A 55047-nucleotide genomic window follows, 5' to 3' on the forward strand; every position below is an offset into this window, starting at 1 on the left:
CGGCGTTGTCGTCGGTTGCCGATTCCCCCACTCTCGACTTCGCTCGAGCGGGGGGACCCCCATCGCATCGACGCCCTGCTCCGCCTTGCAGCTCGGCGCACCATGCCCCGCTCACCCGCGTCGATCAAGCACCGCCGATTCCCTGCGACCTGATCCGCCGGACCGGCCCTAGGGCCTAGGGAGCCTCCCGCCCCCGGAACGCCTCCGCGTCCCACGTCCCGTCCAGCCGCGGCGCCAGCCAACCCGGCGCCGCGGTGCGGAAGTCGGCGGGATCGAGGGCCCCGGCACCGGCGGACAGGGCGCCCAGCAGCGGGGCCCCGGACACGTCCGGCAGGTCCGCCAGATTGCAGCGCGAGGCGAGATCGGGTGCCTCGGGCCAGCTGCCGATCAGGATCCCGGCCAAGTCCAGCCTGCGCCTTCGCAGTTCACGGGCCGTCAGTTCCGTGGTGTTCAGCGTGCCCAGGCCCGCCGACGCCACCACCAGCACCGGCGCCGCCAGCAGCGCGGCCGCGTCGGCCAGCGTCCCGCCCGCCGCGTCGAACCGCACGAGCAGTCCGCCCGCCCCCTCGACCAGCACCAGGTCGTGCTCGGTGGCCAGCTTGGCGGCGGCCTCGGCGACCTCCTGGGGACGCACCGGCGACCGCCCCGCCCGTCGCGCGGCCGTGGCCGGTGCCAACGGTTCGGGAAAGCGGGCAAGTTCGGCGGCCGTTACGGCACCCGCGAGCCGCGCCACCTCGGCGGCGTCCCCGGGCTCGTCCGGCCGTACGCCCGTCTGCGCGGCCTTGAGCACGGCCACCGACCGTCCGGCGGCGAGCGCGGCGGCGGCCACGGCGGCGGTCGCGATCGTCTTGCCGACCTCCGTGCCCGTGCCCGTGATCACCAGTACTGGCATGTCATCCCTCCCGCTCACCCTTCGCGCGCCGCCGCGCACACCGCGCGCGCGATCCGTGCCACGTCCGCGTCGCCCGTGACATACGGCGGCATCGTGTAGACGAGGTCGCGGAACGGCCGCAGCCACACACCCTCGCGCACGGCGGCTTCCGTGGCCGCCTTCATGTCCACGGCGTGGTCGAGTTGCACTACTCCGATGGCGCCGAGGACCCGGACGTCCTTCACGCCCGGGATACCAAGAGCGGGCGCCAGCCCGTCCCGCAGCCCCGCCTCGATCCGCTTGACCTCCGCGAGCCAGTCCTGGCCCAGCAGGAGCTCGATCGAGGCGCAGGCGATCGAGGCGGCGAGGGGGTTGCCCATGAAGGTCGGGCCGTGGGCGAGCACCGGGACCTCGCCGCGCGAGATGCCGTCGGCCACGCGCGCGGTGCACAGCGTGGCCGCCATGGTCATATAGCCGCCGGTCAGCGCCTTGCCCACGCACATCACGTCCGGGGTCACCGCCGCGTGCTCCGCCGCGAACAGCGCGCCGGTGCGGCCGAACCCGGTCGCGATCTCGTCGAACACCAGCAGCACGCCGTGCGCGTCGCACGCCTCGCGCAGCACCCGCAGATACGCGGGGGAGTGGAACCGCATCCCGCCCGCGCCCTGCACCACCGGCTCGACGATCACCGCGGCCAGCTCGTCGGCGTGCCGCTCGATCAGCGCGCGCAGCCGGTCGGCGTACGACTCCTCGTACTCCGCCGGCGGCGGGTCCGCGAACACCTGGCGCTGGAGCACCCCGGACCACAGCTCGTGCATCCCGCCCTCGGGGTCGCACACCGACATGGGCTGCCAGGTGTCGCCGTGGTAGCCGCCGCGCCAGGTCAACAGGCGCTGCTTGGCAGGCCGTCCCAGCGAGCGCCAGTACTGCAGGCACATCTTGACCGCGACCTCGACCGACACCGACCCGGAGTCGGCGAGGAAGACATGCTCCAGGCCGTCCGGCGACATGTCGGCAAGGAGCTTCGCGAGCCGTACGGCGGGCTCGTGGGTGAGCCCGCCGAACATCACATGGCTCATCCGCCCGAGCTGCTCGCGCGCGGCCTCGTTGAGTACCGGGTGGTTGTAGCCGTGGATGGCCGACCACCAGGACGACATGCCGTCCACCAGCTCGTCCGAGCCGTCGGCCAGGCGCAGCCGTACCCCGCTCGCCGACTCCACGACGAGCGGTTCCTGCCGGCCGGGCATGGGACCGTACGGATGCCAGACGTGCCGCCGGTCCAGCTCCAGCAACTCGGCGACAGGCAGGCCGGTCAGGTCAGGCATTGGGCGCGAGGTCCGTTCCGGCGCCTCGACGGCGTACGGCCACCAGGTCCGTACGAGGCTCGCCCGCAGGCGCGGCGGCCGGAGCGGACCCGCACGCGCCGCCGCCCTCGTGCGACCCGCACCCGCCCCCGGCAGTCACCCGGTGCTCCGGGAGCGTCACCTGGTCGGTGCCCTCCACCTCGAACCCGGCGTCCGCGATCATGTCCAGGTCGGCCTTGCCGGCCTGGCCCTCCGTCGTGAGGTAGTCGCCCAGGAAGATCGAGTTGGCCAGGTGCAGGGCGAGCGGCTGCATGGTGCGCAGATGGACCTCGCGGCCGCCCGCGATGCGCACCTCGACGTCCGGGCAGACGAACCGGACCATCGCCAGGATCCGCAGGCAGCGCTGCGGGGTGAGGTTCCACTCCTTGGCGAGCGGGGTGCCCTCGACCGGGATCAGGAAGTTGACCGGCACCGAGTCCGCGTCCAGCTCGCGCAGCGAGAAGACCACGTCGATCAGGTCCTCGTCGCGCTCGCCCATGCCCGCGATCAGCCCGGAGCAGGCGGACAGCCCGGCCGCGTGCGCCTTCCGCACGGTCTCCACCCGGTCGGCGTACGTGTGCGTGGTCGTGATGTCCCCGTACGTCTCCTCGGACGTGTTGAGGTTGTGGTTGTAGGCGTCCGCGCCCGCCGCGCGCAGCCGCTCCGCCTGGCCGTCGGAGAGCAGACCGAGGCAGGCGCACACCTCGACGCCCTCGTTCTGGTCCTTGATCGCCTTGATGGTGTCGGAGACCCGGTCCACGTCCCGGTCGGTGGGCCCGCGCCCGCTGGCCACCAGACACACCCGTTTGGCGCCTCCCGCCAACCCGGCCGCGGCGGCCTTCGAGGCGTCGTCGGGCTTGAGCCAGGTGTACTTGAGGATGCCGGCCTTGGAGCCGAGCCGCTGGGAGCAGTAGGAACAGTCCTCCGGGCACAGGCCCGACTTGAGGTTGACCAGGTAGTTGAGTTTCACCCGTCGCCCGAACCAGTGCCGGCGCACCTTGCCGGCCGCGGCCACCACATCGAGCAGGTCGTCGTCGGAAGTGGCGAGGACGGCCAGCGCCTCCTCGCGGGTCGGCAGCTCGCGCCGAAGCCCCTTGTCCACCAGCGTGTTCAGCAGGTCCATGAGAGCCGATCCTGTCCTACGGAGCCGCCTTCGGCCAAGGAGAGTTCGCACAACAGAGACGCTTCGACGTGTGGGTATTGCCACATCATGGGTGCCCGGCAGTCCCGCTAGTGTCTGTGGACTGCCTACAAATCACCGGCACTGTCTACCCATTCCCTGGAGGGCCGATGGCGTTCGCCTGGATCGACGAGCAGGCCGAGCTGCGCCGCCGCGCCGGACTCGTACGGACGCTGCGCCCCCGCCCTTCCGACTCCCCGCTCCTGGACCTGGCGAGCAACGACTACCTGGGCCTGGCCCGGCACCGGGAGGTCACCGAGGGCGCGGCGCGGGCCGCGCGGACCTGGGGCGGCGGCTCGACCGGCTCCCGGCTCGTCACCGGCACCACGGAGCTCCATCAGGAACTGGAACGCGAGCTGGCCGACTTCTGCGGCTTCGAGGCGGCGCTCGTCTTCTCCTCGGGCTACGCGGCCAACCTCGCCGCGGTCACCGCGCTGGCGCCGCACGGCTCGCTGATCGTCTCCGACGCGGGCAACCACGCCTCGCTCATCGACGGCTGCCGACTGGCCCGCGGGAGCACGCAGGTCGTCGCGCACGCCGACCCGGACGCCGTACGCAAGGCGCTCCTGACCCACGAAGGACCCGCCGTCGTCGTCTCCGACACGGTCTTCTCCGTCGACGGCGACGCGGCCCCGCTGGCCGGGCTCGCCGAAGCGTGCCGGGAACGCGGCGCGGGGCTGGTGGTCGACGACGCCCACGGCCTCGGCGTCCTCGGCGACGGCGGCCGCGGCGCCCCGCAGGCGGCGGGCCTCGCGGGCGCCGACGACGTCGTCGTGACGGTCACGCTGTCCAAGTCGCTCGGCAGTCAGGGCGGTGCCGTCCTCGGCCCCGCCCGGGTGATCGACCACCTGGTCAACGCGGCCCGGACGTTCATCTTCGACACCGGCCTCGCCCCCGCGGCGGCGGGTGCGGCCCTGGCGGCCGTGCGCCTGCTGCGCCGCGAGCCGGAGCGGGCGGCGCGGGCCCGCGCGGTCGCCGCCGAGCTGCACGCACGCCTGAGCGCCGCGGGTCTGGAGGCGGTACGTCCGGACGCCGCGGTCGTCTCCGTGCGCGCACCGTCCCCGGAGGGGGCCGTGCGCTGGGCGGCCGACTGTCGTGCGCAGGGGCTGGCCGTGGGCTGCTTCCGTCCTCCTTCCGTGCCCGACGGCATCTCCCGGCTGAGGCTCACCGCCCGCGCGGACCTCTTGGACGGGCAGATCGAACGCGCTGTACGGGTGATCGGCGAGACGCGACCATGAGTCGGCGTGCCACGGCCGTGCGTCGCCAGATGACTGAACGGGTCAGATGTGGTGCACCGCGGCCGTGAAACCCGCCCAGCTCTCGGGGGAGAAGAGCAGCGCGGGTCCGGCCGGGTTCTTCGAGTCGCGCACGGCGAGCAGTCCCGCCGAGTGCCCGGCCACGAGCCGGGCAGTCTCGACGCAGTTGTTCGCTCCCGTGCTGTAACTGCTGCGCAGCCACCGCAGGCCGGGCAGATCAGTACCGGAAAGTACGTGCCGAGGCAGGGCAGACATGGTGCCTCCTTACGCGCCGTCACCTATAGCGGCGATGTAGTCCAACGAGTCCTCGGGCGAAAGGGCGTGGAACTGAAGGGCGTTGAAGGCCTCGGTGTAGGCCTGGAGGTCTTCTTTCCGCTCGAGATAGAGGCTACTCGTCAAGTGGTCGAGAACAACCACATCCAGATCAGATGTGCGCGAAAATGAGAAAATAACGAAAGGGCCGGTGACGCCGATGTGCGCGCCGGCCGCGAACGGCAGTACCTGCAACCGCACTTGGGGCAGCCGCGCCGCTTCCACCAGCCGTGCCAGCTGCCGCGCCATGATGTCGGGGCCGCCCACTTCCCGCCGCAGCACGGCCTCGTCCAGGACGGCACTCAGCGCCAGCGGCGGATGCGAACGCAGCACGTCCTGCCGGGCCAGGCGCACCTCGACCAGGGCGTCCAGCTTTTCCTCGTCCAGCCCGTCCACCGCCGCCTTCGTCACCGCCCGGGCGTACTCGGGGGTCTGCAGGAGCCCGGGCACCACCGAGATCTCCAGGGTGCGCATCGCGCTCGCCTGCGACTCCAGGCTGATGAAGTCCCGGTAGGTCGGCGGCAGCACCCCGCGGTACGCGTGCCACCAGTGGTGGCGGCCGCCGCCCTCGTCGGATCCCGCCAACATCAGGAGTAACTCCCGTAGTTGGGAGTCGTGCACCCCGTAGGCGTCGAGGAGTAACCGAACATCGGCCGGTTTCACACCGCTCGCGCCGGTCTCGATCCGGCTCACCTTGGACTGGTGCCACCCCACGAGCCGGGCCGCCTCACCACTCGTGAGCTCCGCACCGGTGCGCAGCGCACGCAGTTCGGCGCCCAGCTTCCGGCGGCGCACCGCGGGACCGTGCTGCATGGGGCTACTCCTTACTCCAACCGAGGCACCCAAATACGCTCTGCCGTGGCAGAGTTCACCGCTACGAGCGACAGATATATGCATATCTTGGTGGATCGCCACCCCTGACCGCCTCGGTGATGGCACTCTGGCGACGAAGCACCAGTCCGGGACCGTACTCGAACCTCCGCCTTCGCGTCGGACTGCGGTCCCGCGGGAAAGGGACGACGTCGTCATGGCAGACCACCTGGAATCATCCGTCACTCTGCCGAGCGATCCCGCTTCGGTCTCCGCGGCCCGCTCCTACGTGCTCACCACCCTGGCTGAGTGGGGTCTGCCCGCAGAGACGGAAGTGGCCGACACCATCCGCCTCATCGTCTCCGAACTCGCCACCAACGCCGTACAGCACACCTTCGGGCAGTCACCCACCTTCACGGTGGACATCGTGCTCGACCGTGACGAACACCTGCGCATCGGTGTCACGGACAGCCACCCGCGCTTCCCGAAACGGCTGCCGGCCGCCGTCCAGCAGGACAACGGCCGCGGCATGGTGATCATCCGCTGGCTGACCGCCGAGTGCGGCGGCAAGCTGAGAGTCCGGCCCACCCGCGAGGGCGGCAAGACCGTCTCGATCGAAGTGCCGTGGACCGTACCGGCCGAACCGGTACCGGCGGCCGGCCAGCAGGAGCCGTAACCCTCACACCGGCGGGCGGTACCCGGGATGCGGGCGCTGCCGGCGCCAGGGGGTCATCGGCGTCGCGCCGGCAGTTCTCGGTGCGGCACTCCTCCTCGCACCGGTGTGGGCGGCCTGACGGCCGTCCGGTGCGTGTCCGCCCGTACGGCCCGGCTCACCAGACGCGGCAGCAGCCACCACAGGCACAGACACACGAACAGGGTCGCCCCGCCCGCGGCCAGCCCGCCGGCCCGGCCGGTCGTCACGTCCACCACGAGCAGCACCGACCCGGTGAACGCGAGCACCAGCACCCCCATGCCGAGGGTGGCGAGCCGCGAGGAGACCTGGACTATGCGGGGCTTGGCGCCCTTCTGGAAGAGCGAGCGGTGCAGGGCGGCGGGCGCGGTGAACAGTGCCGCCGCGAGGACCGCCAGCAGGAGCGTGATGACGTACGTGGTGCGCTGGACCGTGTCGAGCGACGGGAAGCGCGGCGTGAAGGCCAGCGTCAGGAGGAAGGCGAAGAGGATCTGCACCCCGGTCTGCGTGACGCGCAGTTCCTGGAGCAGTTCGCCGAAGTTGCGGTCGGCGCGCTCCAGCGGGGTCTCGTTGCGTGCCGTGCAGGGACTGTGGTCGGCCATGGACGGACGAGTAACCATCTCAGCCCGTGTCACGCGTCCTGAGAGTCCCGGAGCGCCCTTGGCGCCCCTGAGGAGCCCTTGAGAGCCCCGGAGGGGGCGACGGCGGGTCAGGTCGCCGCCGCCCCCCGAGGGTGGGTCACTTGACCCGGCCGTACCAGACGCTCTTCGTCCAGATCTTCTGCAGTCGCACGACGTCCCCGGTCTTCGGGGCGTGCCAGATCTTCCCCTTCCCGGCATAGATGCCGACGTGGTACACGTTCGACCCCGAGTGGAAGAACACCAGGTCTCCGGCCTTGCGGCTCCCGGAGGAGATGTGGCGCGTCTTGTTGTACTGCTGGGCCGCCGTGCGGGGGAGCTTCTTGCCCGCCTTCTTGAACGAGTACAGCGTGAGCCCGGAGCAGTCGAAGCGACGTGGTCCGGTGGCACCGTACTTGTACGGGGAACCCTTCTTGGACGCGGCGATCTGAAGTGCCTTCGTCGCCGGCGTGGCGGCCGCGGCATCGGACGCGACACCCGGGACCACGACGGAGCCGCCCATCGCGGCGATGGTGAGGGCCGAGGCCGTACCGGCTCGGACCATGAGCGACGGGACACGATTGAGCGCAGTCATGCGCAACCCTTCGTCAGCCGCCTGTGAAGGATGACCTGTCGGATTCGGGCTGGCGAAGTTGCCCGGCCGCTGCTGCGGCTTCACCCCAAGGGCAGCTCGGCGCGGTCATGGCGTGACCGTTCCGGCGACCCGTCGTGCTTGGGTCCTCCACTCCTGCCGATCCACTTCTGTCGACCTGTCATCCGGGCAGCGGCAGGACTCGGCGTCCGCCCGGATCGCCCCGCCGCTGCGGCGGGGTCTTGTCGTCAGACAGGGATCTTGGCTCACGGATGTCCGAAAATCCCAACGGAACCGATGGTTTGTGTTGTTACTCACCACTCACCCGTTCGGGTGGACACCCCAGTGTTCGAAGGGGTGTCCAGGGATCCGCGGACGCCCGGACCAGCACCGGAACGACTCATTCCGCCCTGAGGTCATGCGTGTTGCGCAACCGTGACGGGCCCGTAAATGGACGTGCGACTACTCCAAAAGGCGGTACGCCATTTGGTCCGTTTCGGCGCCGGTCCGGACGCTCCGTCAGGAGGACGGAAGGCCCGGACCGGCTGTGGGTGCGTCAACTGTCGGAGAGCGGCGGCAGTGTGACGCGAGCTGCGCGGCGCTCCCCGTCCAGCACCCGCAGCGCACGCGCAAGCGTGTCGGCGTGCACCTCGGTCTCGCCCCGACGGTGCATCAGCGCCAGCGCGTCCCGCAGCTCGGCCGCCTTGGTGACCAGTGCCTGCGCGGCCCGCAGCCCGCGGTACGTGTCGCCGTGGCGGGCGGGGTTGATCCGGCCGAGCAGGTCGACCACGTCGAGGTAACGGTCGATCAGTTCGCCCTCGGCGCGTGTCAGGGCGGGCAGGGGCGGCAGTTCGGGTGGGAGCACCGGCCGCTCACCTCCCGGTGGGCGGGGCGATCGTCGCCTTACGGCTCGGGATGATCCGGTCCGCGAGGCCGTACTCCAGCGCTCCCGGCGCGTCCAGGATCTTCTCGCGCTCGATGTCGGCGTTCACCTGCTCCGGGCTGCGGCGGGTGTGCTTGACGAGCAGTTCCTCCAGGCGGGAGCGCACGCGGAGCAACTCGTCGGCCTGGATGGCCAGATCGCTCGCCTGCCCCTGCACCGGCTCGTACACGGCGGGCTGGTGGATCACCACGCGCGCACCCGGCAGCAGGTTCCGCTTGCCCGGCGTGCCCGCCGCCAGCAGCACCGCGGCGGACGAACCGGCCTGCCCCAGACACGTCGTCTCCACGTCACAACGGACGTACTGCATCGTGTCGTAGATCGCGGACATCGCGCTGAACGAGCCCCGGGCGAGTTGATGTACAGCGAGATGTCCCGGTCCGGGTCCTGGTACTCCAGGTACATGAACTGAGCCATCACGTCGTTCGCCGAGGTGTCGTCGATCTGCGTCCCGAGGAAGACGATCCGCTCCTCCAGGAGCTTCGAGTACGGATCCATCGACTTGTGCCCGTAGCTGGTGCGCTCGGTGAATTCGGGCAGCACGTAGCGGGCGGATGGTCGGGTCATGGGTACCCCTCCTTCGGCGTCTGTAAAAAATGTACAGGACGTACGTGACGTTATGATGGGGGTATGGCCTACGAGATTCCGGTGACGCAAGCCAGAGCTGAACTCGCCGACCTGATCAACCGGGTGGTGTACGGCGGTGAGCGGGTGGTCGTGACACGGCACGGCAAACCCCTCGTCGCCCTGGTTTCCGCCGCCGACCTCGAACGGCTGGAGGAGCTCCAGGAGCCCGCGGAGGAGCAGGTGATCAGCGCGGTCTCCAGCGTCCGCGAGGTCGCGTCCGCTCCCCGCGAACAACAGCGCTTCGGCATCGCGGCACACCATCGGGGGCACGGCCCGTCCTAGAGACGACAGGACCGTGCACCCCCGTCCGCTACAGCGGGGGTGCACGGTCGGACCGGTGCGGCCGGCCGGTCAGCCGACGGCCACGGGCTTCCGCTCGGGCGCGGGCTCGGCGCGCTTCGTACGCGCCGCGAGCGCGTTTCCCAGCAGTACGGCGCCCAGACCCAGCGCGGCCCACCAGGAGAGGGTCAGGGCGGGCCCGGTCGCTGCCGCGCCGTCGAAAAAGGACACCGAGCGCAGCAGGCTCGTGCCCGCGCCCGGCGGCAGCCGCTGGCCGATCGTCCCGAACGGCTCGGGCAGCATCTGCGGCGCGGTGGCCGCCCCGGAGAACGGGTTGCCGAACAGCATCACGACGCCCGCGGCCACCCCGACGCCGGCCTGCCCCAGAAGGGCGGCCAGCCCGGCCACCGCCGCCCCGACGGCCAGCGTCGACAGGGCGAACGATCCCGCCTCCGCCCACCAGTCGCCTGCGAGGACGCCCAGCCAGCTGTGTGCGAGGGCGGCGGCCACCACGCCGACCAGGGCCGCGGCGCCGACGAGTGCGCCGACGGCACGCAAGCCGCGCAGTCCGAGCAGGGTCACCGCCGCGCCCGCCGCGATGCCGGCCAGGGCGAGCGGCAGCACGCTCGCGTTCAGTGCCGAGCCCCGCGGGTCCGCCTCGGGGGCGGCCACCACGTCGACCGTCCTGACCTGCGCACCCGAGGCGGCGGCCTGCTCGGCCACCGTCTGCTGGAGCAACTGGGCGACGAACGGGCTCGCCGCGGAGGCGGTCAGCAGCTCGGTGCCCTGGGGGGTGACCACGACCGCGCCGTATACGGTCCGGTCCTCGACGGCGTCCCGGGCGGCGGCCTCGTCGGCGTAGCGGTGGATCTCGAACGCGCCTTCGTGCTGTGCGAGTTGTTTCTCCATCTGGGCCGTCGCGGCGGCGGGCCCGGCGACGCCGAGCGGCAGGTCCCGAGGTGCGGTGCGGGCCGCGGGCCAGGCGAAGGCCCACAGGGCGAGCGCCGCGAGCAGCGGGACCAGGACCGCCACGGCGACCATGCGGCGGCCGTGCGGCAGGGGCCGAGGCTCGGCCTGGGTGGCGGAGAGGGTGGACATGGGGCTGTGCTCCTCGGGTCGGGGCGCTTCTCTCGTCGGCGGCGGAGGCCGAAGAGAGGGCTGCGCCAACAGCCTGCGGTAAAAAGAAGGATCGTTCGTTTTGAGCTGCTTCCACCGTCCCGTCGTGACGCCTTCTTGTCAAGAAGGAACGTTCGTTTTAAGTTGGGGCCATGGCCCGTGTATCCCAGCAGCACCTCGACGCCCGCCGCCGCCAGATCCTCGACGGCGCCGCGCTCTGCTTCGCCCGCAACGGCTTCCACGCCACGTCCATGCAGGACGTGCTGAAGGAGGTCGATCTCTCGGCCGGAGCGGTGTACCGCTATTTCGGTGGCAAGGAGGAGCTGATCGCCGCGATCGTCGGCGAGGTGCTCGGGTCGGTCCGTGACGCCTTCGAGGGGGCGGCGAAGCAGAGTCCGCCTCCGCCGCCCGACGTCCTCGTCGGCGCTGTGCTGGGCCGGACGCTCGCCACGAGGGCGTCGCTGACCGTCGACGGCGAACCGGCCTTTCCGCGGCTGATCGTCCAGGTGTGGGCCGAGACGCTGCGCAACCCGGAGCTGGCCGCCACCCTGCGGAACGGCTATTCCGCTGTCGGTGAGGCCTGGACGCGGGTCGTCGAGGCGTACCAGGACGCCGGGATGATGCGGGCGGACCTGTCCGCGGAGCATGTCGCACGCACCATGATCGCGACCGTCCAGGGGTTCGTCGCGCAGCAGCCGCTGCTGGGGCCGGCCCCGGTCGAGGTTCTCCAGAACGGACTACGCGCGTTGATGAGCATGTCGGCCCCCACAGAGAGGCCTGAACGGATCAAGAAAGTGGGCTGAACGGATCACAGCTCGGTTAACTTGCTTGAAACCCGGTCCAACTAGCCTGCCGATCCACGCCACCAGGGACGTTGCCCGGGGGCTGCGGCAGCCGGACCCCGCACGGTCCGGAGCGAGGACTGTGAGGTGGGACGTGCAACTGACCCCGCACGAGCAAGAGAGGCTGCTGATCCATGTGGCGGCCGACGTGGCCGAGAAGCGCCGGGCCCGCGGGCTGAAGCTCAACCACCCCGAGGCGGTCGCGCTCATCACGTCGCACATCCTCGAGGGCGCGCGTGACGGCCGTACGGTCGCCGAGCTCATGGCCTCCGGACGCAAGTTGCTCACCAGGGACGACGTCATGGAGGGCATCCCCGAGATGATCCACGACGTCCAGGTCGAGGCGACCTTCCCGGACGGCACCAAGCTCGTCACCGTCCACGACCCGATCGTCTGACGGGCAGGAGCCGCCATGATTCCCGGAGAGTTCCTGTTCGCTTCAGGCCCGATCGTCTACAACGAGGGGCGCGAGGTCACCGCGCTGACCGTCCTCAACGCCGCCGACCGGCCCGTCCAGGTCGGCTCCCACTACCACTTCGCCGAGGCCAACCCCGGTCTGGAATTCGACCGCGGCGCCGCACGCGGCAAGCGGCTCAACATCGCCGCCGGCACCGCCGTGCGCTTCGAGCCCGGGATCCCCGTCGACGTCGAACTCGTCCCGCTCGCCGGCGCCCGTGTGGTGCCCGGGCTGCGCGGGGAGACCGGAGGTGCCCTCGATGCCTGAGATCTCGCGTGCCGCGTACGCCGACCTGTTCGGCCCCACCACCGGCGACCGCATCCGGCTCGCCGACACCGACCTGCTCGTCGAGATCGAGGAGGATCGTTCCGGCGGTCCGGGACTCGCCGGTGACGAGGCCGTCTTCGGCGGCGGCAAGGTCATCCGCGAGTCCATGGGCCAGTCGCGTGCTACGCGCGCAGAGGGCACCCCGGACACGGTCATCACCGGCGCTGTGATCATCGACCACTGGGGGATCGTCAAGGCCGACGTCGGCATCCGCGACGGCCGGATCACCGGCATCGGCAAGGCCGGCAACCCCGACACCATGGACGGCGTCCACCCCGACCTGGTGATCGGCGCCGAGACCGAGATCATCGCCGGCAACGGGCGGATCCTGACCGCCGGCGCCGTCGACGCGCACGTCCACTTCATCTGCCCGCAGATCGCCGACGAGGCGCTGTCGGCCGGCGTCACGACGCTGGTCGGCGGCGGCACCGGACCGGCCGAGGGCTCGAAGGCCACGACGGTGACGCCGGGGCCCTGGCACCTGGCCCGGATGATGGAGGCGATGGAGCAGTATCCGCTGAACATCGGCTTCCTCGGCAAGGGCAACACCGTCTCCCACGAGGCGATGCTGTCCCAGATTCGCGGCGGCGCCCTCGGCCTCAAGCTGCACGAGGACTGGGGCTCGACCCCGGCCGTCATCGACGCCTCGCTGACCGTCGCCGACCGCACCGGCATCCAGGTCGCCATCCACACCGACACGCTCAACGAGGCCGGATTCGTGGGCGACACCCTCGCCGCGATCGCCGGACGCGGCATCCACGCCTACCACACCGAGGGTGCGGGCGGCGGGCACGCGCCGGACATCATGACCGTGGTCTCCGAGCCGCACGTGCTGCCGAGTTCGACGAACCCGACGCGGCCGTACACCGTGAACACCGCCGAGGAACACCTCGACATGCTGATGGTCTGCCACCATCTCAACCCGGCCGTCCCGGAGGACCTCGCCTTCGCCGAGTCCCGGATCCGGCCCTCCACCATCGGCGCGGAGGACATCCTCCACGACCTGGGCGCCATCTCGATCATCTCCTCCGACGCCCAGGCCATGGGCCGGGTCGGCGAGGTCATCATGCGGACCTGGCAGACGGCCCATGTGATGAAGCGGCGGCGGGGCGCGCTGCCGGGCGACGGACGCGCCGACAACCGTCGGGTACGTCGCTATGTCGCCAAGTACACGATCAACCCGGCCGTCGCGCAGGGCCTCGCCCACCAGGTCGGCTCGGTCGAGACCGGCAAGCTCGCCGACCTGGTGCTGTGGGAGCCCGCGTTCTTCGGGGTCAAGCCGCACCTCGTCGTCAAGGGCGGCCAGATCGCGTACGCGCAGATGGGCGACGCCAACGCGTCCATTCCGACGCCGCAGCCGATCCTGCCGCGCCCGATGTTCGGTGCGATCGGGCGGGCGCCGGCCTCGAACTCCTTCAACTTCGTGGCGCCGCTCGCCATCGAGGACGGGCTGCCGGAGCGGCTGCAGTTGGGCAAGCGCTTCGTCGCCATCGAGTCGACGCGTGGCGTCACCAAGGCCGACATGCGGGAGAACGACGCGCGGCCCCGCGTCCAGGTCGATCCCGACAGCTTCGCCGTGCACATCGACGGCGAGCTCGTCGAGGCGACTCCGGCCGCCGAACTGCCCATGGCCCAGCGCTACTTCCTCTTCTGACGGCGCGGATCCGATGTCACGAGCAGCACTTCTCGTTCTGGCCGACGGCCGCTTCCCCGCCGGAGGGCACGCGCACTCCGGCGGCGCCGAGGCGGCCGTCAAGGCCGGGCGCGTCACCGGGGGCGCGAGCCTTGAGTCCTTCTGCCGGGGGCGGCTGCACACGGCCGGGCGGGTCTCCGCGGCGCTGGCCGCGGCGGCCGTACTCGGGGTTGATCCCGCGGAGTTGGATGCGGCGGCCGATGCGCGGACGCCGTCGCCCGCACTGCGGGTCGCCGCGCGGAAGCTGGGCCGCCAGCTGATGCGGGCCGCGCGGGCGACCTGGCCGTCCGAGGAACTCGACGCCCTGGCGCGGGAGTTTCCCAAGGGGGCGCATCAGCCGGTGGTGCTGGGCCTGGCGGCTCGGGCGGCGGGCCTGGGGGCGCTTGACGCCGCCTACTGTGCGGCGTACGAGAGTGTCAGTGGGCCGGCGTCGGCCACGGTGCGGTTGTTGAGTCTGGATCCCTTCGATGCGACCGGGGCGCTGGCTCGGCTGGCGCCGGAGCTGGATCGCGTCGCGGATCAGGCGGTGGAGGCGGCGCGGATGGTTGTCGACGAGGGGGTCGATGCCTTGCCCGCGGCTTCCGCTCCGCTGCTGGAGATCTCTGCCGAGGTGCATGCTGCCTGGCCCGTACGGCTCTTCGCGTCGTAGGAGGTTGTTCGCCCCCACCGCCCCTACCCGTCCCATCACCAGGGGCTCCGCCCCTTCGACCCCGTCACCCCCCAGAGGGGGTACCCCCAGACGGGCTGAATACAGCCGACCTCGTGCAAAAGGAGCCGCCCCTATGCATCTCGACCACTCCCTCGACGGCCCCGCCGCCGTCAGCGCCGACGCTCATCGTCCCGACGGCTCGCACCGGGCCCTGAGGATCGGGCTCGGTGGGCCTGTCGGGTCCGGGAAGACCGCTACCGTCGCCGCGCTGTGCCGGTCCTTGCGTGACGAGTTGTCCCTCGCTGTCGTCACCAATGACATCTACACGCGCGAGGACGCCGAGTTCCTGCTGCGGGAGGCCGTGCTGCCGCCCGAGCGGATCACCGCCGTGGAGACGGGCGCCTGTCCGCACACGGCGATCCGGGACGACATCTCCGCCAATCTCGAAGCGGTGGAGGACCTGGAGGACGAGGTCGGTCCGCTGGACCTCATCCTCGTCGAGTCCGGCGGCGACAACCTGACCGCCACCTTCTCCAGGGGGCTCGTCGACGCGCAGATCTTCGTGATCGACGTGGCCGGTGGTGACGACATTCCGCGCAAGGGCGGCCCGGGCGTCACCACCGCCGACCTGCTCGTCGTCAACAAGACCGACCTCGCCCCGTACGTCGGCTCCGACCTGGCGCGGATGGCGGCCGACGCCAAGGCGCAGCGGGCCGAACTGCCGGTCGTCTTCCAGTCGCTCAGGACCGAGGCCGGCGTGCGGGACGTCGCCGTCTGGGTGCGGGCGCAGCTCGCCGCGTGGACGGCATGACCGCGACCGGGACCGGGGTGCGGGCCACCGCGCGGATGCTCGCGCGGGACGACGGCCGCGGCGGTACGTCCCTGCCCGTCCTCGAGGGCGACGGGCCGCTGGCCCTGCGGCGGACCCGGGGAAGCGGCAGCGAGGCACACGTCATGCTCGTCGGCGCGATGAGCGGGCCGCTCGGCGGCGACCACTTCACCGTGGAGGCCGGAGTGGAGACCGGCGCCCGGCTGCGCGTCGGGTCGGCCGCCGCCACCATCGCACTGCCGGGCCAGGCCAAGGGCGAGGCCCGCTACGACGTCCGGCTCACCGTCGCCGACGGCGGCGAACTGCGCTGGCTGCCCGAGCAGTTGATCTGCGCGCACGGCAGCGATCTGTACGTCACGACCCGTGCCGACCTCGGTGCCACGGCCCGGCTCGTCCTGCGCGAGGAGCAGGTGCTCGGGCGTGCCGGTGAGGAACCGGGTCGGCTCGGCAGCCGGCTGGTCGTACGGATCGCGGGGCGTACCGTGCTCGACCAGGAGCTGTCCTGCGGTCCCGGGGCACCGGGCGGCTGGGACGGGCCCGCCGTGCTCGCGGGGCATCGGGCTGTGGGCCAAGTCGTCGTCGTACGGCCGGAGTTCGCGGACCAACCGGTGACGGCCCGGGTGCTGGGGGAGGGGGCCGCGATCATGCCGCTCGCGAGGCCGGCCGCGCTGGTGACCGCCGTGGCGCCGGACGCGCTGAAGCTTCGGCGGATACTCGACGAGGCGCTGACGACCCTCGGTTGAAAACGGCGGCGCGGACCGCCAGGCGAACGTCTCAGTCCGGTTATCGGATTGGCAAAGAAGGTCAACAACCCCTGTCCTCAGGGAGCTCACAGCCGAGAGGATCCCCGTACCGATCACAACGACATACGGGGAGGCCCCACTTGAGGGACAAGAGAGCGACGAGGCGGACGGCCGCGTTCGGTTCCGCCGGAGTGCTCGTCACGGTGACCCTGATAGCCGGGGCCGTCGCGGCGCCCACCGCGAGCGCGGACACCCGCCACGGCCAGGACCGCGAGGCCCGCGGCGCCGCGATCGCCGCCGTCAAGGCCGAGAAGACCGGGATCGACTGGCAGGACTGTCCGGCCGACTGGGGCCTGGAGAAGCCGATCCAGTGCGGCTATGTCACCGTGCCGCTCGACTACGCCAAGCCGTTCGGCAAGCAGATCAAGCTCGCCGTCGACCGCATCGGCAACACCGGCACCAAGGAGGAGCGCCAGGGCGCCCTCATCTACAACCCGGGCGGACCGGGCGGCTCCGGCCTGCGCTTCCCGCGCCGGGTCACCACCAAGGCGCCCGTCTGGGCCAACACGGCCAAGGCGTACGACTTCGTGGGCTTCGACCCGCGCGGCGTAGGCAAGTCGGCGCCCATCTCCTGCGCCGACCCGCAGGAGTTCGTGAAGGCACCCAAGATGGACCCGGTGCCGGACTCCGAGGCCGACAAGCTGGCCCAGCGCAAGCTGGCCCGCGAGTACGCCGAGGGCTGCTACGAGCGCAGCGGCGAGATGCTGCCGCACATGACCACGCCGAACACCGCGCGTGACCTGGATGTCATCCGTGCCGCCCTCGGCGAGAAGAAGCTCAACTTCCTCGGCGTCTCCTACGGCACCTACCTCGGCGCGGTCTACGGCACCCTGTTCCCGGGCCATGTCCGGCGCATGGTCGTCGACAGCGTCGTCAACCCCTCACGGGAGAAGATCTGGTACGAGGCCAACCTCGACCAGGACGTCGCCTTCGAGGGCCGCTGGAAGGACTGGCAGGACTGGGTCGCCGCCAACGACGCCGTCTTCCACCTCGGCGACACCCGCGCCGAAGTCCAGGCGAAGTGGCTGGAGTTGCGGGCGGCGGCCAAGAAGAGCCCCATCGGCGGGGTCGTCGGACCGGCCGAACTGCTCGGCTTCTTCACGGGCGCCCCGTACTACGACTCCTCGTGGATTCCGGTCGCCACCGTGTTCAGCAAGTACTTCGCCGGCGACACCCAGGCGCTCGTCGACGCGGCCGCCCCCGACCTGACCGACACCGCGGGCAACATCGCCTCGGAGAACGGCAACGCCGTCTACACGGCCGTGGAGTGCACCGACGCCAAGTGGCCCACCAGCTGGAAGAAGTGGGACCGGGACAACACGCGACTGCACCAGAACTACCCGTTCCTGACCTGGTCCAACGCGTGGATGAACCTGCCGTGCGCGACCTGGCCGGTCAAGCAGCAGACGCCGGTCGACGTCAGGACCGGCAAGGGGCTGCCGGGCGTGCTGATCGTGCAGGCCGAGCATGACGCCGCCACCCCGTACGGCGGCGCCGTCGAACTGCACAAGCGCTTCAAGGGCTCCCGCCTGATCACCGAGAAGGACGCGGGCTCCCACGGCGTGACCAGCCTGGTCAACCCGTGCATCAACGAGCGGGTGGACGCCTACCTGCTCTCCGGCAAGCTGGACGGCGCCGACGTGACGTGCGGACCGCACGCGACGCCGAAGCCGTAACCAGTACGTCGTGAAGGGGGGGCGGCCGTCACCGACGCCGCCCCCCTTTCACGCGTCGAGCGCGTCGACCGTGTCGAGCGTGTCGAGAAACGCGTCCTCCGCCGCGTAGTCGAAGAGGTCGCCGTACGACTCGAGCATCTTCGGGTACGCCTCCCGCCAGTCCCGCCCCGCGAGCCGCCCCTCGATCCACGCGACCGTGTCCGGCAGCGTCTCGGCGTACCGCACGACCGGGCGGTAGCCCAACTCCCGTTCCGCCGCGGACATGTCGCACACCACGGGCAGCGGCACCGACCACGGCGTGTCACCCACCGTGGGCGCCGGGGGCGGCCCCTCCACCAGGACGTGCTCGCTCTCGACACCCATGACGGCGTCGATCGCCCGCGCGATCTCCGCGACCGTCGGAGCGTCCGGGTCCACGGCGTTGAGGACCCGGGCGCCCGGCCGTGCGGCGGCCAGCCGGATCAGCTCGGCGATGTTGTGGACGCTCGCCGGATGGAACCGGCTTGTGCCTCCGTAGCCCAGGACGCGCCGGGGCCGGCCGTCCAGGTTGCGCTTGACGAAGTAGAGCTCGCGCGGGGTCCGGCAGTGCGGCCCGTGGATCGCACCGGCACGCAGCAGCGTGGTCGGCAAACGGCCGCCCGCCGCGAGGAGTTCGCGCTCCAGCCCCGCCTTGCGGGTGCTGTACGAGGTGTCGGCCGGCCGGACGGTCCGCTGGTCCTCCGTGATCGGCACCGGGAACTCGGGGAAGCCACCCGGCTCCTGCTGGGTGTCGAAGCCCCGCCCCTTGTCGTCCTCGTACACCGACGCGCTGGAGATCACCACGGCCGAGCCCACGCGATCGCCCAGCGAGGTCAACTGCCGTGCGTGCTCCGTCCCGTAGGCCACCATGTCGACCAGGACGTCACAGCCGTCACCGACCGCCGCGGCCAGCGCCGCGTCGTCCTCCCGGTCCGCGCGCACCGCTCGCACGTCGTCGGGCCAGCCCTCGTCCCGTGTGCCCCCGCGCGAGACGGCCGTCACCTCCCAGCCGTCCCGGGCCAGCACGCCCACGGCGGCCCGTCCGATCTGTCCCGTCGCTCCGACCACCACAGCACGTCTCATGCGGCGACCGTACGACCGGGACCGCCGCGCCCGCCAGGTGCTCTGCCGACAGCAGAGGTCAACTCAGCGGCAGCCGCGGGAACCTGCGCTCCTTCTCCGAGCGCGCCGCGGCCTCCTCCGCCTTGGCGACCGCCGCGTACTGGTCGACGTACTCCTGCTCGGACAGCGTCAGGATCGCGTACATGATCTCGTCGGTGATCGCGCGCAGGATCGCCTTCTCGTTCTCCATGCCGGCGTACCGGGAGAAGTCGAGGGGCTTGCCGAAGCGGATCACCACGGGGTGGATGTTGGGGACGAGCTTGCCGGGCGGCTGGGCCTCGAAGGTGCCGATCATCGCGCAGGGGATGACGGGCACTTGGGCTTTGAGCGCCATCACCGCGACGCCGACCTTGCCCTTGTAGAGCCGGCCGTCGTGGGAGCGGGTGCCCTCCGGGTAGATGCCGAGCAGCTCGTCCTTGCTCAGGACGCCGAGCCCCTCGCGGATCGCGGCCTGGCCCGCCTCCTTCCCGGAGCGGTCCACGGGGATCTGTCCGGCGCTGCGGAAGAAGGTCGCGACCAGCCGGCCCCTGATGCCGGGGCCCGTGAAGTACTCGGCCTTCGCGAGGAAGGTGATGCGCCGCTTCAGGACCGCGGGCATCAGGAAGTGGTCCGAGAAAGAGAGGTGATTGCCCGCGACGATGGCCGCGCCCGATGCCGGAACGTGCTCCAGGCCTTCTATTCGAGGGCGGAAGACCAGTCTCAGCAACGGCCCCAAGAACACGTATTTGAGCAGGTAGTAGAACAAGGGGGGTCGCTCCTCACTCCGGCGGTCGGCTCAACCGCCGCGTTAAAGCAGGTCAACCGGCACGTCGTGGGGGTGCCAGTGTAGGCGCAGGCCGCGGTTGCCGGAACCGGACGGGGGCACCCGCGGCCACACCCACCGCCCTCCTCACAGTCGCACGATGATCAGGGCCGTGTCGTCCGTGGCGCCGCCGGGTGGCAGCAGCTCCAGCAGGACGGCGTCGGCGAGGGTCTCGGGGTCGGCGGCTCGGTGGCGGCGCAGGGAGTCGGCCAGGCGGGCCAGACCGGTGTCGATGTCCTCGTGGCGCCGCTCGACCAGGCCGTCGGTGTACAGGGCGAGGGTGGCGCCGCCGGTGAAGGTGGTGCCGGCCTGGGGTCTCGGGATCGGGTCGGGCCGGGCGTCCAGCGGGGGATCGGTGGCCCGGTCGAGGAACTCCACCCGGCCGTCGGGGTGGACGAGGACAGGCGGCGGGTGGCCGGCGCTGCTGTAGGTGATCGTGTGCCGGTCGAAGTCGATGAACGTGGTGACCGCGGTGGCCGATTCGGCGCCGTCGACCACATGGGCATACCGGCCGAGGACGTCCAGCGCCTGGGCCGGGCCGTCCGCGACCCGCGAGGTGGCGCTGAGCGCGCTGCGCAGCTGGCCCATGACACCGGCCGCGGCCAGCCCGTGGCCGACCACGTCGCCCACGGACACACCGAGGCGGTGGCCGCCCACCAGGTCGACCAGGTCGTACCAGTCGCCGCACACGTTCAGCGCGCCGACCGCGGGCCGGTAGCGGACGGCCGCCCGGTGGTTGCCGACCTGCCGACGGGCGGGCAGCATCGCCTCCTGCAGGGCCAGGGCCACCTCGCGCTCGCGGGCGTGGGCCCGGCGCAGCCGTTCGTTGAGCTCCTGCAGCTCGCGGCCGCGGGTGTACAGCTCGGCCTCCAGCACCTGTGCCCGGCCGGTGCTCCGGCCGCCGCGGGCCCGGATCAGCTCGGTGACCTCCTCGACCCGGTGCACCAGCAGCACCACCTCCCCGTCCGGGCCGAGCACCGGCGCGTTACAGGGGCTCCAGTACCGCTCCTGCCAGTGCCCGGGCCGCTCGGGGTCCTCGACGTCGTACCGCTGCAGGGCCATCGCGTCACGCTCGCCCGTGGCCAGCACGCGCTGGAGCGAGGCCTCCAGATTGCGCATGCCCGTCGCCGTGGGGTCGTTGGGGTTGTCCGGGAAGACGTCGAACATGTGCCGCCCGATCACCTGATCGCGCTTACGGCCGGCCGTGCGCAGGAACTCCTCGTTGATGTCCGCGAAGACCAGGCCGGGCGTGATCAGGGCGACCATTCCGGGCAGGGCCTGGAACACCGCCGCGTAGTCGATCGCCGAATCGTTCATGGCTCCCGCTCTCACCACCGGGATCACCCCATTTTCCCACGATATGCGCGGTCCTACGCCATCTGCGGTCCTAAGCCATCTGCGGTCCTACGTCACAGCGGCGCATCCGTCAGCGACTGCTCGGCCCAGATGACCTTGCCCTCCGGCAGGAAACGGGTGCCCCAGCGCTGGGTGAACTGGGAGACCAGCAGCAGTCCGCGCCCGCCCTCGTCCGTGGTGCGGGGATGGCGCAGGTGGGGCGCGGTGGCGCCGCTGTCGAACACCTCGCAGATCAGCGTCCGGTCCTTGATCAGCCGGAGCCGGATGGGGCCGGAGGCGTGCCGGATGGCGTTGGTGACGAGTTCGCTCACCACGAGCTCCGTGATGAAGGCCAGCTCGTCCAGGCCCCAGTCCGACAGCCGGCGGCCGGCCGTCTTGCGGGCGTCGGCGACCACGGCCGGGTCGGCGGGCAGTTCCCAGGACGCGACCCGGTCGGCGTCGAGGCGCCTGGTACGCGCCATCAGCAGGGCCACGTCGTCGCGGGGACGGGCCGGGGCCAGGGTGTCCACGACGGCACGGCAGCGCAGGTCGAGCGAGGGAGCCGACCGCGCCAGGGCCTTCCGGAGCCGATCCCGGTTCGCGTCCTCGGACCACTCCTCGCCGCAGGCCAGCAGACCGTCGGTGTACAGCGAGAGCGTGCTGCCCGCCGGCAGGATCATCTCGACCGACTCGAACGGCGGTCCGCCCGCCCCCAGCGGCGGCCCCTGGGGCAGCTCCACGAAGGTGATGGTCCCGTCGGGCCGGACGACCGCGGGTGCGGGATGCCCGGCGGCGGCCATCGAACACCGTCCGTCGACCGGGTCGTGGACGACGTACAGACATCCCGAGCCCACGGCCTGGGTGCTGTCGTCCTCCTCCTCCGCCCGGCCCTGCGGTGCCGCGCTCTCCTCCTGCGCCGTGCGCCCGACCAGGTCGTCGAGGTGGGCCAGGACCTCGTGCGGCGGCAGATCCAGCGCCGCGAGCGTGCGTACGGCGGTCCGTAGCCGCCCCATGGCCGCCGCGGCGTCGATGCCGTGCCCGGGCACCTCGCCCACGACGAGGGCCACCCGTGCGCCGGAGAGCGGGATCAGGTCGTACCAGTCGCCGCCCAGACCCGTCAGCTCGTTCGCCGGGCGGTAACAGGCGGCCACCTCCACGGCGTCCTGGTCGGGCAGCCGGTGCGGGAGCAGATTTCGCTGCAGCGCCAGCGCCGCGTCCCGCTCGCGGGTGTAGCGCCGGGCGTTGTCCACACACACCGCCGCCCGCGAGACCAGATCCTCGGCCAGGCTCAGGTCGTCCTCGTCGAAGGGTTCCTGACGGTGCCGCCGGAAGAACGTGGTCACGCCGAGGGTGACCCCCCGGGCCCGGACCGGCACGACCATCGCGCTGTGCGGCGCGAGGTCCCAGGACATGGCGCCCTGGCTGCCGGGGGTGCCGGCGCCCCACGCCCGGGCGAGCGGGTCGAGCCGCTCCTCGCGCCAGGACCGGCCGGTGGCGAGGCAGCGGATCGGCGGTGAGCCGGGCGGGTAGACGACGGGGGCGCCGATGCCGAGGGCGTCGGCGTCGGCGTGGGCGTCGGCGTGGGCGGCACCGTCGTCGCCCTCTTGGAGCGAGGTCCGCCCCGCCCGCCGCAGCCGTACCGGATCCGTCCCGTCCAGCGGCCCGGACTCTGGTTCCGCTCCCCGCAGCACCGACTCCAGCAGGTCCACGACGACCAGGTCGGCGAGCGCCGGTACGGCCACGTCGGCCAGCTCCTGCGCCGTCCGGACGATGTCCAGGCTGCGGCCGATGTACTCGCCGGCCCGGTCGAGGAGGGCCAGCCGCTGCCGGGCGCGGTGGTGCGCGGTGATGTCGACGACGGTGTAGTACACGCCCATCGGGTGACCCCGCTCGTCGTCGAGCCGGGTGAACGACATCACGTGCGCGGTCTCCCGGTGCGGCGCGGAGCGCACGCTGCCGACGTGCTCGTACCCGAAGACCGGCTCCCCGGTCGCCAGCACGTGCCGCATCTGCGCCTCGATGGCAGCGGAGTCCAGGCCCGGCTGTATGTCCGCGAGCCGCAGCCCGAGCCGACGCACGGGCGGTCCGCCGCCGAACTGTGCCAGGGCGGCGTTCGACCAGACGTACCGCAGGTCGGTGTCGACGATGGCGATACCGATGGGGGACCGGTCGACCATCTGCTCCAGCACGGTGCGCTGCATGTCCCAGCCGGGGGCCCCGGCCAGCTCCGACAGCAGCGCCAGCCACCGCGAGGGCCCCCGCGCCTCCTCGGCGGCGGCGATCCGCACCATCACCCTGACCGGCCGCCCGTCCGCGCGGCGCACCGACAGCAGCCCGGCCCAGCCGCCGTCCCGGCCCCACTGCTCGACCAGACCGGGCACCCGCCCGGCGTCCTCCTCGGTCACCAGGTCGGCCAAGGTCCTGCCCACCGCCTCGGCGGCCGGGTACGCCAGCAGCCGCTGCGCGCCGGCGCTCCAGCTCGTCACCACCCCCGCCGCGTCGAGCAGCAGGGGCGCCGCATCCGCCACGTCGAACCGACGGCGGGCAACCTCGTGCTCCTCAAATGTGCCCACGGCCGACCTCTCTGTCGCTGAGAGTGGTCTACCACCTCTTGCCCCAATCTTGCCCCCCGACGACGGGACCGCACCGCGCCGCAGGATCAGAACCGAGGCCGTCGAGCTGCGGGCTCAGCCCCGTCCGAGCACCCTCTGCAGCGACCCGAGCGCCGAGACGAGCTCCGCCTCCGTGATCGTCAGCGGCGGTGCCAGACGGATGGTCGAGCCGTGGGTGTCCTTGGCCAGGACGCCCTCTCCGAGGAGGCCCTGGCTGATCTCGCGGCCGGTGCCGAGGGCGGGGTCGATGTCGACGCCCGCCCAGAGACCGCGGGAACGGAACCCGACGACGCCCTGGCCGACCAGGTCGGCCAGGCCGTCGCGGAGCACTGTGCCGAGCTCGGCCGCCCGGCGCTGGAATTCACCCGTTTCCAGCAGTTCGACGACCGCCGTGCCGACCGCCGCGGCGAGCGGGTTGCCGCCGAACGTCGAACCGTGTTCGCCCGGCCGGAGTACTCCGAGGACGTCCCGGCGGCCGACCACCGCGGACACCGGCACGATGCCGCCGCCGAGCGCCTTGCCGAGCAGGAGTACGTCCGGGACGACCCCCTCGTGCTCGACGGCGAGCGTCCGGCCCGTGCGGCCGAGACCCGACTGGATCTCGTCGGCGATGAAGAGGCAGCCCTTGCGGTGGGTGAGTTCGCGGACGCCGGTCAGATAACCCTCGTCGGGGATGACAACCCCCGCCTCACCCTGGATCGGCTCGATCAGCACCGCCGCCGTCGTCTCGTCGACCGCCGCCTCCAGCGCGGCCAGGTCGTTGTACGGCACGACACGGAAACCGGGTGTGAAGGGGCCGAAGCCCGCCCGGGCCGTCTCGTCCGTGGAGAACGACACGATGGTCGTCGTACGGCCGTGGAAGTTGTCCGCGGCGACCACGATCGTCGCCCGGTCGGCCGGGACGCCCTTCACGTCGTACGCCCACTTGCGCGCCACCTTGATGCCGCTCTCGACCGCCTCCGCGCCGGTGTTCATCGGCAGCACCATGTCCTGCCCCGTCAACTGCGCGAGCCGCTCGGCGAATTCGGCGAGCCGGTCGTTGTGGAAGGCGCGTGAGGTCAGGGTGAGGCGGTCGAGCTGCGCGTGGGCCGCCTCGACCAGCGCCGGGTGGCGGTGGCCGAAGTTGAGGGCCGAGTAGCCGGCCAGCATGTCGAGGTAGCGGCGGCCCTCGACGTCCTCCACCCAGGTGCCCTCGGCACGGGCGACGACCACCGGCAGCGGGTGGTAGTTGTGCGCGAGGACCGGCTCCTCGGCGCGGATCAGGTCGGCGGAGGTGCGCGTGCGGACAGGGACACGGGTGGGAGCTGTCATGAGCGGATCTCCTGGGTGCAGCACTTGATGCCGCCGCCGGCCTTCTGGAACTCGGAGAGGTCGACGGCGACGGGGACATAGCCGTGGTCGCAGAGGCGGGAGGCGAGCGCCTCGGCCCGCGGTGCGATGAAGACGTGCCGGCCGTCGGACACGGAGTTGAGGCCGAAGGCCATCGCGTCGTCCCGGGTGGCGAGCACGGCGTCCGGGTACAGGCGGGCCAGCACCTCGCGGCTGCCCGGCGAGAACGCCTCCGGGTAGTACACGATGTTCTCTTCGTGCCCGCCGTCCAGGACGAACAACGCCGTGTCGAGGTGGTAGAAGTACGGGTCCACCAGCGTCAGGCTGATCACCGGATGGCCGAAGAACTCCTGCACCTCGCGGTGCGCCTCACGGGTCGTACGGAATCCGGTGCCGGCCAGGACGTACCGGCCGGTCCACACCAGATCGCCCTCGCCCTCGCAGACGGACTCCGGGCGGTGGACGTCGTAGCCCGCCGCCTTGAACCACGTGTCGTAGTGCGTGGATTCGGGACGGCGCTCGGGGGCGTGGAAGAGGGAGCCGAACACGCGGCCGTCGACGACGACCGCCGAGTTCGCGGCGAAGACCATGTCCGGGAGCCCGGGGACCGGGTCCACGGTGGCGACGTCGTGGCCGTGGGTGCGGTAGGCGTCGATCAGCGACTGCCACTGCTCCTGGGCCAGATCGACGTCGACCCGGGTGTCGGGATGCATCCAGGGGTTGATCGCGTACTGCACGGCGAAGTGTCTGGGTTCGCAGACGAGGAAGCGCCGCCGGCGCGGCACACGGGTATCGGTCACAGAGGGGTTCCTCCGCTTCCTGCGGTGTCGAGACTGAGGGGTGACACCAAGGTAGGAACTGACCGAGACGGCCGACAAGGAACAAGAATTGCGTGTTGGCGCAGGAATGCTGCGTCTTCGACCGGGTCAGCGCACGTCTGTTGCGCGTGTTGTGTCTTCCTCCGGTGCGGGCTGGCTGGCCCCGGCCTCCGGGCTCTCCGGAATGAGATGGGACAGCACCATCACACTGATCGTCTTGCGGATGAACGGCTCGATGCGGATCCGCTCCAGCACCTCCTCGAAGTGCTCGACGTCCCGCGCCCGCACGTGCAGCAGCGCGTCCGCCCCGCCGGTCACCGTCATCGCCGCCGTGATCTCCGGATGGTTGCGCATCACCTCCGCGAGCCGCCGCGGCGGGGCCGCGCCCTCGCAGTACACCTCGACGTACGCCTCCGTACGCCAGCCCAGCGCCGACGGCTTCACCGTCGCCGTGAACCCGGTGATCACACCCGTGTCCCGCATCCGGTCCACGCGCCGCTTGACCGCCGTCGAGGACAGCCCGACGCTCGCGCCGATCTCGGCGAAACTGGTCCTGGCGTTCGCCATCAACGCGGTGACGATCTTCCGGTCGAGCTCGTCGAAGGGCGCGGGCCTGCTGTTCATGCGGGCACTGTATCCAGCGGAAAGGTCCTGACCCCTCCACGTGTGCAGGCGTACGAATAACTCCTACACTCCGGGTTCATGCTGCGCGCCCTGGCTGTCGACGACGAACGCCCCTCGCTGGAGGAACTGCTCTACCTCCTCAAGACCGATCCCCGCATCGCCAGCGCCGAGGGCGCCGGTGACGCGACCGAGGCACTGCGCCGCATCAACCGCGCCCTGGAGTCGGGGCCCGACGGACCCGAGGCGATCGACGTCGTCTTCCTCGACATCAACATGCCCGGCCTCGACGGGCTGGATCTCGCCCGGCTGCTCACCGGCTTCGCCAAGCCGCCGCTCGTCGTGTTCGTCACCGCCCACGAGGACTTCGCCGTGCAGGCCTTCGACCTGAAGGCCGTCGACTACGTGCTCAAGCCCGTCCGCAGGGAACGCCTCGCCGAGGCCGTCCGCCGCGCCGCCGAACGCAGCGACTCCGCTCCCCGGATACCCGTGCACGAACCCGACCCCGACCACATACCCGTCGAACTCGGCGGCGTGACCCGCTTCGTCTCCGTCGACGACATCACGCACGTCGAGGCGCAGGGCGACTACGCCCGGCTGCACACCGACAAGGGCAGCCACCTCGTACGGATCCCGCTGTCCACCCTGGAGGAGCGCTGGCGCTCCCGCGGCTTCGTCCGCATCCACCGCCGCCACCTGGTCGCCCTGCGCCACGTCGGCGAACTCCGCCTGGACGCGGGCACCGTGAGCGTCATGGTCGGGTCCGAGGAACTCCAGGTCAGCCGCCGCCACGCCCGTGAGCTGCGGGACCTGCTCATGAGGAGGCCATGACGTGCCCCAGGACCCCGCCGACCGCCGCGTCGTCGTCACCGGCCCGCCCCGGCGCACTCGCCGGGCTTCCGGTTATTACCGCCCACGCACAGAGATCGACGAACAGACCACCCTCGGCCACACCTACGTCCGCTCCCTGATGCGCACCCAACTGCGCGCCGCCCTCGCCGTGTTCGCGTTCCTCGGCCTGCTCATCGGCCCCCTGCCGCTGCTCTTCGCGGCGCTGCCCGACGCCCGCCGCCTCGAATGGGCGGTCCTCGGCTTCGGCCTCTACCTCCCCCTGGTCCTGCTCGCGCGCTGGTACGTGCGGCGCGCCGAACGCAACGAACGGGACTTCGTGCGCCTGGTCGAAGACCGCTGAACCGGCGAGCCAAAGACCGATGAACTCGAACTACGCCGTCCCGGCCGTCGCCCTCGTCGTGGTGGCAACCGTCCTCGTGGGCGCCTTCGGCCTGCGCATATCCCGCACCACCTCAGACTTCTACGTCGCCTCCCGCACCGTCGGCCCCCGCCTCAACGCGGCCGCCATCAGCGGCGAGTACCTCTCCGCCGCCTCCTTCCTCGGCATCGCCGGCCTGGTTCTGGTCCAGGGCCCGGACATGCTCTGGTACCCGGTCGGCTACACCGCCGGCTACCTGGTCCTGCTCCTGTTCGTCGCCGCCCCGCTGCGCCGCTCCGGCGCCTACACGCTCCCCGACTTCGCCGAGGCCCGGCTCGCCTCCCAGGCGGTACGGCGGCTCGCGGGCGCCTTCGTCGTGGGGGTGGGCTGGCTGTACCTGCTGCCCCAACTCCAGGGCGCCGGACTGACGTTGACCGTGCTGACCGGTGCGCCCGAGTGGCTCGGCGGAGTGATCGTCGCGGCCGTCGTCGTCGCCACCGTCGCCGCCGGCGGCATGCGCAGCATCACCTTCGTGCAGGCCTTCCAGTACTGGCTCAAGCTCACCGCCCTGCTCGTCCCCGCCCTGTTCCTGGTGCTCGCCTGGCAGGGCGACGGAGCCCCTCGCCGCGCCTTCGAGGAACCGGCCACCTTCCGCGAACAGCGGATCGTCCGCGTCGACGCGAGCCTCGACCTCAAGCTGGACGCGCCCCTGACCGTCACGGTGAGCGGCACGGTCGACGGCCGCCCGCTCGACGACCAGCGGCTCCGGCTCCCCGCCGGCACCCACCGCATCGAACAGGGCACCCGGCTGACCTTCGCCAAGGGCGACCGTGTCCCGGCCGCCGACCGCGGCAGCAACGGAGGCATGTCGACCTCCCTGGCCGCGAGCCGAGAGGAACGCCCGCTCTACGCCACGTACGGACTGATCCTCGCCACCTTCCTCGGCACCATGGGCCTCCCGCACGTCGTCGTCCGCTTCTACACCAGCCCGCACGGAGTCGCCGCCCGCCGCACCACCGTGGCCGTCCTCGGCCTGATCGGCGGCTTCTACCTGCTGCCGCCCGTGTACGGCGCCCTCGGCCGGCTCTACGCCCCCGAACTCACCATCACCGGCGACGCGGACGCCGCCGTCCTGCTACTTCCCGGCCGGGTGATCGGCGGCCTCGGCGGCGACCTGCTCGGCGCACTGGTGGCGGGCGGGGCCTTCGCCGCGTTCCTGTCCACGGCCTCGGGGCTGACCATGGCCGTGGCGGGCGTCCTCACCCAGGACGTCCTGCCCACGCGCGGCGTACGGCACTTCAGACTCGGCACGGTCCTCGCCATGGCCGTACCGCTCGCGGCGAGCATGCTGGTCGGCGGGCTGCCGGTCGCCGACGCGGTGGGGCTCGCCTTCGCGGTGTCGGCCTCGTCCTTCTGCCCGTTGCTCGTCCTCGGCATCTGGTGGCGGCGGCTGACCCCGCCGGGCGCTGCCGCCGGGATGCTGGTGGGCGGCGGCTCCGCATTCCTGGCCGTGGCCGCGACCATGGCGGGCTTCCCGGGCACCGGCCCGCTGCACGCCCTGCTCGCCTGGCCCGCCCTCTGGTCGGTGCCGCTGGGCTTCCTCACCATGGTGCTGGTGTCCCTGGCGACGGCGGGGCGGGTACCGGCGGGCACGGCGGCGATCCTGGCCCGCTTCCATCTGCCGGAGGAACTGCACGAGGAACTGCGGGAGGAGGTGAAGGCGTGAGCGGATTCATCGCTGGGCTGTGCGTGGCGATCCTGCCCCTTCTGGCCGCCGGGTTCTGGCTCGGCAGGCGCACCGCACGCCCCCAGAACCTCGGCGGCCTCGGCACCCCCGTCGAGCACGCCACCTTCCAGACCCTGCACACCGCCTCCCTCGCGGCGCCCCCGCTGCGGGCCGGCCTCACGGAGGAGACCGCGCGCAAGTCGGCCCGCCGCTTGCGCACCCTGCTTGGCACGGACGCGTTGTGCCTCACGGACCAGGAACAGGTCCTGGTCTGGGACGGCGTCGGCGACCACCACCGCACCGAGATCATGGAACGCCTCGCCGGCCCGCTGGAATCCGGCCGCGGCGAGGCCTTCCGGCTCACGTGCGACGCCCCCGACTGCCCGGTCCGCTGGGCCGTCGTCGCCCCCCTCACCGTCGACGACCGCGTCCACGGGGCCCTCGTCGCCTGCGCGCCCCGAGAGTCCGCCGTCCTCGTCCGCGCGGCCCAAGAGGTCGCCCGGTGGGTCTCCGTCCAACTCGAACTCGCCGACCTCGACCAGTCCCGCACCCGCCTCATCGAGGCCGAGATCAAGGCCCTGCGCGCCCAGATCTCCCCGCACTTCATCTTCAACTCGCTCGCGGTGATCGCCTCGTTCGTGCGCACCGACCCCGAGCGCGCCCGGGAACTGCTGCTGGAGTTCGCCGACTTCACCCGCTACTCGTTCCGCAGACACGGCGACTTCACCACCCTCGCCGACGAGCTCCACGCCATCGACCACTATCTGGCGCTGGTGCGGGCGCGCTTCGGCGACCGCCTCTCCGTCACCCTGCAGATCGCCCCCGAGGTCCTGCCGGTCGCCCTGCCCTTCCTGTGCCTCCAGCCGCTCGTCGAGAACGCCGTCAAGCACGGCCTGGAGGGCAAGGCCGACAAAAGCCATATCAGCATCACCGCCCAGGACGCCGGCGCCGAGGCCCTCGTGGTGATCGAGGACGACGGCGCCGGAATGGACCCCGCCTTGCTGCGCCGCATCCTCGCGGGCGAGGTCAGCCCCTCGGGCGGCATCGGGCTGTCCAACGTCGACGACCGGCTCCGCCAGGTCTACGGGGACGACTACGGCCTGGTCATCGAGACGGCCGTCGGCGCGGGCATGAAAATCACCGCCCGGCTGCCGAAGTATCAGCCGGGGGTGCACTCGGCGAGCCGCCTCACCGGCGGCTGAGGATCATGTGGCGGTGCGTCATGTGCTGCGGGTGGCCACCATCCCGAGGGTGATCAGCCCCAGCACGACCCAGCCGAACCACAGCCAGCCGTTACTGCCGAGCGCCACCGTATAGGCGGTCACCGCGACGAGTCCGCCGACGGTGAGCACCCCCATCGTCCTGGTCGAGCCGTCCGTGGAACCGGGCATCGCAACACCCTCCTCATGGTTCGTCCCCCTCCATGGTGCCCCCGTTCTGCCTCCGAACGGTGCACACGACGAAATGTGTGCCGTTCTTCCAGGGGCCCTCGCTCGTCCAGGAGCCCGCCGTGTACACAGACGGGTCGAAGCCGTAGTCGGCCGGCGGCACCGCCCGCCCGCACGCCACGTCGGACTCGGTGCGCGCCTCGGCGAGCGTGACACCCGCGCCCAATCGGGTGAACCCGAGCACCTCCTCGTCGTGCGCCCCCTCGCAGGACACCAGCCGGGCGTCCCGGTTGGAGCGCACGTCCAGACAGTCCCGCTTCTGCATGGTCGCCGTGTCCGCGAACGCCGAGCCCGCCTTCCGGTGGCCGCCGAGCGGCCCGTACACCGGCCCGTGCGCGCCCAGCACCAGACAGGCGGTGCGCCGCCCGGCGGCCTCGAAACCGTCCGGCGTCGGCACGACGGCGAAGCTCCGCACGTCCGCGAGCTTGTCCCGGACCTCCTGCGTCCGCTCCTCGCACGCCGCCGGCCCCAGCCGCCGCGCCTCGTCCGCCGACGCGGCCTCGACGAAGGCCAGCACCTGCCCGTCCGGCGCCTGGTCCCGGCAGGTCGGATCCAGCGACAGCCGGGGCGTGCCCTGGAAGCGCTCGGCACCCGCCCAGTCGGCGAGCACACAGTCGCCGTCCCGCAGCGGCTTCGCCAGCCCCACGCCCTCTCCGTACGGCGGCCCGCTCCCGTCGCCCCCGGGAGTGGTCGTCCGGTCCGCGAGGGCGTACCAGACGCCGCCCAGGGCGAGGACCATGCCCAGACCGCACGCGAGGACCGCCCGCAGGGCGTGCGAGCGCTCACGTCGCCGCCTGACCGGCGCGGCCGGCGGCGAGGGCGCGAGGGGCGGCCCGAAGTACCCGTGCGGATCAGGGGAGACGTCCGGCCCGGGCGGCCCCACGCTCGGCCCGAACCCCGGCGGATCCGCGGTCGGCGACGCGAATCCGTGCGGTCCCGCGGGCGGCGCGGGTATCCCCGCCCAGGGCGGCTGCGACCCCAGGTCGGTCTGCGTCCGGGAGTACGCCTCGGCCTGCGGCGCGACGATCCGCGACAGCGCCGCCTCCGCCTCCGCCGCCGACAGCCGCTGCCCGGGATCCTTCGCGAGCAGCGCGGCCAGTACGGGCTCCAGCGCTCCCGCCCGTACGGCGGGACGCGGTTCCTCCATGACCACCGCGGTCACCTCGGCGAGATGCGACTCCCGCTCGAAGGGACCCCGGCCCTCGACGGCGTGGTAGAGCGTGCAGCCCAGCGAGAACAGATCGGCGGCCGCCGTGGGCGCCCCGCCCGTCGCACGCTCCGGCGCCAGATACCCGGCGGTCCCCACGAGCACGGACGCCAGCGTGTAGCGCGTCTCGCCCGCGTCCGGCTGCACGGAGATGCCGTAGTCGGTGAGCAGGACCCGACCGTACGGCGCCCCGGAGCGGTCCGGCGCGAGCAGGATGTTCGCCGGTTTCACGTCCCGGTGCATGACGCCCCGCTGGTGCCCCGCGGTCAGCGCGTCGAGCACGGCGAGGCCCACGCGGGCGCACTCGGCGGGGGAGAGCGGCCCCCGGGTCTCGACCAGCTCACGCAGGTCGGTCGCGCCCGCCACGTACTCCATGACGATCCACGGAAGCCCCTCGTGCTCCAGCACGTCGTGCACGGTCACCACATGCGGATGACCGCGCAGCCCGGCCGCGTGCCGGGCCTCGGCACGGGCCCGGGCGACCCGTGCCTCCCGGTCGTGACCGGCCTCCACCGGGTCGCGGAACACGATCTCCTTGAGCGCGACCTCGCAGGCGAGTCTCTGGTCGTGGGCGAGCCACACATGGCCCATGCCGCCGCTGCCGAGCCGGTTCAGCAGCAGATAGCGGCCGGCGATGACCCGGCCCACTCCCGACGTCGGTGATCCTGAAGGCATCCGGTGACTCCCGGTTCTGCGGCTACGTGGTCGCACCGGCGGATTCACTGCCCGCCGGGGCGCTCGTGACCGGTTCGCTGCCGGCCGGTTCGCTGGTGCCGGGCGCGCTGGTCGGAGGCGGCGCACTGCTGGTGACCGGGTCACTGGTCGGCGGCGAGCTGGTCACCTCCGGCGGCGAACTGGTCGGAGGGTCCGGGGGAGGTGGAGGCGGAGGCGGAGGGGGAGGGGGAGGGGGAGGCGGCGGCGCGCTCGTCGACGGTGGCGCCGAGCTGGGCGGCCGACTCGAAGAGGTGTCGGTGTCCGGCGCCGAGCTGCTCGGCGGGCTCGACGAGGGCGGCGCGGAACTCGACGGCGGGCTCGACCCGGGCGACACCGAACCGCCTGGCGATCCCGAACCGGACGACGCACCGGACGACGCACCGGACGACGCACCGGACGAGGGCGCGGAAGGAGATCCCCCAGGCCCGCTGCTCGACGACGGCGGTGTGCCGGCCGACCCGGAGGACCCGGAGGACCCGGGCGGTGTCGGAGGAGCGGTGGACCCACCGGACGTGCCGTCCGACGTGCCCCCGGACGTACCGCCAGGCCCGCCCCCGCCGGACTCACCCCCGGCCACGCTCAGCGTCACGTACTCCCCGAAGCGCAGCTCGCTCCCCGCCGGCGGATCGGTCGCGGTGACCCTGGCACCGTCCGGCGGCAGCCCCTTGCCGTCGTACCCGGCCGCCAGCCCCGTGTCGGCCAGCTGCCGGCTCGCCTGCCCGAACGTCGTCCCGGCGAGGTTCGGCACCGCGCGCCGCTTCCGGGTGTCGAAGGTGGCATCGTCCTCGCCCGTCGTGCCGACCGGTCGGCTGATGCCCCGCTCGGGTTCCTGGACGTCGACCAGGGCGATCCGCTCCAGCGTCCGGGGCGCGGGCCGCACGGCCACCACCTGGGAACGCTCGTATCCCTGCCATTTCTCGTTGCCGTCCTCGAACTCGACCGAGATCCGGCTCGTGTCACCCTCGAAAGGCCGCAGCGGATTTCCGCACGAGCACTTCACGGCCGGCTGTCCCTGCTGATCCACGAGAATCGCGATTCCCGCCTGGAGCAACGAGTCGTAGGGGACGGCCTTTCCCTTTTTGTAGTCGTGGTTCTTCACGAGAGTGTCGTGACGCAACAGAACAGGTGTGAGTCGTTCCAGATAATCCGGAATCCCGTTCTTCGAGATCCCCAGGGCACGCGCCCACGCCTGTGCTTTCTGGTCGTTCGCGGGATCGGTGAGAAACTGTTCGAGCCGGTCGACATCACAGATCGTCGGCTGTTTCGAACCCCCGTACAGACCGGGTGTGTCCCCCTGCTGCAGGCCGCTGTGCACGGCCCGCGACCGGACCTGGGCATCCCGGCCAAGACCGCTGTTCTCGTCGAAGAACGGCGCCAGCGAGGGCACGCCCGCGGCGACCGCCTTCACCAACGTCAACGGCGTCTCGCTGTCGCAGCCGGTCAGCGCGAGAACGAAAACCAGGAAGCAGGCAATCCTTTTCCCGGCCCTTTGCATAAATGCGCGATGTGTCATCACCGCTCCCCCCGGCGGTTCCCCCATAGCGCTTCATGCTACTGAATAAGAAGCCTTTCAACGCCCGCGTGTGTTCAATGAGGCCAAATAGGCGTTGTATGCCTCGAGTTCCTTGTCGCCGTCCCGGTCGGCGGCCCGGTCCTCGCGCTTGGCCTGCCGCTGCTCGGAGCTGTACCACTGGAACAGCAGGGCGATCAGCACCAGGACGGACGGGATCTCACTGAACGCCCACGCGATGCCGCCGGCCGCGTTCTGGTCGGAGAGCGCGTCGATGCCGAGCGAGGCGGGCGGGTTCTTGAACGTCTCGACCATCGGCTCGGACGCCATCATCAGCGCGATGCCGAAGAACGCGTGGAACGGCATGCCCGCGAACAGCTCCAGCATCCGCATCAGGTAGCCGGGCCGGTTGGGGCCCGGGTCCACGCCCATGATGGGCCAGAAGAACACGAAGCCGACGGCCAGGAAGTGCACCATCATGGCGATGTGCCCGGTCTTGGAGCCCATCAGGAAGTCGAAGAGCGGGGTGAAGTACAGCGCGTACAGGCTCGCGATGAACAGCGGGATGGTGAACGCCGGGTGCGTGATGATCCGCATGTACCGGCTGTGCAGGAACATCAGCAGCACCTCGCGCGGCCCCTTGCGGCCCCGGACCGCGGGCGGCAGCGCACGCAGCGCCAGCGTGACGGGCGCGCCGAGCAGCAGCAGGATCGGCGACAGCATGCTGATCACCATGTGCTGCACCATGTGCACGCTGAACATGACCATCCCGTAGTCGTTCAGCCTGGTGCACATCACGAGCCCGACGGACAGCACACCCACGACATACGCGATCGTCCGCCCCACCGGCCAGGCGTCACCACGCCGCCGCAGCCGCACGACCCCCCACCCGTACAGCGCGAGCCCCACCACGCAGGCCACCAGGAAGAACGGGTCGGCCGACCACTGAAGACCCCGCCCCAGCGTGAACGGCGGCAGATCCATGGTCATGCCGTGCCCGCCGTGATCCATCCAACGGCTCCTGATTCGTGGGGGTTGTACGCGTCTGTCCGCCCCAGCGTAGAACTGCCCCCGGCGACGAATGTCACCGGGGGCAGTGCAACGCCCTCAGGGGCGCGGGGCTGTATCAATATGCGGCTCCGCCGCGTGGGCGCGACAAGCCACCCACGGCCCGCACCGGGCACGCGACCTGCAGTCTTACGGCGCCGCCCGCGGTCAGAGCACGCACTCGGCCTCTTCGTACCGCTCCGCAGGAACCGTCTTCAAGGTCTCCACGGCCTCCGCCAGCGGCACCATCACGATGTCCGTCCCCCGAAGAGCCGTCATCTTCCCGAACTCGCCGCGATGCACGGCCTCCACCGCATGCCACCCGAACCGCGTGGCCAGCACCCGGTCGTACGCGGTGGGCGTCCCGCCCCGCTGCACATGCCCGAGTATCACCGGCCGCGCCTCCTTGCCCAGCCGCTGCTCCAGCTCGATGGACAGCTGCCGCGCTATCCCGGCGAAGCGCTCGTGCCCGTAGATGTCCTTGGCGCCCTCGTCGAAGCTCATGCTGCCGGGCCGAGGCTTGGCCCCCTCCGCCGCGACGACGATCGCGAACCGCTTCCCCGCCTCGAACCGCTCGCCGACCTTCGCGGTCAACTCCTCGATGTCGAAGGGCCGTTCCGGTACGACGATGGCGTGCGCGCCCGCCGCCATTCCGGAGTGCAGCGCTATCCAGCCGGTGTGGCGCCCCATGACCTCGACGACCAGCACACGCTGGTGGGACTCGGCGGTGGTCTTCAGCCGGTCCAGCGCCTCCGTCGCGACGCCGACGGCCGTGTCGAAGCCGAAGGTCACGTCGGTGCCCGCGATGTCGTTGTCGATGGTCTTCGGCACGCCCACGATGGGCAGACCGTTGTCCGACATCAGCCGGGCCGCCTTGAGCGTGCCCTCACCACCGATGGGGATGATCGCGTCGAGGCCCAGCTCCTCGACGTGGCCCCGGGCCCGCTCCACGCCGTCCCGCAGATGGGAGGGCTGGACCCGGGAGGAGCCGAGGATCGTGCCGCCGCGGGCCAGGATGCCGCTCACCGCGTCGAGGTCGAGCTTGAGGTAGTCGCACTCCAGGAGGCCCTTCCAGCCGTCCCGGAAACCGATGACCTCGTCGCCGTGGTCGACGACGGCGCGGTGCACGACGGACCGGATGACGGCGTTCAGGCCGGGGCAGTCGCCGCCGGACGTGAGGACACCAATGCGCATAGCCCGGAATACCTTCTCGAGGGGGCCGGATCCGGACCACATTGTCCGGCTCGATCCCCGCCACCCTAACGGCAGGAGGGGGCGGGGGCGCATCGTGCGTCCGCCTGCTGGACGACCCCGCTCACCTGTGCGGACGGGCCGTCAGACGGGCTGGTTACGGCAGGCTGGACCCCAGATGTCAGGCAGGCTGCTGCGCAGCTGTGTTCACGCAGGCTGCTGCGCAGCTGTATTCACGCAGGCTGCTGCGCAGCTGCGATGCGCTCGTTGCGGAGCGCCTCGTACCACCGGTCGTCGGTCGGCGGCAGCGCGTTGACATCGAGCGCCAGCTTCAGCAGCAGGTCGGCGATCAGCGGATTGCGCGCGAGCACGGGACCGTGCATGTACGTACCGAAGACCGTGTCGTTGTACGCCCCCTCCGTGCCGTCACCCGTCCCGTTGCCCTTGCCGAGGCGGACCTGGGCGAACGGGCGGGCGGTGGGGCCGAGGTGGGTGACGCCCTGGTGGTTCTCGAAGCCGGTCAGCGGGGGCATGCCCAGGCGCGGGTCGATGTCGGCGAGCACGTCACCGACGCACCGGTCGCCCTCGCCCCGCGTGGAGACCACGTCGAGCAGGCCGAGGCCGGGCTCGCGCTGGCCGAGGTCGTTGATGAACTCGTGGCCGAGGATCTGGTAGCCGGCGCACACCGAGAAGACGATCGCGCCGTTCTCGACGGCCCGGTGCAGACCGCCGTCCCGGCGCAGCCGCTCGGCCGCGAGCCGCTGCGGCCGGTCCTCGCCGCCGCCGATCAGGTAGATGTCGCCGGAGGTCGGGATCGGCTGGTCGCTGCGCACGTCGAGCCGGGCCACGTCGAGGCGGCGCTGCCGGGCCCGGCGCTCCACGACCAGGACGTTGCCCTGGTCGCCGTACGTGCTGAGCAGGTCGGGATAGATCCAGACGATCCGCAGGCTGTTGTCGCTCACAAAAGTCCCCTGAGTGGTCAGTTGCCGACGCGGCGGCGCAGGTCCTGGAAGGCGGTGTAGTTGGCGATGACCTCGATGCGGCCCGGCGGGCTCAGCTGCACGGCCTGGTCGAGGTTCTCGCAGACCTGGAAGTGCTGGCCCGCCACCTCCAGACGTACCGCGAGGTCCAGCTTGCGGTCGCCGACGACGCAGATCGGGTGGCCGGTCAGCCGCGTGTAGTCGACGTCCCACAGCCAGGAGGTGTCGGTGCCGTCGGCGCCGCGCGCGTTCACCGAGAGGATCACCGGGGTCGGCGGCGGATCGATCAGGCTGAACGTTTCGAGCCAGCCGGCGGGGTTCTTCGCGAGCAGCAGTCTGAGGTCGCGCTCCATGAACTGCACGACGTCGTACCGGCCGGCCACCGCCTGCACCTGGTACATGCGTTCCAGGGCGACCTGCGGCGGCACGCCGAAGACGGCGGCGACGGCGGCGGAGGAAGCGGCGTTGGCCTTGTTGGCGCGGCCGGGCAGCTGAAGGTGGATCGGCCAGGCGGAGCCGTGCGGGTCCAGGACATGGTCACCGGACAGCGCCCAGCTCGGCGTCGGCCGGCGGAAGCCGCACTCGCCGCAGAACCAGTCGTCGCCCGGACGCTGCATCACGCCACCGCAGGACGGGCAGGACCAGGCGTCGTCCTTCCACATCTGACCCGCGGCGACCCAGATCACGTTGGGGGAGGAGGACGCGGCCCACACCACCAGCGGGTCGTCCGCGTTGGCCACGATCACGGCCTTCGAACCGGCCAGACCCTCACGCCAGTTCTCGGCGAGCATGCGGGTCTCGGCGGCCCGGTCGAGCTGGTCGCGGGAGAGGTTGAGCAGGGCGATGCACTTCGGGTCGGTGTCCCGGGCGACGCCCGCGAGGTACTTCTCGTCGACCTCGATGACGCCGTACCGCGCGTCCGAGCTGCCCGCGAGCGCCGAGGTGATGCCGGCCGGCATGTTGGCGCCGAGCGCGTTGGAGACCACCGGGCCCGCGGCCCGCAGCGCCTCGGCGATCAGGCGGGTGGTCGTGGTCTTGCCGTTGGTGGCCGAGACGAGGACGACGTCCAGGTGCTGGGCGAGCCGGGCGAGAAGGTCGGGGTCGAGCTTGAGTGCCACCCGGCCGCCGATCACGGAACCGCTGCCGCGCCCCGCGGCGCGCGATGCCGCCGCGACCGCCTTGCCCGCGGTCACGGCGATCTTGGCCCGCGGCGAGAGCGGGTCCGAGTTGCCTGCCATCAGTTCTCGATCCTCCTTGCGTACGCGCCGCGCCTCAGCCTCCGGCCACGTGGTGTGGACCTCAGCCTATCGAGATCCATTCGCACTCCCGAATCGCGGCGCCCGCGCGACCTTCGCGTGACAGGGAGGACCGTACCCTTGCCGCCATGCGACACGGCCCGATCCCGGGCGCCCACGGGCGCGTCCGGCCCCTCACGCTGCTCGGCGACGACCCTCTGCACGCCCCCTGCAAGGAGGTCACCGACTTCGGCCCCGAACTGGCGGTCCTCGTGGAGGACTTGTTCGCGACCATGTACGCCGCCCAGGGCGTCGGCCTGGCCGCGAACCAGATCGGGGCGCCGCTACGGGTCTTCGTCTACGACTGCCCGGACGACGAAGAGGTGCGCCACGTGGGCCACGTGGTGAACCCCACGCTCGTCGAAAATGACGGCCTAATGCTCCGCGGCCCCGAGGGCTGCCTGTCCCTACCGGGCCTGGAGGCGGGAACGGAGCGCTACGACCACACGGTGATCGAGGGATACACGGTGACGGGCGAGCCGATCACCGTGCACGGGACGGGCTTCTTCGCGAGATGCCTGCAGCATGAATACGACCACGTGGAGGGCCGAATCTACGCGGACCACCTGAAGGGCTGGCGCCACAGACGCCTGATGCGACAGGCGTCCCGAGCCTCTTGGCGCCGGTGAGTGGACGTACTTCCAGGGGCGCGGGGCTGCATCAATGTGCGGCTCCACCGCGCGGGCGCGACCAGCCCCCACAAACCCGCAGACGAACTACGACGGTCAGAACCCCGGACCCCCCACCTTGTCGCCCGCGGCAGCGAGACGCCCCCACAACAGATCAGCCAGACTCCGCACCAACTCCGCCCGAGAACAAGGCCGTTCCCCCAGCCACCAGTCCCCGGCCGCATGCATCATCCCGACGATCCCATGCCCCCACACCCGAGCCAACTGCTGACTCCCGGGCCCGAGATCCACCCGATCCTCGATGACCTGCGCCAACTCCTCGCCCATCCTGCGGAGCAACGGCACGCTGTGCTTGCCGACGTCGAACCCGGGATCGCCGACCTGCCCCCCGTCCGCCGGATGCATCAGGAAGCGGTACACCTGAGGCCGCGCCTCGATCGCCGCCAGATACGTGTCCAGCGTCGCCTCGACCCGTTCCCGCCGGTCCGCCGGCGCGTCCAACGCGGCACGCAGCGAATCGAGCAGCGCGTCCGTGTGCCGCTTGGCCAAGGCTGCGTAAAGTCCGCCCTTGTCGCCGAAGTGGCGATAAAGGATCGGTTTCGTGATGCCGGCCTCCGCGGCGATGGCGTTCATGGAGGCATGCGGACCGTCGCGCAGCACCACTCTGTCCGCGGCCTCCAGCAGCTCACGCCGGCGACGGTCTGCGGACCGTTGCTGATCGGTCCGCTGCGTGGTGTCCATGTGCTCTCCCCACCCGTGCTGATTAGGTAATGCCTGCGCAAACTAACACTCAGAATGCCTTGTACATCGAACGGGCTGCCGAGCGGGCACCAGGAGTTGACTTTTCCTACCCGCGGGTAACAGACTCGAGTTACCGTTAGTAACACGCACGTGCGTCGCCGCTGGAGGGGACATGGCCGAGTTCACCATGGAGCTCAACGACGAACAGAAGGAGGTCCGGGACTGGCTGCACGGCTTTTCCGCCGACGTCATCCGGCCCGCGGCCGCCGAATGGGACGAGCGTGAGGAGACTCCCTGGCCGGTCATCCAGGAGGCCGCCAAGGTGGGAATCTACTCCCTCGACTTCTACGCCCAGCAGTACTTCGACCCCACCGGCCTCGGCATCCCGATGGCCATGGAGGAGCTGTTCTGGGGCGACGCGGGCATCGCCCTCTCCATCGTCGGAACCGGTCTCGCCGCCGTCGGCGTCCTCGCCAACGGCACCGAGGAACAGATCGGCACCTGGATCCCCCAGATGTACGGCGATGCCAACGATGTCAAGGTCGCCGCGTTCTGCTCCTCCGAGCCCGACGCCGGCTCCGACGTCGCCTCGATGCGTACCCGCGCGGTCTACGACGAGGCCAAGGACGAGTGGGTGATCAACGGCACGAAGACCTGGGCGACCAACGGCGGCATCGCCAACGTCCACGTGGTCGTCGCCGTCGTGGACCCGGAGCTCGGCTCCAAGGGGCACGCCTCCTTCATCGTCCCACCGAACACCCCCGGCCTCTCCCAGGGCCAGAAGTTCAAGAAGCACGGCATCCGCGCCTCGCACACCGCCGAGGTCGTCCTGGAGGACGTCCGGGTGCCCGGCTCCTGCCTCCTCGGCGGCAAAGCCAAGCTGGACGAGCGGCTGGCCCGCGCCCGTGAGCGGGCCAAGGCCGGCGGGGAGCGCGTGAAGAACGCGGCGATGGCCACGTTCGAGGCTTCGCGACCGGCCGTCGGTGCGATGGCCGTCGGTACGGCGCGTGCGGCGTACGAGGTGGCCCTCGACTACGCCAAGACCCGCGAGCAGTTCGGGCGCCCCATCATCGACAACCAGGGTGTGGCGTTCCAGCTCGCCGACATGCGGACGTCCATCGACGCGGCGCGGCTGCTGGTCTGGCGGGCGTCCTGGATGGCGGTCAACGGCAAGCAGTTCACGGCGGCCGAGGGGTCGATGTCGAAGCTGTTCGCGAGCGAGACGGCGAAGACGGTGACGGCGCAGGCGGTGCAGATCCTGGGCGGGAACGGCTACACGCGGGAGTACCCGGTGGAGCGGATGCACAGGGACGCAGCCATCTACACCATTTTTGAAGGCACCAGCGAGATCCAGCGCCTGGTGATCGCCCGCACCTTGTCGGGGATGCCGATTCGGTAGCGCCGTAGGGGTGCTGTGCGCCCCTGAGTTGATCGGCTCACCAGGTGACGGGGAGGGCTTCGGGTCCGCGGATCAACGCGCCCTTCTTGAAGGGGACTTCCTTCGGCGGCACGGCAAGCTTCAGCCCCGGCACGCGGTCCAGCAGCGCGTCGACCAGCAGCTCGGACGCCAGCCGGGCGAGCATGCCGCCGGGGCAGTGGTGCGGGCCGGAGCCGAAGGACAGGTGCGGGTTCGGGCTGCGGGAGAAGTCGATCGTCTCCGGGTAGGGAAAGACGTCCGGATCACGGTTCGCGGAGAGGTACGACACATAGATCGCGTCGCCCGCCCGGATCCGTACGCCCCGGATCCCCACGTCCTCCACGGCGATCCGGGACAGCCCGACCGCGTTGCGGTGCGGGATGTAGCGCAGCAGCTCTTCGACGGCCTGCGGGCGGAGCTCCGGCTCGGCGCGCAGCCGTTCGGCCAGGCCCGGGCGGGTCAGCAGGAGGTAGAACATCTGGCCGCTGTTGTCGGTGACCGCCTCGCCGCCGATCTGGAGCAGCACCGCGAGTCCGGCCGCCTCCTCCAGCGTGACCTCGCCACGGCCCACCGCGGCGCCCAGCAGTGAGCTGACGTCCTCGCCGGAGCTGCCTTCCCTGAGGCCGATGAGATCGGCGAAGTAGGCGCCCATCTCGTTCCTGGCCCTCTCGCTGACCTGGGTGCCGTCCGAGGAGGACAGGATCAGCCGGCTCCAGGCGTGCATGCCGTGCCGGTCGGCCGCCGGGACACCCATCAACTCGCAGATCACGGCGACGGGGAAGGGGGTGAGGACGGTCGCCGTGAGGTCGGTCGGCGGGCCGTCCTGGAGCAGATCGTCGACCAGTTCGTCCAGCATCCGGCGGGACGTCTCGCGGATCCGCTCCACGCCCTTCGCGGTGAAGGCGGCGGCGACCGAGCGGCGCAGCCGGGTGTGGTCCGGCGGGTCCAGGAAGCCGACCGCGCCACGGGCCGGGGTGAAGTGCGGGGCGAGCCGGGTGACCTCCCGGTCCATGACGGCCTCGCGGCCGAACCGCGGGTCGTCGGCCACCATGCGGACGTCCTCGTACCGGGTGACCAGCCAGGCCCAGCCCTCGCCGTTGGGGAGCTGGATGCGGGTGACCGGGCCCTCGCTCATCAGCTCGGTCAGGACCGGGTCGAAGTCGACCCCGTTCAGGTCGAGCGCGGGCCAGTGCCGGATCGGGGGCAGGATCTCGGTGATGGTCTCTTCCGTCATGCCGTGCTCACAGCCGTCCTGTCGTGCGACCGCTGCCGGCGTGGCGGCAACGCGCCGGCTCCGGCGTCTCTTCCGTCGTGGTCCAGTCCACGATCACCCGGCGGGGCGGCGATCTCGCGCGGGGCTACTCCGTACCGGGGAATCCGAGGCGCTGCGGGAGGCGACCGCTATCCGGTCTGCCCGCTGCTGTGAGCGATGCACGCCACATCGATACGATCGGCCAGCTTGGCCAGTTCGATGGTCAACGCCGCCACCGTGTCCTCGTCGAGCCCGTCCTCCCCGGCCTCGACAAGGTGCAGCCACCGACCGCCCACCGTCCGCAACAACTTGCTGACATCGGCGGCAGCCACCTGCAAGGTCCCGCGGTCGTCGACGATCAGAGGCAGAGTCACTTCGCGGTTCACAAAGGGGATCGTAGCCGCGGAAGCCTCACGCTCCGTGCCATACGGTCGTGATGTTGCAGAACTCCCGGATTCCGTGCCCGGACAGCTCACGCCCGTACCCGGACCGCTTCACCCCGCCGAACGGGAACGCCGGATGGGACGCCGTCATCCCGTTGACGTACACGCCGCCCGCCTCCAGGTCCCGTACGAAGCGGTCGACCTCGTTCTCGTCCCGCGTCCACACATTGGAACTCAGGCCGAAGGGCGAGTCGTTGGCGATCAGCACGGCCTCGTCCAGGTCGGCGGCCCGGTACAGCGTGGCGACCGGCCCGAACGCCTCCTCGCGGTGGATGCGCATCTCGCGGTCGATGCCGGCGAGGACGGTCGGCGGGTAGTACCAGCCGGGCCCCTCGGGCCGCTCCCCGCCGCACAGCACACTGGCGCCGCTGCGCTTCGCGTCGTCGACCAGCTCCTCCAGGTCGGCCCGCCCCTGCTCGCTCGCAAGCGGTCCGACCTCCGTCTCGTCCTCCAGGGGGTCGCCGATCTTCAGCGCCTTCATGCCCTCGACGAACCGCTCGGCGAACGCGTCGTACACGTCCGTGTGCACGATGAACCGTTTCGCGGCGATGCACGACTGCCCGTTGTTCTGCACGCGCGCGGTCACCGCGACCTGGGCGGCGCGGTCGATGTCCGCGGACGGCATGACGACGTACGGGTCGCTGCCGCCCAGCTCCAGCACCGTCTTCTTGACCATCTCGCCGGAGGTGGAGGCCACCGCGCGGCCCGCGGGCTCGCTGCCGGTGAGGGTGGCGGCCTTCACGCGTTCGTCGCGCAGGATCTCGTCGACCGCGGCGGAGCCGACGAGCAGGGTCTGGAAGGTGCCCTCGGTGAAGCCCGCGCGGTGGAACAGGTCTTCGAGGTAGAGGGCGGTCTGCGGGACGTTGGAGGCGTGCTTGAGCAGGCCCACGTTGCCCGCCATCAGGGCCGGGGCCGCGAAGCGGACCACCTGCCACAGCGGGAAGTTCCACGGCATCACCGCGAGCACCGGGCCCAGCGGCCGGTAGCGGACCAGAGCGCGGGAGGCGCCGGAGTCCTTGACGTCAAAGGCGGCGGGCTCCTCGTCGGCGAGCAGTTCCTCGGCGTGGTCGGCGTACCAGTGCATCGCTTTCGCACACTTCGCGGCCTCCGCGCGGGCCTGCTTGACCGGCTTGCCCATCTCGATGGTCATCACGCGGCCGATGTCCCGCTGGTCCTCGTCGACGAGGTCGGCGGCCCGGTGCAGGAGGCGGGCGCGCTCGGCGAACGACGTCGTCCGGTAGGTGCGGAACGTGGCCTGCGCGAGCTGGAGCCTGCGCTCGATCTCCTCCTCGCCCATGGCCTCGTACGTCTTGAGCGTCTCGCCGTTCGCAGGGTTCACCGTTGCGATGGGCATGACGGACCTCCTCGGAGCGGACTGTGCTTCGACCTTCCCGCGCGGCGGTGGGGACCGCAACGCGTACGCATCTGCTCAGGGCGAGTGCTCCGCCAGCCGGTCGAGAAACGCGGCCTGTGCCTTGACGATCACGGACCGCGCGCGGTCCAGGTCGAACCACTCCACACGGTCGATCTCGGGGAACTCCTGGGTCTGCCCGGACTTCGGCGGCCACTCCATCCGGAAGGTGCCGGGGGTGACGGCCGCCGGATCGAGGTCGGCCTCGACCGCCCAGGCCGTGACGACCTTGCCGCCCGTCTGCCGGACCTCGCCGAGCGGTACGGCCTCGCCGTCGGGCGGGGGCAGGCCCAGCTCCTCCTGGAACTCACGGCGGGCGGCGTCCCAGGCGGGCTCGTCGGGGTCGTACTCGCCCTTCGGCACGGTCCACGCCCCGGCGTCGCGCCGCGCGAAGAACGGCCCGCCCATGTGGCCGAGCAGCACCTCGGGGCCGTGCTCGGTGCGGCGGAACAGCAGCAGGCCCGCGCTGTGCTTCACGGCCGTACCTCCGGATGCGCCGCGAGCAGTGTCTCCACGGTGTCCGCCTCCTCCGGGCGCTTGTCCTCGCGGTAGCGGACCACGCGGGCGAAGCGGAGGGTGACGCCGGCCGGGTAGCGGGTGGACTTCTGCAGACCGTCGTAGGCGATCTCCACGACGAGTTCGGGGCGTACGGTCACCACATAGCCGTTGGTGTCCACGGCCAGCTCCTGGAGCCGCTCGGTCTGCCAGGTCAGCATCGCGTCGGTCATGCCCTTGAAGGTCTTGCCGAGCATCGCGAAGGAGCCGTCCGCGGTGCGGGCGCCGAGGTGGAGGTTGGAGAGCTTGCCGGTGCGGCGGCCGTGGCCCCACTCGGCGGCCAGGACCACCAGGTCGAGGGTGTGGACGGGCTTGACCTTCAGCCAGGACGCGCCGCGCCGGCCCGCGCTGTAGGGAGCGTCGAGGGACTTGACGACGACGCCCTCGTGGCCGCGCTCCAGGGTCTCGGCGAGGAACTCCTCGGCCGTGTGCACGTCCTCGGGCCCCGACACCAGGGTGCGCCGTACCCGCATCGGCTCGGGCACCAGCCAGGACAGTTCCGCGTGCCGTTCGGCGAACGGCAGGTCGAGCAGGTCGCGGTCGTCGACGGACAGGGCGTCGAAGAAGACGGGGGAGACGGGGACGGTCTCGGCCGCCGTCGTCACGTCCACGCGGGAGCCGACGCGGCCCGCGGTCTCCTGGAAGGAGCGGGGGCGCCCGTCCGCGTCGAAGGCGATGACCTCACCGTCCAGGATGAAGCGCTCGCCCCTCAACTCCAGGGCGGCCGAGGTCAGTTCGGGCAGGCGGTCGGTGATGTCGTCGAGGGTGCGGGTGTACAGCCGGACCGTGTCGCCGTCCCGGTGGACCTGGACGCGGATGCCGTCCAGTTTCTCCTCGACCGCGCAGGCGCCGAGCTTCTCGACCGCCTCGGCCACCGAGGAGGCGCTGTGCGCCAGCATCGGCAGGACCGGGCGGCCGACGGTCAGCCGGAAGCGGTCCAGGGCGCCCGGGCCCTTTGCGAGCAGGGCCTCGGCCACCGTCTGGAGGGAGCCCGCGAGCATGACCGCCCGCCGTACGTCCGCCGATGGCGCTTCGGTCGCCTGGGCGAGGCCCTCGATCGCGACCGCGTCCAGCGCGCCCTGCCGCACCTCCCCGCTGATCAGCCCGAGCAGGAACCGCTGCTCGTCCGCCGTGGCCGCGCCCATCAGCTCGCCGACCAGCCGGGCCCGCTCGGCCTGCGAGCCGGCGCCCGAGACCTTGCCCAGCGCGCTCAGCAGGGCGTCCACCTCGCGGACGGTCAGGGTCGGCTCGGCGGCCGGGGCGACCGGGCGGCTCAGCGTCTTCCAGCCGACGCCGAGCCGGCCCTGCGGCAGGCGGCCCGCCAGATACGGGATGACGATCGGCACGTCCGCGGCCTCGGCGTCCCGGAAGAGTTCGGCGAGAAGCGCGATCTTCCGGGAGCGCGCCGAGGTCGCGGCGACCTCCTGGGACACCTGGGCCAGCCGGGTCAGCAGCATGCAGCCATGGTGCACCGGAGGCGGACGCTCTACACCCGGACGGCCGCGACGGCCGCATCCAGGTCCGTCATCAGCAGTTCGCCGTTGATCGTGGCCGCCGCCCGGTAGCCGCCGGCCGCCGCGTTCACGACCTGCTCCGCGAAGCCCATGGCGTTGCCGGCGGACCACACCCCGGGCACGGTCGTCAGACCCGTCTCGTCGACCACGGGGTACGCGCCGAACGGAGTTTCGCGCAGCTCCGCGCCCAGGCGCCGGAGGAGATCTGTCTGCGGGACGGCCCGGGGGGCCACGAACAGCACCTCGCGGTCGTGCGTGGTGCCGTCCGTGAGCTTGAGGCCGGTGAGCCGGTCGTCCTCCGTGATCAGTTCGCCGACCTCGCCGGGCACCACCTTGACCCCGGCCGCGGCCAGCCTGCGCAGATCGTCGTCCGACAGCTCCTCCTCGGCGACCGTGTGCAGGAAGAAGATCACGTCCTTCGACCACTGGGACACGATCAGCGCCTGGTGCACGCTCGTCGGGGTGCTCGCGAGCACGCCGAACGCCTGGTCGCGCACCTCCCAGCCGTGGCAGTACGGGCAGTGCAGCACGTCCCGGCCGAAGCGCTCGGCGAGACCCGCGACCTCCGGGAGCTCGTCCTTGAGGCCGGTCGCGATCACCAGGCGCCGGGCGTGCACGGTGCGCCCGCCTGCCAGGTCCACGGCGAAGCCCGTCCTGACGTCGACCACCCGCTCCCGGACGAACTCGACGCCGTACCGCGCGATCTCCTCCCGGCCGACCGCCAGGAACTCGGCCGGGGACATGCCGTCCCGGGACAGATAGCCCTGCATGTGCGCGGCGGGAGCGTTGCGCGGCTCGCCCGCGTCGACGACCAGCGTGCGGCGCCGGGCGCGGCCCAGGACCAGCGCGGCGGACAGCCCGGCCGCTCCGCCGCCGACGACGACCACTTCGTACGTGTCGATGTTGTTCTCGGTCACGGTGACCACCTCCACTGAGACAGTCGCGCGGCCAGTGCCGCATTGACAAACAGGTTTGCCGAAACTGCAATAGGTGTCATGAGTGACGACGACATGGACGAGGTTCTCGCGGAGGTCGGTCCCCGGCTGCGGCGGATCCGGAAGGAGCGGGGTGCCACGCTGGCCGGGCTGTCCGAGGCGACCGGCATCTCGGTGAGCACGCTGTCCCGGCTGGAGTCGGGGCTGCGCAAGCCCAGCCTGGAGCTGCTGCTGCCGATCGCGCGGGCGCACGAGGTGGCGCTGGACGAGCTGGTGGGCGTGCCCGCGGTGCGCGACCCCCGGGTACGGGCCGAGCCGATCAGGCGGCACGGACGCACGTACTGGCCGCTGACCCGCCAGCCCGGCGGCCTTCAGGCCTTCAAGGTGCTGGTACCGCAGGAGGAGAACGAGCCCGAGCCGCGGACCCATGAGGGCTACGAGTGGCTGTACGTGATGTCGGGGCGGCTGAGGATGGTGCTGGGTGATCACGACATCGTGCTGACCGCGGGGGAGGTCGTCGAGTTCGACACTCGCGTGCCGCACTGGTTCGGGTCGACGGGGGAGGGGCCGGTCGAGTTCCTCAGCCTGTTCGGGCCGCAGGGTGAGCGGATGCACGTACGGGCGCGGCCCAAGCGGTCGTGACGCACCTGACTGTTCCCTGATCGGCAAGCGACCGCTTAGTATGCGAGGGACCCCGGTCAGACGACGCAGTCCCGTGAGTCCCGTGGAGGCCCCGCATGCAGGCATGGCAAGTGCACGAGAACGGCGAGCCGGGCGAGGTGATGCGCCCGGCGGACGTGGCGCCGCCCACGCCCGGTGACGGCCAGGTCCTGCTGAAGGTGCGTGCCGCGAACATCAACTTCCCGGACGTGCTCATGGTCCGCGGCCACTACCAGGTCAGGCCGCCGCTGCCGTTCACGCCGGGCGTGGAGATCTGCGGCGAGACCGAGGACGGGCGGCGGGTCATCGCCAACCCCGCGCTGCCGTACGGCGGGTTCGCCGAGTACGCCCTCGCGGACGCCGGCGCTCTGCTGGCCGCACCCGCCTCGCTGGACGACGCCGAGGCCGCCGCCCTGCACATCGGCTACCAGACGGGCTGGTTCGGTCTGCACCGGCGGGCCCGCCTGGAAGCCGGCGAGACGCTGCTCGTCCACGCTGCCGCAGGAGGGGTCGGCAGCGCGGCCGTGCAGCTCGGGAAGGCGGCCGGCGCCACCGTGATCGGGGTCGTCGGCGGTGCCGAAAAGGCCGCCGTGGCCCGGGAGCTGGGCTGTGACGTGGTGATCGACCGGCGGAGCGAGGACGTCGTCGCCGCTGTGAAGGAGGCGACCGGCGGCCGGGGTGCCGACGTGGTCTACGACCCCGTGGGCGGCGAGGCCTACACCCAGTCCGCCAAGGTCGTCGCCTTCGAGGGCCGGATCGTCGTCGTCGGCTTCGCCAGCGGCACGATTCCCAGCCCGTCGCTCAACCACGCCCTGGTGAAGAACTACTCGGTCCTCGGCCTGCACTGGGGCCTGTACAACACCAAGAACCCGAAGCTGGTCCAGCACTGCCACGAACAGCTCACCGAGCTGGCCGCCCGGGGCGCGATCAAGCCGTTGGTGAGCGAGCGCGTGCCGCTGGGCGGGGCCGCGGCGGCCGTGCAGCGGGTCGCCGACGGTGTCACCACCGGCCGGGTCGTCGTCGTTCCCGGCCTCACCGAAGGAGGTGCGGCATGACCGACGCAGCCGAACTCAGGCGCCGCAGCGCCGAGTTGCTGGCCACGTACCCGCCTGCCACCACCGACCGGACGGACTTCCTCAAGGCCCGCTTCGACGCCGGACTGGCATGGGTGCACTACCCGGAGGGTCTCGGCGGACTCGGCGCCCCGCGCTCCCTCCAGGCCGTCGTGGACGCCGAGCTGGAGGCCGCGGGCGCCCCCGACAACGACCCGCGGCGCATCGGCATCGGACTGGGCATGGCCGCGCCGACGATCCTGAAGTACGGCACCGAGGAGCAGAAGCAGCGGTATCTGCGGCCCCTATGGGTGGGGGAGGAGGTCTGGTGCCAGCTGTTCAGCGAGCCCGGCGCCGGATCCGACCTGGCCGCGCTGGGAACACGGGCTGTCCGAGAAGGCGACGAGTGGGTTGTCAACGGGCAGAAGGTGTGGACGTCCAGCGCCCACCTCGCCCGCTGGGCCATCCTCATCGCCCGCACCGACCCGGACGTGCCCAAGCACCGGGGCATCACCTACTTCATCTGCGACATGACCGACCCGGGTGTCGAGGTGCGGCCGCTGCGCCAGATCACCGGCGAGGCCGAGTTCAACGAGGTGTTCCTCACCGACGTCCGCATCCCCGACTCCCGCCGCCTCGGCGAGGTCGGCGACGGCTGGCGGGTCGCGCAGACCACGCTGAACAACGAACGCGTCGCCATCGGCGGCATGCGGCTGCCCCGCGAGGGCGGCATGATCGGCCCCGTCTCCAAGACCTGGCGCGAACGCCCCGAACTGCGCACCCACGACCTCCACCAGCGGCTGCTCAAGCTCTGGGTCGAGGCCGAGGTCGCCCGCCTCACCGGCGAGCGGCTGCGCCAGCAGCTCGTCGCCGGCCAGCCCGGCCCGGAGGGCTCCGGCATGAAGCTCGCGTTCGCCCGCCTCAACCAGGAGATCAGCGGCCTGGAGGTCGAACTCCTCGGCGAGGAGGGCCTGTTGTACGAGGACTGGACCATGCGCCGACCGGAGCTGGTCGACTTCACCGGACGCGACGCGGGCTACCGCTACCTCCGTTCCAAGGGCAACAGCATCGAGGGCGGGACCACCGAGGTCCTGCTGAACATCGTCGCCGAGCGCGTCCTGGGCCTGCCCTCCGAGCCGCGCACCGACAAGGACGTCGCATGGAAGGACCTCGCCCGGTGAGCACACAGACAGATCTTCTCTACTCGGAGGAGGAAGAGGCGCTTCGCTCCGCCGTCCGTGACCTGCTCACGGACCACTGCGACGCGGCGGGCGTGATCGCGCGGACCGAGTCCGACGCGCCGCACGACCGCGAGGCGTGGAAGGCGCTCACCGACGGCATGGGCCTCGCGGGCCTCCTGGTCCCCGAGGCGCAGGGCGGCCAGGGCGCCTCCCACCGCGAAGTCGCCGTCGTCCTGGAGGAGTTGGGGCGCGCGGTCGCCCCCGTGCCCTACCTCACCAGCGCCGTCGTCGCCACCGAGGCACTGCTGGCCTGCGAGGCCGGCGAGCTGCTCGCGGACCTGGCGTCCGGCCGGCGCGTCGGCGCCCTCGCCGTCGCCCTGAACGTGGCTCCGGGCGGCGCCTTCAAGACCGTACGACTTGGAGACGGCACCCTGCACGGGGAGTTGACCGGCATCGCGGACGCGGCGGCGGCCGACGTGCTGCTCGTCCCGGCCGGGGACGGCGGGCTGTACGCGGTCGACGCGGATGCCGTGACCATCACCCCGCAGGTCTCGCTGGACCTGACCCGGCCGCTCGCGACCGTCACCCTCGACGGGGCTTCCGGGCGTCGGATCGGGGCGGCCGAGCCCGCCGTACGACGGGCGCTGCGGGCCGGCGCCGGGCTGCTCGCCTCCGAGCAACTCGGGCTCGCCGAATGGTCGTTGACCGAGACGGTCCGCTATCTCAAGGAGCGCAAGCAGTTCAACCGGCCGGTCGGCGGCTTCCAGGCGCTCAAGCACCGGCTCGCCCAGCTGTGGCTGGAGATCGTCAACCTGCGTGCCGCCGCCCGTAACGCGGCGGACGCCCTCGCGACCGGCGAGGACGCGGACGTGGCGGTCGCCGTCGCACAGGCGTACGCGGCACCCGTCGCCGTGCACGCGGCCGAGGAAGCGGTCCAGTTGCACGGAGGTATCGGGATGACCTGGGAGCACCCGGCCCACCTGTACCTGAAGCGGTCGAAGGCCGACTCGATCGCCTACGGGACGGCGGGCGCCCACCGGGAGGCGGTGGCCGAACTCGTCGGCCTCCAGGCTCCCTGACGTTCAACGGAAGAAGCCGGAACAAGCCCGCCCCACCTGGGGCGGGCCTTTTCGTGTACCCCGCACCGACGAAGTGAACGAACAGCGGCAGTCCGGCCAACTCCTCTCCCAGCACTGCTCCTTGGGGCCTTCCGGAACGCATACTCTCTGCGGTCCCGTAAGGCCTACCAGGGAGGCAGAGCATGCCCCTCACCACCCGTCGCAGAGCCCTCACCACCCTCGGCGCCGCCCTCGCGGGCACGGCCGCCCTGCCCGCCACCAGTGCGCTGGCCGGCGAACAGAAGCACCGCCCGCGGCCGTTGTGGCGCGCCCACGCCCACAACGACTACGAGCACCCGCGCCCCCTCCTCGACGCCCTCGACCACCGCTTCGGCAGCCTCGAGGCCGACATCTTCCTCGTCGGCGACCAACTCCTCGTCGCCCACGACCCGGTCGACCTCGACCCGGCCCGCACCCTCGAATCCCTCTACCTCGACCCTCTCGCCGCCCGCGTCAGGGCCAACCACGGCTCCGTCTACCGGGGGTACCGCAAGCCGCTGCAACTGCTCATCGACATCAAGACCGAGGGCTCGTCGACGTACCTCGAACTCGACCGGCACCTGAAGCGCTACAAGCACCTGTTCACGACGTACGCCCACGGCCGCGTCCTGCCCGGCCCGGTCACCGCCGTGATCTCCGGCGACCGCGCCGCCCGTACGCCCATGGAGGCGCAGACCGTCCGGCGCGCCTTCTACGACGGCCGGCTCGCCGACCTCGCAACCTCGGCGCCCGCCTCCTTCGTCCCGCTGATCAGCGACAACTGGACGCTCAACTTCACCTGGCTGGGCGTCGGCGCCTTCCCGGAGGCCGAACGGCAGAAGCTGCGGACCATCATGCGGACGGCGCACGCACGCGGGCAGAAGGTCCGGTTCTGGGCCACCCCGGACCTGGCCGGCCCCGCCCGGGACGCCCTGTGGGCCGAACTGCTCGCCGCCGACGTCGACTACATCAACACCGACGACCTCGCCGGACTGGAAGCCTTCCTGGACGCCCACCGGTAAACCCGGACGCCTACCGGTAGATCCGGACGCCCACCGGTAAATACAGACGTCACACGTTCGGGGGACAGGTCAGCTGCCCGGACGAAGCCTCCGCTACGCCACACTTGCGGCCGAACGCCGCGAATCGGGCGTAGCGGAGGAGGTTGACGATGGCGATTTCCATCTCTGTGGTGATGCTGCTGCTGATCCTGGCGGTGATCTTCCTGCGCAATGGCGGGCTGAAGGTCTCGCACGCGCTGGTCTGTCTGCTGCTCGGCTTCTATCTGGCCAGTACGAGCATCGCGCCCACCATCAGCAGCGGCCTCACGGCGACCGCGGGCATCGTCAGCAGTCTCAGACCCTGATGCCCTGATGCCCTGATGCCTTGGTGCCCTGATGCGCCCTGATGCCCTGAGGGCTATGGCGTCGAGAAGATCCCGACGCCGTTCGGGACGGGACGTTCCGCGCCCGCGGACGGATGGTTCCGTACGGCGACGGCGGTGGCGCCCGGATCGCGGGCGACCAGGGTCGTCGACCCGCCGCCGTCCAGGCTGAAGCCGTGGACCGCCCCCAACTCCCGCATGACGTCGGCCACTTCGGTGATCGTCAGACCGGTGCGGTACTCGGGCGCCCCGTCCAGCGCGAGCAGCAACAGGCGCCGCCCGCCGTCCGTGATGCCCGCGGCGGTGCGTACGGCCGAGGTCGTGTCGTCCAGGCCCGGCAGCGGCCGGCCGTCCCTGAGGACCGGGTAGCCGCCGAGCGCGAAGCGGTACGGGATCTTCGACACGGACGCCACCAGCCGGTGCCGCACCGTCACCGTCTCGCCGGTGGACAGCTTCCGCAGGTGCTGGGCGCCCGCCTCCCGGCCGACGAGCACCGTGGTGCCGACGGCGATGGGCCCGGTGCCGGGGCGGTCCGCGGCCGACACGACGCGTCCGTCGCGGACCGTCACCTCGTAGGTGTCCGTGCTGCACGGAGCGGCCCGCTCGGTGTCCGTGCCGCAGGTCGCCCGGACCCGGGAGGCGCTGCCCCAGTCCGCGGTGAACGCCCCGACGGACCCGACCGGCAGCGCGTACTGGTTCAGCCCGCCGAGCGGCAGCCGCTCCTCGGGCGTGCGGACCGAGCCGACGAGGGACAGCCCGTCCATCCGGGCCCGGCGGTCGACGCCCACCCCGATCACGTCCCTGGTGCTCGTGCCGGGCGGCAGCGCCGGACCGAAGCGCTGGCCGTCGGGGACCGCCGCCTTGAGGACGTGGCCCTTGGCGATCGCCGGTCCCACGCTCGCGCCGGTGGCCTCCACGCCGGGGTGCTGGGTCTCGGTAATGTTGAAGAAGTCGCCGTTGACGCCTGCCACGGCACCTGTGGCGTCGGCCATGGTGGAGACGGTGGCCCGTGCGGCGACCGCCCCCGGATACAGCAGGTCCACGCGTACGCGCGGATCGAGCAGGTCGACGGTCAGTACATGGGCGTGCGCGGTGCCTTTGGCCGCCGGGATGTCGAACTGCTCGTACTCGACACCCGCGGCGATCCGGGCCGGCTCCTGCACGGCGCCGGCCGGTGCCGCCCCCAGCAGGGCCGCACCGGCCAGCGTGCCGAGTGCCGTGAGTAATGTCAGTGCCGATCTGCCTGCCACGAACCGTACTTGACGATGCGTCACCGTTCCCCCTGAGGACTCGTCAACTGTCACAGGACTCAGGGAGAGTGCACCAGACGTTGACGGCCGCGGGGGTGGCTACGCGTCGACGAGCCGCGAACGGATGAGGAAACGCACCCCCTCGGGGGCCTCCAGCGAGAACCCGCTGCCCCGGCCCGCGACGACGTCCACGATCAGCCGGGTGTGGCTCCACACCTCGTACTGGCTCCGCGACATCCAGAACATCACCGGCTCCTCGACCCCGGGCACGTCCAGCTCCGCGAGCAGCACGTCCGAGCCGCCGGTGCGGAACTCGCCGGCCTGGTAGCACATGGGGGCGCTGCCGTCGCAGCAGCCGCCGGACTGGTGGAACATCAGCGGACCGTGCGTCTCGCGCAGCAGGCGCAGCAGGTCGGCCGCGGCGGGGGTGAGCTCGACGCGGGGGACCTCGTGGTATGCGGGGAGTGCGGATTCTTCGGGCATGGTCAGCGAGTGCAGCACGGGGAAGGTTGCGAGGAGGTTGCCAGCTGTTGGCCGGGGAATGTAGACGAGGACGGTTTAACTCGATCGTGTGATGGTCGACTTCCGGGCTTGCGGCGTCCTGGTCCGTTCGGGCTACGGTGATCGTGTG

Annotated in this window: 55 protein-coding genes, 1 pseudogene and 1 riboswitch; of the genes and pseudogenes, 23 read left to right on the forward strand and 33 right to left on the reverse strand. The window is 71.5% G+C overall.

Annotated features, from left to right (window positions below):
* Nucleotides 1-175: 175 nt before the first annotated feature.
* From bioD to bioB, 3 genes are read right to left on the reverse strand one after another with little or no spacing between them, the layout of a single operon-like run.
* Nucleotides 176-892, reverse strand: a complete 717-nt coding sequence (gene bioD, locus AC5P09_RS37745) for a dethiobiotin synthase (RefSeq protein ID WP_493878215.1) — start codon at nt 890-892, stop codon at nt 176-178.
* A 14-nt stretch (nt 893-906) separates the two neighbouring features.
* Complete coding sequence (locus AC5P09_RS37750; protein WP_493878216.1) at nt 907-2196, reverse strand: adenosylmethionine--8-amino-7-oxononanoate transaminase; 1290 nt, start codon at nt 2194-2196, stop codon at nt 907-909.
* Nucleotides 2189-3337: a biotin synthase BioB gene (bioB, locus tag AC5P09_RS37755; RefSeq protein ID WP_493878217.1), complete on the reverse strand. Its 1149-nt coding sequence runs from the start codon at nt 3335-3337 to the stop codon at nt 2189-2191. The genes AC5P09_RS37750 and bioB overlap by 8 nt, the downstream gene beginning before the upstream one ends.
* Before the next feature lie 167 nt (nt 3338-3504).
* Here bioB and AC5P09_RS37760 point away from each other — a divergent pair, with 167 nt between their 5' ends.
* Nucleotides 3505-4632, forward strand: coding sequence for an 8-amino-7-oxononanoate synthase (locus AC5P09_RS37760; RefSeq protein WP_493878218.1), 1128 nt, complete (start codon nt 3505-3507; stop codon nt 4630-4632).
* A gap of 42 nt (nt 4633-4674) precedes the next feature.
* Here the strand turns inward: AC5P09_RS37760 and AC5P09_RS37765 are convergent, their stop codons facing one another.
* Nucleotides 4675-4905, reverse strand: coding sequence for a DUF397 domain-containing protein (locus AC5P09_RS37765; protein WP_266443683.1), 231 nt, complete (start codon nt 4903-4905; stop codon nt 4675-4677).
* 9 nt (nt 4906-4914) lie between these two features.
* A complete protein-coding gene (locus AC5P09_RS37770; protein WP_493878219.1) occupies nt 4915-5775 on the reverse strand; it encodes a helix-turn-helix domain-containing protein in 861 nt (286 codons plus the stop codon).
* Nucleotides 5776-5989: 214 nt separating this feature from the next.
* On the opposite strand from AC5P09_RS37770, the gene AC5P09_RS37775 reads away from it, so the two are divergent.
* Nucleotides 5990-6448 (forward strand): ATP-binding protein, encoded by a 459-nt coding sequence (locus AC5P09_RS37775; RefSeq protein ID WP_493878220.1) that lies wholly within the window; start codon nt 5990-5992, stop codon nt 6446-6448.
* Nucleotides 6449-6501: 53 nt separating this feature from the next.
* On the opposite strand, the gene AC5P09_RS37780 is transcribed toward AC5P09_RS37775, so the two are convergent.
* The 4 genes and pseudogenes from AC5P09_RS37780 to AC5P09_RS37795 form a co-directional block, all read right to left on the reverse strand.
* On the reverse strand, nt 6502-7065 hold the full coding sequence (locus AC5P09_RS37780; protein ID WP_493878221.1) for a DUF6328 family protein: 564 nt from the start codon (nt 7063-7065) through the stop codon (nt 6502-6504).
* Between the two features lie 136 nt (nt 7066-7201).
* Nucleotides 7202-7675, reverse strand: coding sequence for a C40 family peptidase (locus AC5P09_RS37785; RefSeq protein WP_266443695.1), 474 nt, complete (start codon nt 7673-7675; stop codon nt 7202-7204).
* Between the two features lie 3 nt (nt 7676-7678).
* A riboswitch (cyclic di-AMP (ydaO/yuaA leader) is annotated at nt 7679-7858 on the reverse strand.
* Between the two features lie 370 nt (nt 7859-8228).
* Nucleotides 8229-8537 (reverse strand): hypothetical protein, encoded by a 309-nt coding sequence (locus AC5P09_RS37790; protein WP_266443697.1) that lies wholly within the window; start codon nt 8535-8537, stop codon nt 8229-8231.
* Nucleotides 8538-8544: 7 nt separating this feature from the next.
* Nucleotides 8545-9179 (reverse strand): annotated as a pseudogene (locus AC5P09_RS37795) (ATP-dependent Clp protease proteolytic subunit).
* 63 nt (nt 9180-9242) lie between these two features.
* Here AC5P09_RS37795 and AC5P09_RS37800 point away from each other — a divergent pair.
* Nucleotides 9243-9521 (forward strand): type II toxin-antitoxin system Phd/YefM family antitoxin, encoded by a 279-nt coding sequence (locus AC5P09_RS37800; RefSeq protein WP_493878222.1) that lies wholly within the window; start codon nt 9243-9245, stop codon nt 9519-9521.
* A 69-nt stretch (nt 9522-9590) separates the two neighbouring features.
* Here the strand turns inward: AC5P09_RS37800 and AC5P09_RS37805 are convergent, their stop codons facing one another.
* Nucleotides 9591-10616, reverse strand: coding sequence for an ABC transporter permease (locus AC5P09_RS37805; RefSeq protein WP_493878223.1), 1026 nt, complete (start codon nt 10614-10616; stop codon nt 9591-9593).
* A gap of 170 nt (nt 10617-10786) precedes the next feature.
* Here AC5P09_RS37805 and AC5P09_RS37810 point away from each other — a divergent pair, with 170 nt between their 5' ends.
* The 8 genes from AC5P09_RS37810 (at nt 10787) to AC5P09_RS37845 (ending at nt 17910) form a co-directional block, all read left to right on the forward strand.
* Nucleotides 10787-11437: a TetR/AcrR family transcriptional regulator gene (locus AC5P09_RS37810; protein WP_493878224.1), complete on the forward strand. Its 651-nt coding sequence runs from the start codon at nt 10787-10789 to the stop codon at nt 11435-11437.
* A gap of 133 nt (nt 11438-11570) precedes the next feature.
* Nucleotides 11571-11873 carry an urease subunit gamma gene (locus AC5P09_RS37815; RefSeq protein WP_010355509.1) on the forward strand — a complete coding sequence of 101 codons (303 nt, stop codon included), beginning with the start codon at nt 11571-11573 and terminating at the stop codon, nt 11871-11873.
* A gap of 15 nt (nt 11874-11888) precedes the next feature.
* Nucleotides 11889-12200 (forward strand): urease subunit beta, encoded by a 312-nt coding sequence (locus AC5P09_RS37820; RefSeq protein WP_307673188.1) that lies wholly within the window; start codon nt 11889-11891, stop codon nt 12198-12200.
* The gene (locus tag AC5P09_RS37825; protein WP_493878225.1) at nt 12193-13914 is read left to right on the forward strand and encodes an urease subunit alpha; all 1722 of its coding nucleotides are present in this window, start codon (nt 12193-12195) and stop codon (nt 13912-13914) included. The genes AC5P09_RS37820 and AC5P09_RS37825 overlap by 8 nt, the downstream gene beginning before the upstream one ends.
* 13 nt (nt 13915-13927) lie before the next feature.
* Nucleotides 13928-14602, forward strand: a complete 675-nt coding sequence (locus AC5P09_RS37830; protein WP_493878226.1) for an urease accessory protein UreF — start codon at nt 13928-13930, stop codon at nt 14600-14602.
* A gap of 133 nt (nt 14603-14735) precedes the next feature.
* Complete coding sequence (gene ureG, locus AC5P09_RS37835; RefSeq protein WP_493878227.1) at nt 14736-15413, forward strand: urease accessory protein UreG; 678 nt, start codon at nt 14736-14738, stop codon at nt 15411-15413.
* On the forward strand, nt 15410-16174 hold the full coding sequence (locus tag AC5P09_RS37840) for an urease accessory protein UreD (protein WP_493878228.1): 765 nt from the start codon (nt 15410-15412) through the stop codon (nt 16172-16174). The genes ureG and AC5P09_RS37840 overlap by 4 nt, the downstream gene beginning before the upstream one ends.
* Before the next feature lie 140 nt (nt 16175-16314).
* The gene (locus AC5P09_RS37845) at nt 16315-17910 is read left to right on the forward strand and encodes an alpha/beta hydrolase (RefSeq protein WP_493878229.1); all 1596 of its coding nucleotides are present in this window, start codon (nt 16315-16317) and stop codon (nt 17908-17910) included.
* Between the two features lie 48 nt (nt 17911-17958).
* Here AC5P09_RS37845 and AC5P09_RS37850 read toward each other — a convergent pair whose 3' ends face one another.
* From AC5P09_RS37850 to AC5P09_RS37880, 7 genes are all read right to left on the reverse strand, one after another.
* Entirely contained in the window at nt 17959-18999 is a 1041-nt protein-coding gene (locus AC5P09_RS37850; RefSeq protein ID WP_493878259.1) for an NAD-dependent epimerase/dehydratase family protein, read from the reverse strand.
* Nucleotides 19000-19069: 70 nt separating this feature from the next.
* Nucleotides 19070-19795: a lysophospholipid acyltransferase family protein gene (locus AC5P09_RS37855; RefSeq protein WP_493878230.1), complete on the reverse strand. Its 726-nt coding sequence runs from the start codon at nt 19793-19795 to the stop codon at nt 19070-19072.
* A 144-nt stretch (nt 19796-19939) separates the two neighbouring features.
* The gene (locus AC5P09_RS37860; protein WP_493878231.1) at nt 19940-21169 is read right to left on the reverse strand and encodes a PP2C family protein-serine/threonine phosphatase; all 1230 of its coding nucleotides are present in this window, start codon (nt 21167-21169) and stop codon (nt 19940-19942) included.
* A gap of 92 nt (nt 21170-21261) precedes the next feature.
* Nucleotides 21262-23760, reverse strand: a complete 2499-nt coding sequence (locus AC5P09_RS37865) for a SpoIIE family protein phosphatase (protein WP_493878232.1) — start codon at nt 23758-23760, stop codon at nt 21262-21264.
* 114 nt (nt 23761-23874) lie between these two features.
* Nucleotides 23875-25110: an ornithine--oxo-acid transaminase gene (gene rocD / locus AC5P09_RS37870; RefSeq protein WP_493878233.1), complete on the reverse strand. Its 1236-nt coding sequence runs from the start codon at nt 25108-25110 to the stop codon at nt 23875-23877.
* Nucleotides 25107-25928, reverse strand: a complete 822-nt coding sequence (ddaH, locus tag AC5P09_RS37875) for a dimethylargininase (RefSeq protein WP_493878234.1) — start codon at nt 25926-25928, stop codon at nt 25107-25109. Before ddaH ends, rocD begins: the two co-directional genes overlap by 4 nt.
* Nucleotides 25929-26054: 126 nt before the next feature.
* Complete coding sequence (locus tag AC5P09_RS37880) at nt 26055-26570, reverse strand: Lrp/AsnC family transcriptional regulator (protein WP_307673177.1); 516 nt, start codon at nt 26568-26570, stop codon at nt 26055-26057.
* Nucleotides 26571-26648: 78 nt separating this feature from the next.
* On the opposite strand from AC5P09_RS37880, the gene AC5P09_RS37885 reads away from it, so the two are divergent.
* From AC5P09_RS37885 to AC5P09_RS37900, 4 genes are read left to right on the forward strand one after another with little or no spacing between them, the layout of a single operon-like run.
* Nucleotides 26649-27398 carry a LytR/AlgR family response regulator transcription factor gene (locus AC5P09_RS37885; RefSeq protein WP_493878235.1) on the forward strand — a complete coding sequence of 250 codons (750 nt, stop codon included), beginning with the start codon at nt 26649-26651 and terminating at the stop codon, nt 27396-27398.
* Between the two features lies 1 nt (nt 27399).
* On the forward strand, nt 27400-27759 hold the full coding sequence (locus tag AC5P09_RS37890) for a hypothetical protein (protein ID WP_266443761.1): 360 nt from the start codon (nt 27400-27402) through the stop codon (nt 27757-27759).
* A gap of 19 nt (nt 27760-27778) precedes the next feature.
* Nucleotides 27779-29503: a sodium/solute symporter gene (locus tag AC5P09_RS37895; protein WP_493878236.1), complete on the forward strand. Its 1725-nt coding sequence runs from the start codon at nt 27779-27781 to the stop codon at nt 29501-29503.
* Entirely contained in the window at nt 29500-30705 is a 1206-nt protein-coding gene (locus tag AC5P09_RS37900; RefSeq protein WP_493878237.1) for a sensor histidine kinase, read from the forward strand. The genes AC5P09_RS37895 and AC5P09_RS37900 overlap by 4 nt, the downstream gene beginning before the upstream one ends.
* Before the next feature lie 18 nt (nt 30706-30723).
* Here AC5P09_RS37900 and AC5P09_RS37905 read toward each other — a convergent pair whose 3' ends face one another.
* From AC5P09_RS37905 to AC5P09_RS37935, 7 genes are all read right to left on the reverse strand, one after another.
* On the reverse strand, nt 30724-30894 hold the full coding sequence (locus AC5P09_RS37905; RefSeq protein ID WP_030041537.1) for a membrane protein: 171 nt from the start codon (nt 30892-30894) through the stop codon (nt 30724-30726).
* 13 nt (nt 30895-30907) lie between these two features.
* Complete coding sequence (locus AC5P09_RS37910; protein WP_493878238.1) at nt 30908-32833, reverse strand: serine/threonine-protein kinase; 1926 nt, start codon at nt 32831-32833, stop codon at nt 30908-30910.
* Between the two features lie 22 nt (nt 32834-32855).
* Nucleotides 32856-34412 (reverse strand): DUF6777 domain-containing protein, encoded by a 1557-nt coding sequence (locus AC5P09_RS37915; protein WP_493878239.1) that lies wholly within the window; start codon nt 34410-34412, stop codon nt 32856-32858.
* A 30-nt stretch (nt 34413-34442) separates the two neighbouring features.
* On the reverse strand, nt 34443-35393 hold the full coding sequence (locus AC5P09_RS37920) for a cytochrome c oxidase assembly protein (RefSeq protein WP_493878240.1): 951 nt from the start codon (nt 35391-35393) through the stop codon (nt 34443-34445).
* A 204-nt stretch (nt 35394-35597) separates the two neighbouring features.
* Nucleotides 35598-36623, reverse strand: coding sequence for a 6-phosphofructokinase (locus tag AC5P09_RS37925; protein ID WP_493878241.1), 1026 nt, complete (start codon nt 36621-36623; stop codon nt 35598-35600).
* 230 nt (nt 36624-36853) lie between these two features.
* The gene (locus tag AC5P09_RS37930) at nt 36854-37582 is read right to left on the reverse strand and encodes a type 1 glutamine amidotransferase (RefSeq protein ID WP_266443788.1); all 729 of its coding nucleotides are present in this window, start codon (nt 37580-37582) and stop codon (nt 36854-36856) included.
* A 17-nt stretch (nt 37583-37599) separates the two neighbouring features.
* Nucleotides 37600-38838 (reverse strand): DUF1727 domain-containing protein, encoded by a 1239-nt coding sequence (locus AC5P09_RS37935; RefSeq protein WP_493878242.1) that lies wholly within the window; start codon nt 38836-38838, stop codon nt 37600-37602.
* A 146-nt stretch (nt 38839-38984) separates the two neighbouring features.
* On the opposite strand from AC5P09_RS37935, the gene def reads away from it, so the two are divergent.
* Nucleotides 38985-39524 (forward strand): peptide deformylase, encoded by a 540-nt coding sequence (gene def / locus AC5P09_RS37940; protein WP_493878243.1) that lies wholly within the window; start codon nt 38985-38987, stop codon nt 39522-39524.
* A 96-nt stretch (nt 39525-39620) separates the two neighbouring features.
* Here the strand turns inward: def and AC5P09_RS37945 are convergent, their stop codons facing one another.
* A complete protein-coding gene (locus AC5P09_RS37945; RefSeq protein WP_493878244.1) occupies nt 39621-40265 on the reverse strand; it encodes a TetR/AcrR family transcriptional regulator in 645 nt (214 codons plus the stop codon).
* A gap of 172 nt (nt 40266-40437) precedes the next feature.
* Here AC5P09_RS37945 and AC5P09_RS37950 point away from each other — a divergent pair, with 172 nt between their 5' ends.
* Entirely contained in the window at nt 40438-41664 is a 1227-nt protein-coding gene (locus AC5P09_RS37950) for an acyl-CoA dehydrogenase family protein (protein ID WP_493878245.1), read from the forward strand.
* Between the two features lie 37 nt (nt 41665-41701).
* On the opposite strand, the gene AC5P09_RS37955 is transcribed toward AC5P09_RS37950, so the two are convergent.
* The 6 genes from AC5P09_RS37955 to AC5P09_RS37980 all read right to left on the reverse strand — a co-directional run bounded on the left by AC5P09_RS37955 (nt 41702) and on the right by AC5P09_RS37980 (nt 47783).
* Entirely contained in the window at nt 41702-42916 is a 1215-nt protein-coding gene (locus tag AC5P09_RS37955) for a cytochrome P450 (RefSeq protein WP_493878246.1), read from the reverse strand.
* A gap of 167 nt (nt 42917-43083) precedes the next feature.
* Nucleotides 43084-43320, reverse strand: a complete 237-nt coding sequence (locus AC5P09_RS37960; RefSeq protein ID WP_053751099.1) for a DUF6213 family protein — start codon at nt 43318-43320, stop codon at nt 43084-43086.
* A gap of 25 nt (nt 43321-43345) precedes the next feature.
* Complete coding sequence (locus AC5P09_RS37965) at nt 43346-44731, reverse strand: NADP-dependent succinic semialdehyde dehydrogenase (RefSeq protein WP_493878247.1); 1386 nt, start codon at nt 44729-44731, stop codon at nt 43346-43348.
* A 75-nt stretch (nt 44732-44806) separates the two neighbouring features.
* Nucleotides 44807-45265, reverse strand: a complete 459-nt coding sequence (locus tag AC5P09_RS37970) for an NUDIX hydrolase (RefSeq protein ID WP_493878248.1) — start codon at nt 45263-45265, stop codon at nt 44807-44809.
* Complete coding sequence (locus AC5P09_RS37975) at nt 45262-46800, reverse strand: ATP-dependent DNA ligase (RefSeq protein ID WP_493878249.1); 1539 nt, start codon at nt 46798-46800, stop codon at nt 45262-45264. Before AC5P09_RS37975 ends, AC5P09_RS37970 begins: the two co-directional genes overlap by 4 nt.
* A gap of 29 nt (nt 46801-46829) precedes the next feature.
* Nucleotides 46830-47783: an NAD(P)/FAD-dependent oxidoreductase gene (locus tag AC5P09_RS37980; protein ID WP_493878250.1), complete on the reverse strand. Its 954-nt coding sequence runs from the start codon at nt 47781-47783 to the stop codon at nt 46830-46832.
* A gap of 69 nt (nt 47784-47852) precedes the next feature.
* On the opposite strand from AC5P09_RS37980, the gene AC5P09_RS37985 reads away from it, so the two are divergent.
* From AC5P09_RS37985 to AC5P09_RS38010, 6 genes are all read left to right on the forward strand, one after another.
* Complete coding sequence (locus AC5P09_RS37985; RefSeq protein ID WP_493878251.1) at nt 47853-48434, forward strand: helix-turn-helix domain-containing protein; 582 nt, start codon at nt 47853-47855, stop codon at nt 48432-48434.
* A 95-nt stretch (nt 48435-48529) separates the two neighbouring features.
* On the forward strand, nt 48530-49507 hold the full coding sequence (locus tag AC5P09_RS37990; RefSeq protein ID WP_493878252.1) for an NADPH:quinone oxidoreductase family protein: 978 nt from the start codon (nt 48530-48532) through the stop codon (nt 49505-49507).
* Complete coding sequence (locus AC5P09_RS37995) at nt 49504-50685, forward strand: acyl-CoA dehydrogenase family protein (RefSeq protein ID WP_493878253.1); 1182 nt, start codon at nt 49504-49506, stop codon at nt 50683-50685. The genes AC5P09_RS37990 and AC5P09_RS37995 overlap by 4 nt, the downstream gene beginning before the upstream one ends.
* Nucleotides 50664-51764 (forward strand): acyl-CoA dehydrogenase family protein, encoded by a 1101-nt coding sequence (locus AC5P09_RS38000; RefSeq protein WP_493878254.1) that lies wholly within the window; start codon nt 50664-50666, stop codon nt 51762-51764. The genes AC5P09_RS37995 and AC5P09_RS38000 overlap by 22 nt, the downstream gene beginning before the upstream one ends.
* 182 nt (nt 51765-51946) lie before the next feature.
* Nucleotides 51947-52804, forward strand: coding sequence for a phosphatidylinositol-specific phospholipase C/glycerophosphodiester phosphodiesterase family protein (locus AC5P09_RS38005; RefSeq protein ID WP_493878255.1), 858 nt, complete (start codon nt 51947-51949; stop codon nt 52802-52804).
* Between the two features lie 149 nt (nt 52805-52953).
* Entirely contained in the window at nt 52954-53148 is a 195-nt protein-coding gene (locus AC5P09_RS38010; RefSeq protein WP_493878256.1) for a hypothetical protein, read from the forward strand.
* A gap of 53 nt (nt 53149-53201) precedes the next feature.
* Here the strand turns inward: AC5P09_RS38010 and AC5P09_RS38015 are convergent, their stop codons facing one another.
* Nucleotides 53202-54440 carry a phosphodiester glycosidase family protein gene (locus tag AC5P09_RS38015; RefSeq protein ID WP_493878257.1) on the reverse strand — a complete coding sequence of 413 codons (1239 nt, stop codon included), beginning with the start codon at nt 54438-54440 and terminating at the stop codon, nt 53202-53204.
* Between the two features lie 75 nt (nt 54441-54515).
* Entirely contained in the window at nt 54516-54899 is a 384-nt protein-coding gene (locus AC5P09_RS38020) for a DUF779 domain-containing protein (protein WP_493878258.1), read from the reverse strand.
* Nucleotides 54900-55047: the final 148 nt, after the last annotated feature.

The sequence above is a fragment of the Streptomyces sp. a15 genome (assembly GCF_059026085.1).

Bases quoted from the DNA above. Each gene is read 5' to 3' on its own strand.
- def (WP_493878243.1), top strand. From the start codon at position 38,985: ATGCGACACGGCCCGATCCCGGGCGCCCACGGGCGCGTCCGGCCCCTC.
- AC5P09_RS38000 (WP_493878254.1), top strand. From the start codon at position 50,664: ATGGAAGGACCTCGCCCGGTGAGCACACAGACAGATCTTCTCTACTCG.
- AC5P09_RS37775 (WP_493878220.1), top strand. From the start codon at position 5,990: ATGGCAGACCACCTGGAATCATCCGTCACTCTGCCGAGCGATCCCGCT.
- AC5P09_RS37990 (WP_493878252.1), top strand. From the start codon at position 48,530: ATGCAGGCATGGCAAGTGCACGAGAACGGCGAGCCGGGCGAGGTGATG.
- AC5P09_RS37860 (WP_493878231.1), bottom strand. From the start codon at position 21,169: ATGAACGATTCGGCGATCGACTACGCGGCGGTGTTCCAGGCCCTGCCC.
- AC5P09_RS37770 (WP_493878219.1), bottom strand. From the start codon at position 5,775: ATGCAGCACGGTCCCGCGGTGCGCCGCCGGAAGCTGGGCGCCGAACTG.
- bioD (WP_493878215.1), bottom strand. From the start codon at position 892: ATGCCAGTACTGGTGATCACGGGCACGGGCACGGAGGTCGGCAAGACG.
- AC5P09_RS38010 (WP_493878256.1), top strand. From the start codon at position 52,954: ATGGCGATTTCCATCTCTGTGGTGATGCTGCTGCTGATCCTGGCGGTG.
- AC5P09_RS37805 (WP_493878223.1), bottom strand. From the start codon at position 10,616: ATGTCCACCCTCTCCGCCACCCAGGCCGAGCCTCGGCCCCTGCCGCAC.
- rocD (WP_493878233.1), bottom strand. From the start codon at position 25,110: ATGACAGCTCCCACCCGTGTCCCTGTCCGCACGCGCACCTCCGCCGAC.
- AC5P09_RS37945 (WP_493878244.1), bottom strand. From the start codon at position 40,265: ATGGACACCACGCAGCGGACCGATCAGCAACGGTCCGCAGACCGTCGC.
- AC5P09_RS37965 (WP_493878247.1), bottom strand. From the start codon at position 44,731: ATGCCCATCGCAACGGTGAACCCTGCGAACGGCGAGACGCTCAAGACG.
- AC5P09_RS37925 (WP_493878241.1), bottom strand. From the start codon at position 36,623: ATGCGCATTGGTGTCCTCACGTCCGGCGGCGACTGCCCCGGCCTGAAC.
- AC5P09_RS37905 (WP_030041537.1), bottom strand. From the start codon at position 30,894: ATGCCCGGTTCCACGGACGGCTCGACCAGGACGATGGGGGTGCTCACC.
- AC5P09_RS37910 (WP_493878238.1), bottom strand. From the start codon at position 32,833: ATGCCTTCAGGATCACCGACGTCGGGAGTGGGCCGGGTCATCGCCGGC.
- AC5P09_RS37880 (WP_307673177.1), bottom strand. From the start codon at position 26,570: ATGAACAGCAGGCCCGCGCCCTTCGACGAGCTCGACCGGAAGATCGTC.
- AC5P09_RS37830 (WP_493878226.1), top strand. From the start codon at position 13,928: ATGTCACGAGCAGCACTTCTCGTTCTGGCCGACGGCCGCTTCCCCGCC.
- AC5P09_RS37820 (WP_307673188.1), top strand. From the start codon at position 11,889: ATGATTCCCGGAGAGTTCCTGTTCGCTTCAGGCCCGATCGTCTACAAC.
- bioB (WP_493878217.1), bottom strand. From the start codon at position 3,337: ATGGACCTGCTGAACACGCTGGTGGACAAGGGGCTTCGGCGCGAGCTG.
- AC5P09_RS37935 (WP_493878242.1), bottom strand. From the start codon at position 38,838: ATGGCAGGCAACTCGGACCCGCTCTCGCCGCGGGCCAAGATCGCCGTG.
- AC5P09_RS37920 (WP_493878240.1), bottom strand. From the start codon at position 35,393: ATGGATCACGGCGGGCACGGCATGACCATGGATCTGCCGCCGTTCACG.
- AC5P09_RS37885 (WP_493878235.1), top strand. From the start codon at position 26,649: ATGCTGCGCGCCCTGGCTGTCGACGACGAACGCCCCTCGCTGGAGGAA.
- AC5P09_RS37765 (WP_266443683.1), bottom strand. From the start codon at position 4,905: ATGTCTGCCCTGCCTCGGCACGTACTTTCCGGTACTGATCTGCCCGGC.
- AC5P09_RS37760 (WP_493878218.1), top strand. From the start codon at position 3,505: ATGGCGTTCGCCTGGATCGACGAGCAGGCCGAGCTGCGCCGCCGCGCC.
- AC5P09_RS37915 (WP_493878239.1), bottom strand. From the start codon at position 34,412: ATGGGGGAACCGCCGGGGGGAGCGGTGATGACACATCGCGCATTTATG.
- AC5P09_RS37785 (WP_266443695.1), bottom strand. From the start codon at position 7,675: ATGACTGCGCTCAATCGTGTCCCGTCGCTCATGGTCCGAGCCGGTACG.
- AC5P09_RS37895 (WP_493878236.1), top strand. From the start codon at position 27,779: ATGAACTCGAACTACGCCGTCCCGGCCGTCGCCCTCGTCGTGGTGGCA.
- AC5P09_RS37750 (WP_493878216.1), bottom strand. From the start codon at position 2,196: ATGCCTGACCTGACCGGCCTGCCTGTCGCCGAGTTGCTGGAGCTGGAC.
- AC5P09_RS37840 (WP_493878228.1), top strand. From the start codon at position 15,410: ATGACCGCGACCGGGACCGGGGTGCGGGCCACCGCGCGGATGCTCGCG.
- AC5P09_RS37800 (WP_493878222.1), top strand. From the start codon at position 9,243: ATGGCCTACGAGATTCCGGTGACGCAAGCCAGAGCTGAACTCGCCGAC.
- AC5P09_RS37780 (WP_493878221.1), bottom strand. From the start codon at position 7,065: ATGGCCGACCACAGTCCCTGCACGGCACGCAACGAGACCCCGCTGGAG.
- AC5P09_RS37985 (WP_493878251.1), top strand. From the start codon at position 47,853: ATGAGTGACGACGACATGGACGAGGTTCTCGCGGAGGTCGGTCCCCGG.
- AC5P09_RS37825 (WP_493878225.1), top strand. From the start codon at position 12,193: ATGCCTGAGATCTCGCGTGCCGCGTACGCCGACCTGTTCGGCCCCACC.
- AC5P09_RS38020 (WP_493878258.1), bottom strand. From the start codon at position 54,899: ATGCCCGAAGAATCCGCACTCCCCGCATACCACGAGGTCCCCCGCGTC.
- AC5P09_RS37995 (WP_493878253.1), top strand. From the start codon at position 49,504: ATGACCGACGCAGCCGAACTCAGGCGCCGCAGCGCCGAGTTGCTGGCC.
- ureG (WP_493878227.1), top strand. From the start codon at position 14,736: ATGCATCTCGACCACTCCCTCGACGGCCCCGCCGCCGTCAGCGCCGAC.
- AC5P09_RS38005 (WP_493878255.1), top strand. From the start codon at position 51,947: ATGCCCCTCACCACCCGTCGCAGAGCCCTCACCACCCTCGGCGCCGCC.
- AC5P09_RS37955 (WP_493878246.1), bottom strand. From the start codon at position 42,916: ATGACGGAAGAGACCATCACCGAGATCCTGCCCCCGATCCGGCACTGG.
- AC5P09_RS37810 (WP_493878224.1), top strand. From the start codon at position 10,787: ATGGCCCGTGTATCCCAGCAGCACCTCGACGCCCGCCGCCGCCAGATC.
- AC5P09_RS37975 (WP_493878249.1), bottom strand. From the start codon at position 46,800: ATGCTGCTGACCCGGCTGGCCCAGGTGTCCCAGGAGGTCGCCGCGACC.
- AC5P09_RS37950 (WP_493878245.1), top strand. From the start codon at position 40,438: ATGGCCGAGTTCACCATGGAGCTCAACGACGAACAGAAGGAGGTCCGG.